51 protein-coding genes, 5 pseudogenes, 1 riboswitch and 1 other annotated feature (1 of these 58 running past the window's edge) are annotated in these 57671 nt (G+C 44.2%); of the genes and pseudogenes, 32 read left to right on the top strand and 24 right to left on the bottom strand.

The window, feature by feature from the left end:
- The 5 genes and pseudogenes from GBH70_RS08040 to istB (GBH70_RS08060) form a co-directional block, all read left to right on the top strand.
- A pseudogene (locus GBH70_RS08040) lies at positions 1–307 on the top strand (IS21 family transposase); the annotation flags it as partial.
- 93 nt (positions 308–400) lie between these two features.
- The gene (gene istA, locus GBH70_RS08045) at positions 401–1603 is read left to right on the top strand and encodes an IS21 family transposase (protein ID WP_151680562.1); all 1203 of its coding nucleotides are present in this window, start codon (positions 401–403) and stop codon (positions 1601–1603) included.
- Entirely contained in the window at positions 1600–2355 is a 756-nt protein-coding gene (gene istB, locus GBH70_RS08050; protein WP_020153699.1) for an IS21-like element IS5376 family helper ATPase IstB, read from the top strand. The genes istA and istB (GBH70_RS08050) overlap by 4 nt, the downstream gene beginning before the upstream one ends.
- A gap of 76 nt (positions 2356–2431) precedes the next feature.
- Positions 2432–3385 (top strand): Mu transposase domain-containing protein, encoded by a 954-nt coding sequence (locus tag GBH70_RS08055; RefSeq protein ID WP_253693623.1) that lies wholly within the window; start codon positions 2432–2434, stop codon positions 3383–3385.
- Positions 3385–4104 (top strand): IS21-like element helper ATPase IstB, encoded by a 720-nt coding sequence (gene istB / locus GBH70_RS08060; RefSeq protein WP_151680563.1) that lies wholly within the window; start codon positions 3385–3387, stop codon positions 4102–4104. The genes GBH70_RS08055 and istB (GBH70_RS08060) overlap by 1 nt, the downstream gene beginning before the upstream one ends.
- Here the strand turns inward: istB (GBH70_RS08060) and GBH70_RS08065 are convergent.
- The 6 genes and pseudogenes from GBH70_RS08065 to GBH70_RS08090 form a co-directional block, all read right to left on the bottom strand.
- On the bottom strand, positions 4093–4962 hold the full coding sequence (locus GBH70_RS08065) for a PTS system mannose/fructose/sorbose family transporter subunit IID (protein WP_151680564.1): 870 nt from the start codon (positions 4960–4962) through the stop codon (positions 4093–4095). The genes istB (GBH70_RS08060) and GBH70_RS08065 overlap by 12 nt on opposite strands.
- Positions 4937–5743, bottom strand: coding sequence for a PTS mannose/fructose/sorbose/N-acetylgalactosamine transporter subunit IIC (locus GBH70_RS08070; RefSeq protein WP_151680565.1), 807 nt, complete (start codon positions 5741–5743; stop codon positions 4937–4939). The genes GBH70_RS08065 and GBH70_RS08070 overlap by 26 nt, the downstream gene beginning before the upstream one ends.
- A gap of 21 nt (positions 5744–5764) precedes the next feature.
- A pseudogene (locus tag GBH70_RS08075) lies at positions 5765–6249 on the bottom strand (PTS sugar transporter subunit IIB).
- Entirely contained in the window at positions 6249–6653 is a 405-nt protein-coding gene (locus GBH70_RS08080; RefSeq protein WP_151680566.1) for a PTS sugar transporter subunit IIA, read from the bottom strand. Before GBH70_RS08080 ends, GBH70_RS08075 begins: the two are co-directional and overlap by 1 nt.
- Before the next feature lie 59 nt (positions 6654–6712).
- Positions 6713–7450 (bottom strand): GntR family transcriptional regulator, encoded by a 738-nt coding sequence (locus GBH70_RS08085; RefSeq protein WP_151680567.1) that lies wholly within the window; start codon positions 7448–7450, stop codon positions 6713–6715.
- Positions 7451–8232: 782 nt separating this feature from the next.
- On the bottom strand, positions 8233–9099 hold the full coding sequence (locus GBH70_RS08090; RefSeq protein WP_151680568.1) for a carbon-nitrogen hydrolase family protein: 867 nt from the start codon (positions 9097–9099) through the stop codon (positions 8233–8235).
- A 629-nt stretch (positions 9100–9728) separates the two neighbouring features.
- On the opposite strand from GBH70_RS08090, the gene GBH70_RS08095 reads away from it, so the two are divergent.
- Positions 9729–10538 carry an ISL3 family transposase gene (locus tag GBH70_RS08095; protein WP_151680569.1) on the top strand — a complete coding sequence of 270 codons (810 nt, stop codon included), beginning with the start codon at positions 9729–9731 and terminating at the stop codon, positions 10536–10538.
- 65 nt (positions 10539–10603) lie between these two features.
- Here the strand turns inward: GBH70_RS08095 and GBH70_RS08100 are convergent, their stop codons facing one another.
- From GBH70_RS08100 to xylA, 5 genes are all read right to left on the bottom strand, one after another.
- The gene (locus tag GBH70_RS08100; protein WP_151680570.1) at positions 10604–11593 is read right to left on the bottom strand and encodes an ABC transporter substrate-binding protein; all 990 of its coding nucleotides are present in this window, start codon (positions 11591–11593) and stop codon (positions 10604–10606) included.
- Positions 11594–11605: 12 nt separating this feature from the next.
- On the bottom strand, positions 11606–12370 hold the full coding sequence (locus GBH70_RS08105; RefSeq protein WP_061574234.1) for an ABC transporter permease: 765 nt from the start codon (positions 12368–12370) through the stop codon (positions 11606–11608).
- A 100-nt stretch (positions 12371–12470) separates the two neighbouring features.
- A riboswitch (TPP riboswitch) is annotated at positions 12471–12573 on the bottom strand.
- A 113-nt stretch (positions 12574–12686) separates the two neighbouring features.
- Complete coding sequence (locus GBH70_RS08110) at positions 12687–14066, bottom strand: sugar porter family MFS transporter (RefSeq protein ID WP_061574233.1); 1380 nt, start codon at positions 14064–14066, stop codon at positions 12687–12689.
- A 27-nt stretch (positions 14067–14093) separates the two neighbouring features.
- The gene (xylB, locus tag GBH70_RS08115) at positions 14094–15596 is read right to left on the bottom strand and encodes a xylulokinase (RefSeq protein WP_061574232.1); all 1503 of its coding nucleotides are present in this window, start codon (positions 15594–15596) and stop codon (positions 14094–14096) included.
- A 58-nt stretch (positions 15597–15654) separates the two neighbouring features.
- Entirely contained in the window at positions 15655–16989 is a 1335-nt protein-coding gene (xylA, locus tag GBH70_RS08120) for a xylose isomerase (RefSeq protein WP_151680571.1), read from the bottom strand.
- A gap of 211 nt (positions 16990–17200) precedes the next feature.
- Here xylA and GBH70_RS08125 point away from each other — a divergent pair, with 211 nt between their 5' ends.
- Positions 17201–18373: an ROK family transcriptional regulator gene (locus GBH70_RS08125; RefSeq protein ID WP_151680572.1), complete on the top strand. Its 1173-nt coding sequence runs from the start codon at positions 17201–17203 to the stop codon at positions 18371–18373.
- Positions 18374–18714: 341 nt separating this feature from the next.
- On the opposite strand, the gene nadA is transcribed toward GBH70_RS08125, so the two are convergent.
- From nadA to nadB, 3 genes are read right to left on the bottom strand one after another with little or no spacing between them, the layout of a single operon-like run.
- Positions 18715–19812: a quinolinate synthase NadA gene (gene nadA / locus GBH70_RS08130; protein ID WP_151680573.1), complete on the bottom strand. Its 1098-nt coding sequence runs from the start codon at positions 19810–19812 to the stop codon at positions 18715–18717.
- A complete protein-coding gene (gene nadC / locus GBH70_RS08135; protein WP_151680574.1) occupies positions 19809–20660 on the bottom strand; it encodes a carboxylating nicotinate-nucleotide diphosphorylase in 852 nt (283 codons plus the stop codon). Before nadC ends, nadA begins: the two co-directional genes overlap by 4 nt.
- Positions 20629–22221, bottom strand: coding sequence for an L-aspartate oxidase (gene nadB / locus GBH70_RS08140; RefSeq protein WP_151680575.1), 1593 nt, complete (start codon positions 22219–22221; stop codon positions 20629–20631). Before nadB ends, nadC begins: the two co-directional genes overlap by 32 nt.
- 87 nt (positions 22222–22308) lie before the next feature.
- Here nadB and GBH70_RS08145 point away from each other — a divergent pair, with 87 nt between their 5' ends.
- Positions 22309–23451, top strand: a complete 1143-nt coding sequence (locus GBH70_RS08145) for an IscS subfamily cysteine desulfurase (RefSeq protein ID WP_151680576.1) — start codon at positions 22309–22311, stop codon at positions 23449–23451.
- A gap of 574 nt (positions 23452–24025) precedes the next feature.
- On the opposite strand, the gene GBH70_RS16730 is transcribed toward GBH70_RS08145, so the two are convergent.
- Complete coding sequence (locus GBH70_RS16730) at positions 24026–24202, bottom strand: hypothetical protein (protein WP_172967499.1); 177 nt, start codon at positions 24200–24202, stop codon at positions 24026–24028.
- A gap of 476 nt (positions 24203–24678) precedes the next feature.
- On the opposite strand from GBH70_RS16730, the gene rbsK reads away from it, so the two are divergent.
- Entirely contained in the window at positions 24679–25557 is an 879-nt protein-coding gene (rbsK, locus tag GBH70_RS08150) for a ribokinase (protein WP_151680577.1), read from the top strand.
- Between the two features lie 163 nt (positions 25558–25720).
- Here rbsK and GBH70_RS16950 read toward each other — a convergent pair whose 3' ends face one another.
- Positions 25721–26062, bottom strand: coding sequence for a hypothetical protein (locus tag GBH70_RS16950; protein WP_216643712.1), 342 nt, complete (start codon positions 26060–26062; stop codon positions 25721–25723).
- Entirely contained in the window at positions 26046–26900 is an 855-nt protein-coding gene (locus tag GBH70_RS08160) for an SAM hydrolase/SAM-dependent halogenase family protein (protein ID WP_151680578.1), read from the bottom strand. Before GBH70_RS08160 ends, GBH70_RS16950 begins: the two co-directional genes overlap by 17 nt.
- Positions 26901–26944: 44 nt before the next feature.
- Positions 26945–27213: a binding site (T-box leader), on the bottom strand.
- 580 nt (positions 27214–27793) lie between these two features.
- Between GBH70_RS08160 and GBH70_RS08165 the strand changes: the two genes are divergently transcribed.
- From GBH70_RS08165 to GBH70_RS17790, 3 genes are all read left to right on the top strand, one after another.
- Positions 27794–29185, top strand: a complete 1392-nt coding sequence (locus GBH70_RS08165; RefSeq protein WP_151680579.1) for an MFS transporter — start codon at positions 27794–27796, stop codon at positions 29183–29185.
- Positions 29186–29340: 155 nt separating this feature from the next.
- Complete coding sequence (locus GBH70_RS08170; protein ID WP_151680580.1) at positions 29341–29616, top strand: hypothetical protein; 276 nt, start codon at positions 29341–29343, stop codon at positions 29614–29616.
- 195 nt (positions 29617–29811) lie between these two features.
- Positions 29812–30249: a hypothetical protein gene (locus GBH70_RS17790; protein WP_371862172.1), complete on the top strand. Its 438-nt coding sequence runs from the start codon at positions 29812–29814 to the stop codon at positions 30247–30249.
- On the opposite strand, the gene GBH70_RS08185 is transcribed toward GBH70_RS17790, so the two are convergent.
- Both GBH70_RS08185 and GBH70_RS08190 read right to left on the bottom strand, forming a co-directional pair.
- The gene (locus tag GBH70_RS08185; protein WP_151680581.1) at positions 30213–31208 is read right to left on the bottom strand and encodes an MBL fold metallo-hydrolase; all 996 of its coding nucleotides are present in this window, start codon (positions 31206–31208) and stop codon (positions 30213–30215) included. The two genes, GBH70_RS17790 and GBH70_RS08185, sit on opposite strands and share 37 nt — an antisense overlap.
- Before the next feature lie 67 nt (positions 31209–31275).
- Positions 31276–31824, bottom strand: a complete 549-nt coding sequence (locus GBH70_RS08190) for a TetR/AcrR family transcriptional regulator (RefSeq protein WP_308689742.1) — start codon at positions 31822–31824, stop codon at positions 31276–31278.
- 225 nt (positions 31825–32049) lie between these two features.
- Here GBH70_RS08190 and GBH70_RS08195 point away from each other — a divergent pair, with 225 nt between their 5' ends.
- Both GBH70_RS08195 and GBH70_RS08200 read left to right on the top strand, forming a co-directional pair.
- Positions 32050–34041, top strand: a complete 1992-nt coding sequence (locus GBH70_RS08195; RefSeq protein ID WP_151680583.1) for an oxidoreductase — start codon at positions 32050–32052, stop codon at positions 34039–34041.
- A gap of 302 nt (positions 34042–34343) precedes the next feature.
- Positions 34344–34823: a class I SAM-dependent methyltransferase gene (locus tag GBH70_RS08200; RefSeq protein WP_253693627.1), complete on the top strand. Its 480-nt coding sequence runs from the start codon at positions 34344–34346 to the stop codon at positions 34821–34823.
- A 281-nt stretch (positions 34824–35104) separates the two neighbouring features.
- On the opposite strand, the gene GBH70_RS08205 is transcribed toward GBH70_RS08200, so the two are convergent.
- Positions 35105–36778, bottom strand: coding sequence for an L-lactate permease (locus GBH70_RS08205; RefSeq protein ID WP_151680584.1), 1674 nt, complete (start codon positions 36776–36778; stop codon positions 35105–35107).
- 226 nt (positions 36779–37004) lie between these two features.
- Here GBH70_RS08205 and GBH70_RS08210 point away from each other — a divergent pair, with 226 nt between their 5' ends.
- The 7 genes and pseudogenes from GBH70_RS08210 (at position 37005) to GBH70_RS08240 (ending at position 43813) form a co-directional block, all read left to right on the top strand.
- Positions 37005–37715: a FadR/GntR family transcriptional regulator gene (locus tag GBH70_RS08210; RefSeq protein ID WP_151680585.1), complete on the top strand. Its 711-nt coding sequence runs from the start codon at positions 37005–37007 to the stop codon at positions 37713–37715.
- A 279-nt stretch (positions 37716–37994) separates the two neighbouring features.
- Positions 37995–38332 (top strand): annotated as a pseudogene (locus GBH70_RS08215) (YmaF family protein).
- Between the two features lie 243 nt (positions 38333–38575).
- Positions 38576–38731, top strand: coding sequence for a hypothetical protein (locus GBH70_RS16955; RefSeq protein ID WP_253693630.1), 156 nt, complete (start codon positions 38576–38578; stop codon positions 38729–38731).
- A 173-nt stretch (positions 38732–38904) separates the two neighbouring features.
- Entirely contained in the window at positions 38905–40287 is a 1383-nt protein-coding gene (locus GBH70_RS08225; RefSeq protein ID WP_151680586.1) for a glycoside hydrolase family 1 protein, read from the top strand.
- Positions 40288–40313: 26 nt separating this feature from the next.
- Positions 40314–41674: pseudogene (locus tag GBH70_RS08230) on the top strand (PTS sugar transporter subunit IIC).
- A gap of 112 nt (positions 41675–41786) precedes the next feature.
- Complete coding sequence (locus GBH70_RS08235; RefSeq protein WP_151680587.1) at positions 41787–42503, top strand: GntR family transcriptional regulator; 717 nt, start codon at positions 41787–41789, stop codon at positions 42501–42503.
- Between the two features lie 122 nt (positions 42504–42625).
- Positions 42626–43813 (top strand): aminotransferase-like domain-containing protein, encoded by a 1188-nt coding sequence (locus GBH70_RS08240; protein ID WP_151680588.1) that lies wholly within the window; start codon positions 42626–42628, stop codon positions 43811–43813.
- On the opposite strand, the gene GBH70_RS08245 is transcribed toward GBH70_RS08240, so the two are convergent.
- Together GBH70_RS08245 and GBH70_RS08250 are read right to left on the bottom strand one after the other, a co-directional pair.
- A complete protein-coding gene (locus tag GBH70_RS08245) occupies positions 43810–44157 on the bottom strand; it encodes a YhjD family protein (protein WP_151680589.1) in 348 nt (115 codons plus the stop codon). The two genes, GBH70_RS08240 and GBH70_RS08245, sit on opposite strands and share 4 nt — an antisense overlap.
- Positions 44158–44652: 495 nt before the next feature.
- Positions 44653–45567 (bottom strand): LCP family glycopolymer transferase, encoded by a 915-nt coding sequence (locus GBH70_RS08250; RefSeq protein ID WP_151680590.1) that lies wholly within the window; start codon positions 45565–45567, stop codon positions 44653–44655.
- Positions 45568–45999: 432 nt separating this feature from the next.
- On the opposite strand from GBH70_RS08250, the gene GBH70_RS08255 reads away from it, so the two are divergent.
- The 9 genes from GBH70_RS08255 (at position 46000) to GBH70_RS08295 (ending at position 56004) form a co-directional block, all read left to right on the top strand.
- A complete protein-coding gene (locus GBH70_RS08255; RefSeq protein ID WP_253693633.1) occupies positions 46000–46584 on the top strand; it encodes a TetR/AcrR family transcriptional regulator in 585 nt (194 codons plus the stop codon).
- 56 nt (positions 46585–46640) lie between these two features.
- On the top strand, positions 46641–48002 hold the full coding sequence (locus tag GBH70_RS08260; protein ID WP_151680592.1) for a putrescine aminotransferase: 1362 nt from the start codon (positions 46641–46643) through the stop codon (positions 48000–48002).
- A 22-nt stretch (positions 48003–48024) separates the two neighbouring features.
- On the top strand, positions 48025–48993 hold the full coding sequence (speB, locus tag GBH70_RS08265) for an agmatinase (protein ID WP_151680593.1): 969 nt from the start codon (positions 48025–48027) through the stop codon (positions 48991–48993).
- Between the two features lie 145 nt (positions 48994–49138).
- Positions 49139–50506 (top strand): APC family permease, encoded by a 1368-nt coding sequence (locus tag GBH70_RS08270; RefSeq protein ID WP_151680594.1) that lies wholly within the window; start codon positions 49139–49141, stop codon positions 50504–50506.
- Between the two features lie 242 nt (positions 50507–50748).
- The gene (locus tag GBH70_RS08275) at positions 50749–51759 is read left to right on the top strand and encodes an XdhC family protein (RefSeq protein ID WP_151680595.1); all 1011 of its coding nucleotides are present in this window, start codon (positions 50749–50751) and stop codon (positions 51757–51759) included.
- Positions 51756–52388, top strand: a complete 633-nt coding sequence (locus GBH70_RS08280; protein WP_172968294.1) for a nucleotidyltransferase family protein — start codon at positions 51756–51758, stop codon at positions 52386–52388. Before GBH70_RS08275 ends, GBH70_RS08280 begins: the two co-directional genes overlap by 4 nt.
- Entirely contained in the window at positions 52372–53268 is an 897-nt protein-coding gene (locus GBH70_RS08285; RefSeq protein WP_172967502.1) for an FAD binding domain-containing protein, read from the top strand. Before GBH70_RS08280 ends, GBH70_RS08285 begins: the two co-directional genes overlap by 17 nt.
- Positions 53252–55555, top strand: coding sequence for a xanthine dehydrogenase subunit D (pucD, locus tag GBH70_RS08290; protein WP_151680598.1), 2304 nt, complete (start codon positions 53252–53254; stop codon positions 55553–55555). The genes GBH70_RS08285 and pucD overlap by 17 nt, the downstream gene beginning before the upstream one ends.
- Positions 55507–56004: a (2Fe-2S)-binding protein gene (locus GBH70_RS08295; RefSeq protein WP_151680599.1), complete on the top strand. Its 498-nt coding sequence runs from the start codon at positions 55507–55509 to the stop codon at positions 56002–56004. The genes pucD and GBH70_RS08295 overlap by 49 nt, the downstream gene beginning before the upstream one ends.
- 47 nt (positions 56005–56051) lie before the next feature.
- On the opposite strand, the gene GBH70_RS08300 is transcribed toward GBH70_RS08295, so the two are convergent.
- Both GBH70_RS08300 and GBH70_RS17985 read right to left on the bottom strand, forming a co-directional pair.
- Positions 56052–56627 carry a DUF2087 domain-containing protein gene (locus GBH70_RS08300; RefSeq protein ID WP_151680600.1) on the bottom strand — a complete coding sequence of 192 codons (576 nt, stop codon included), beginning with the start codon at positions 56625–56627 and terminating at the stop codon, positions 56052–56054.
- A gap of 100 nt (positions 56628–56727) precedes the next feature.
- Positions 56728–56883, bottom strand: a pseudogene (locus GBH70_RS17985) (DUF3156 family protein); the annotation flags it as partial.
- Between the two features lie 283 nt (positions 56884–57166).
- Here GBH70_RS17985 and GBH70_RS08305 point away from each other — a divergent pair.
- Both GBH70_RS08305 and GBH70_RS08310 read left to right on the top strand, forming a co-directional pair.
- A complete protein-coding gene (locus GBH70_RS08305; RefSeq protein WP_151680601.1) occupies positions 57167–57451 on the top strand; it encodes a hypothetical protein in 285 nt (94 codons plus the stop codon).
- On the top strand, positions 57448–57671 hold the 5' portion of the coding sequence (locus tag GBH70_RS08310) for a S8 family peptidase (protein WP_216643710.1). Its footprint extends 790 nt past the window's final position; only the first 224 of its 1014 coding nucleotides appear in the window; it begins with the start codon at positions 57448–57450; its stop codon lies beyond the right edge, outside the window. The genes GBH70_RS08305 and GBH70_RS08310 overlap by 4 nt, the downstream gene beginning before the upstream one ends.

Genomic DNA, 57671 nt, shown 5'->3' on the forward strand with positions numbered 1-57671 from the left:
GAAGAAAAAGTACCATAGAACAGCAAAAAGAATGTTTGATCAGCTGGAAAAGTTTCATAGTTTCAAAGGTTCTTATCGAACAGTTCGTGATTATGTATCTCGTCGTAAAAAAGAGTTAACCGCAACAACAGTAGATGCAGCTTTACCTCTTGAAGCAATTCCTGGAACTGCTCAAGTAGACTTTGGAACGGCACCATTTAAATATCAATCAGAGGTAATTGACCTACCATATTTAGTTATGTCATTCCCTTATAGTAATACTTTTTACTTTCAAGTTTTTCCTTCGGAAAACACAGAATGTTTACTAGTGTTAAAGCCGATGATAAAATCCCCAATATAGCCGGAATAAAATTCCCCACTTACAATAGAACCATAGTGTCAATGAGAGGAGCTATGGTTCGTGATTACGAGAGGGGAATTTTTTATGATCAAAGAGATGTATGAAAGGGGAATGAGTATTTCCGATATTGCGAGGGAGTTGGGGATTGATCGGAAAACCGTTCGAAAATATATTCACTCCCCCAATCCCCCTTCCAAATCTAAGCGAAAACAAAGAAAAAGCAAGTTAGATCCATTTAAAGAGTATCTTCAAAAACGAATGTTAGAGGATGGGGTGTTCAATAGCGAAAAGTTATTTTTCGAAATTCGACAACAGGGCTATACAGGAGGAAAGACGATTTTAAAGGACTATATAAAACCTTTCCGAGAGACGGCGAAAAAGAAATACACCGTTCGTTATGAAACGCTTCCTGGTGAACAAATGCAAGTCGATTGGAAAGAAGTCGGGGAGGTGATAATCGAAGGGAGAAAAGTCAAGTTATCGCTATTTGTGGCCACATTAGGCTATTCGCGGATGAAATACGCGGTATTTACGACCAGCCAGGACCAGGAACACTTAATGGAATGCCTGATTCAGAGTTTCCAATACTTCGGCGGAGTTCCGAAGAAGGTGTTATTTGATAATATGAAGACCGTTACAGACGGCCGGGAACAAGGAGTGGTGAAATGGAATCAACGATTTTCTGAATTTGCGAGTTACTACGGATTTATTCCAAAAGTGTGCCGGCCTTACCGGGCCCAGACAAAGGGAAAAGTCGAACGAGCCATTCAGTATATCATGGATCACTTCTATGTGGGGACAGCGTTTGAAAGCATCGAGGAATTAAATTTCCTTCTCCATCGTTGGCTCGATCAAGTGGCGAATCGGAAGCCAAACGCCACTACCGGCATTCCTCCGCAAGAGCGTTGGGCAGAGGAACAGCTGAAACCTCTCCCGTTGAACGATTACGATACGAGCTATCTTTCCTATCGGAAAGTGCATTGGGATGGCAGTTTCTCATACAAAGGGGAACAATGGCTCTTATCGGCGGAGTATGCGGGCAAAGAAATTCTGGTGAAGGAGCGATTAAATGGGGATATTCGATTGTATTATCGAGGGGAGGAGATTTCTTACTTGAACCAACAGAAAAAAGTGATTTCATTCGCCGAAAAAATCAAAAAGAAACAGACGGAAATGGCCGTCACCATTTCGCCTATTTCGGTGGAAGTGGATACTCGTCCATTGTCCGTTTATGACACATTCCTGCGAGGGGAAAGCTCATGAAAGAACAAATACACGAGTATTGCCACCGTCTTCATTTGCCTGTCATGGCGGAGCGATGGTCCGCCATGGCAGAATACGCAGCTACTCATAATATACCATATTCGGAGTTTTTATTCCGCTTATTAGAGGCGGAAATCATCGAAAAACAGGAACGATCGATCCAAACGCTCATCAAACTGTCCAAACTGCCATATCGCAAGACGATCGATACGTTTGATTTTAACGCACTGCCTTCCGTGGACGAGCGTCGGATTCGAGAGCTGCTTACCTTATCGTTTATTGATCGAAAGGAGAATATCCTTTTTCTCGGTCCGCCGGGGATTGGAAAGACACATCTGGCGATTTCGATTGGAATGGAGGCGATCGCAAGAGGGTATAAAACGTATTTTATTACCGCCCATGATTTGGTCACTCAGTTAAGAAAAGCCGACCAGGAAGGAAAGCTGGAAAAAAAGCTTCGCATGTTTGTGAAGCCAACCGTTCTCATTATTGATGAAATGGGGTACTTAAAACTGGACCCAAACAGCGCCCATTACTTATTTCAGGTCATCGCCCGTCGGTATGAACATGCCCCGATTATCCTCACCTCCAACAAAAGCTTTGGGGAATGGGGAGAAGTTGTGGGAGACTCGGTATTGGCGACCGCGATGTTAGATCGATTACTGCATCATTCCATCATTTTCAACCTAAAGGGGGAAAGCTATCGATTACGGGAAAAGAGGATCCAACAAGAAAAACAGAAGGATCAATAAGGTCCTTCTGGGGAATTTTAAACCGGCGATTTTTGGGAAAAAATAATCGGCCTTGACACTAGAGGGGTTACAGCGAATGTTCCATCATATGGGCGGTGTACCTAAGATAATTCGTTTTGATAACTTATCACCTGCCGTTAAGAAGATACATTCAAAAGGAGAGCGTGATTTAACCGATACATTTGAAAGGTTTGTTTTACATTATGGATTTAAATATGAATTTTGTAACCCAGGTAAAGGTAATGAAAAAGGCCACGTAGAAGCAATGGTTAAATATGTTCGTAATAACTTCTTATTACCAGAGAATACTATATTAGATCTTGACCAATTTAATAAAACACTGTGGAAGCAAGCTGAAGAAGATCGTGATCGTCCACATTACGAAAAAAACATCTTACAATCTAAACTTTATAAAGTAGATCAAGAGAATTGGCTTATGCTTCCGGAAAAGGAATTTCATTGTGCCCGTTATCAAGATGTAAGAGCAGACAAATACGGGATGGTTACAGTAGATAAAAAGCAATATTCGACTTCCCCACGATTCGCAAAGCAATTGGTCAGAGTTTGTATTACGTATAATACGGTAAATATCCTGAATGACCGTAACGAAGTGGTAGTAAAACATTCACGTTTATATGGCATTAAAAGGAAATCAATGATATGGCAGCCGTATTTAGATTTATTATCAAAACGACCGAGAGCCATTAAATATTCAAGTATTTATAATCAATTTCCAACCATATGGTCTGACTATTTGAATGATTGTACGGAGGAAGAGCAGAAAAAAGCTTTGCGTTTATTGGGAGAACTCTTAAAGAATGATGATTTTTCATTACTAAACGAGGCATTACAAACAGCTTCAGTCCATGGACACCCAAGCGTTGATCAAATTAAGCATTGTTTCTATACAATACTAAATCAAAATACCTCGCATACAACGATTCAACCTAAAGTGCCATTACCAAGGGTTCCTGAAATAACGAGGGGACTGTCTCATTATGATACCTTCTTTCAAAAGGAGGATCAATAATGAACGAGCAAATAGAAGCATATGCAAAACGATTAAAATTGAGCTGGATAAGAGAAAATTATCAACAGATAGAAGCAAACAGTAACCAAGAATACCTTCTCAAGTTATTTGAGAAGGAAGTACAAAATCGAGAAGAAAGAAGAATCAATCTTTTACTTAAACAAGCACAACTGCCTAAAACAGGAGATCAACCCTATCAGTGGGAACATATTCAGATTCCTCAAGGAATCAGTAGAACGACAGTTCTAAATGGAGACTTTATTGCTGAGAAAGAAAATCTTATTTTGTATGGTGGAGTTGGTACTGGAAAGACATATTTGGCAACTTTAATCAGCTTAAATGCCATACATAGATTTGGCAGTCGAGTGAAATTTTTTACAGTTGCATCTTTAGTAAATAAGTTGATTGAAGCAAATCAGCAAGGCTCTTTAGTTAAAATGATGAAACAAATAGAAAAACTAGATTTACTAGTGTTAGATGAATTGGGATATATTCCACTCAATAAAGAAGGTGCCGAGCTTTTATTTCAAGTTATCTCTATGTGTTATGAGAATAAAAGTATCGTAATAACAACGAATTTACAGTTTGGACAGTGGAATCACGTATTTGGTGACCCTATATTAACGGAAGCAGTTATCGATCGTTTGATACACCATTCACATTTACTACTCTTTACAGGTGATAGTTTCCGTTATAAAGAATCCTTACTACATGGATAAAAGGATTTGGCAAGTGGCATACAATTTTAAATGCCAAATCATACATTTTTTACTTGCCAAATACATTACAAAAAGTATGGCTTTAGTTGAAGTCATTTTTTTGTGGCCTAGTAAGAAATAAACAATTCCAACTAACAAAATAGGAATTAGCGATGGCATTATTTGATCAAGCATATCTTGAATTTTGAGGGTTACATCACCAGATTTATATACAAATGGTACCTTCGCATTAATTACTGTTGGTATTAATGCACCAACTACAGTTACTCCTAATAAAATTGCTGCATCTGTGAGTGCATTTAAGCGATCAGAAAATTCAGTTACAAGCTTATTTCCTTGTTTATATCCAAACGGTAACAATGTAAATCTAAATCCAATAATCAGGATATTCACAATTATCCACATAACAACTCCTGTCACATTACCTTTTAAAGCCATATAAGAAGCAATAGATCCCATAATGGTTGGTATTATAACACCAAAGATTGTATCCCCAACCCCTGCAAAAGGTCCCATTAAACCTGTTTTTAATCCAGTAATTACTTCTTTAGATTCTTTTTTTTCTTTTTCTTCTATTGCCATATCCATTCCAAGAATTAATCCACCTACCATTGGATTGGTATTAAAAAATTGGTTATGCAAAGTCATCATTTCTTTTAAATCATCTTCATTTTTATATATTTTTCTTAAAGTTGGTAAAATACTATACAAATAGCCTGTGGACATCATTCTTTCATAGTTCCAACAAATTTGACTGCATAATAACCATCGTACATTCGCTGCCCACAAATCTCTTTTAGTAATATTATCTAAATCAGCAAGCCTTTTAGGTTCAATCTTCGTATTCTCCATTTTCATTTTCCACCCCTACCATTATATTATTTGAACCTTCAGTAACCGCAAGTTGCTTTGTGTAGTTCTTTTGGAAGAAAATAATTGCTAAAGCTAATCCAATTAATGCTACTCCTAACATTGGTACTTTTAAATAAGAGGCTGCAACAAAGCCAATTAGCAAATATGCAAAGAACTTTTTGGTAGGCAAATATCTTAATAGAATTGCGATACCAACTACTGGTAAAATTCCGCCTGCAACTTTCAAACCACCCATTAACCAATCAGGCATACCATCCACAATTAAATTAACAATTCTCTTACCGAAGACTAACATTATAAAAACAGGAATTGCGCGTGATAACCCCCAAGGCAGTGCACCTAATAAAACATTACGTTTAATAGCGGATATATTATTTTCCTCAATATTTCTATCTATACGATGGAGAAAAAACGTATTTGTAAAACGAGCTAGTACATCTAATTGAACCATTAGTAAACCAACAGGGACTGCAATGCCAATAGCAAATTCGACATCTTGATTTGAAATAACAGCAAATGCTGTTCCAACTATTGCACCTGTAACAAAGTCAGGTATGGAAGCGCCTCCATAAGTTCCTACGCCAAGAACCATTAATTGTAAAGTTGCACCTACTGCTAAGCCCAATTTAATATCCCCCATTATTATTCCTGCAATTGTACCAATAATTACTGGATATTGACAGCCGATATTTAAAGATAATGCATCAAGAATAGATAAAAAGGCTAATATGACCAAAAGAATTATTTGCCAAACTGCTAAATCCATAAATTTTCACTCCTTTTGGATTTATATAAGTTCCATAAAATTAACTGGTTCTTGAGTGGGAATCATTTGTGCAATAATCTTTATATTTTTGGAATCCAAATATTTAAAATCTTCAATATCTTGTTCCGTGACACATATTGATTTTCTGATCTGTTTTGAATTTGCCTTATTTGACATATTTCCAACAGTTATCTGAGAAAAATTGATACCTCCATCAACTAATTTACGTAATACGGAAGGAGATTTTACAATTATAAAAACACGTTGATCAGCATATTTATTGGATAAAATATTTTTTATTGCACCATTAGTAGTTAAAATGCTCAATTTTACTCCTGAAGGTACCGCTAATTTTAATGCCGTTTTCTCAAAATCATTTTTACAACATTATCATCAATAATCATAATTCGATTAGCTTTTAATGTATTTGTCCACATGGTAGCTACTTGTCCATGGATAAGCCTTTCATCGATCCTTACATGAATAATTCCATTTTCATTCGTCATTAATTTTCCTCCTCTCCAATCGTACTTATTAATTTATTATCCTTAGAAACTACTATTTTACAGAAATCTTTCACTTCATCCATAACTTGACTCAGACTTTCACCTAAACTTAGAGGGATTACCATAGCTAAAGAAAGACCCGTGGCAACTATAATATTACTATATTTTTGTGACGCAATAATTGCTGCATTGCATGGAGTTCCACCTGGAATGTCTACTATAATTGTAAACTCATCATCCCTATATTCTTGAATAATATTCTCAAATTGCAAGAGAACATCATTAATGCCCATAGTTTCTGTAAAACCTACTGCATGAATATTTTCATTGTTTCCGGTAATCATTTGACAACTATTTTTCGTCTCGATAGCATATTTTCCATGTGCTGCAAGTATATATTGCATACAGTACCCCCTCGAAAAAGTTGATATATTATTGTTTAGATGGTATAGGAATACTCCCTTTAATACTTTTCTTTAATTATTTCAATGGAATAATAATTGTGTCGCACATAAGTATCAACGAATTCAAATGGTTTGTTTTCAGATAAGTAAGTTATACGTTGAATATGGTAAACAGGACTGTCATTAATTTTCAATTTCTCTCTTACTTCATTTCTAACAGGGTATTCAATTTCAATTGTTTCTCTCATAGCTTCATGTAAAATATTAATTCCACAAACCTTAAATATTTTTTCTGATAATGAAGTGAATTCATCTTGGTTAGATAAGTCTATACCATTCAGATAGCTTTTTGGAATAAAATTGTTTTGCAACGCCCATGGAACATCATCAACGTAACGAATTCTTTGAAATTGAAAAATCCCTTCATTAGATGAAATATTTAATTTTTTTGCAATATGACTATCTTTTATTTCTTTTATGAGGTCGACTTCAGTTCTTTCTAAGCTTTCAATCGAATTAAACTGTTTCTTTTTATCGTTTGGAAAGTGAGAATACTCATTAAAAATTACTTGCTTATTTAAAATTGATTTACTAACAAAAGTACCTTTTCCTTGTATTCGGTTAATAAGCCCATCTCGTACTAGTTCCTGAAGAGCTCTTACAACAGTTGTGTTACTAACATTATATTTTTTCTTTAATTCCCCCTCAGAGTATATTTTTTCTCCTGGTTTCAATTTTCCACTTAGTATTTCTTCCTTTAAATCATAAATAATTTTTAAGTACTTGGGATCGTTCATGTTTCCTCCTAAAAAATGGTGATCTAATTACTACTAATTAACGTTATAACCGGTTAACACGTTAACTCTACATTTAGAATACATCTTTATGAAAACGATTTCAACTATTTTGTCAAAAAATAATTCTTATACTTCTATAAAGCAAATTTTACTGTTCTAAAGTAATTTCTAATTATCTCATAAGAAAGTAGGACATTCTCATCCTTAAAGCAAAAAAATTTTCTTTAACATTACATGCATGGATTATTCAAGTATATTGTGAAAAGTAAATACGAAGACAATAGTCTTAGTCCATCCTCTCTCTAAGAATCAAAGATTTAATAAAAATGTTTCAAGAACCTTCTTCTGTTTTCTGATTCCTTTCTTTCGTTCTCTGACAAATCTAGCCTTCACTTATAGCACTATCTTCTTTTCATACGATTATTATAAAAAATCTTTTCTCTCGTTATTTAAAAATTAACGGACTAAAATTCCATATTAAAAACAGGCTGGGACAAAAGGTTTTAGACCATAAGAAATCCGAACGTTATTCGAAAACTAATTTAAGTTTTTCGATAAAGTTCGGATTTTATTGCTATTTTAATGTTAAAAATAAACTGTTATTCGATTTTATGACATTCAATTTTAGTTTTGTCCCAGCCTCCTTCTATTATTGATTAGTCAGGACTTTTAAATATTAGAGCTAGATAAGTTAGGTTTTTCCAAGTGATATTATTATCCGCAAATTTTTGAAATAGGATTTATAATTGTTTGACTGATTTTCCTGCTATGTTAAATAATTTTTATTGTTTTAACATTGGATACAGTTCAGGTTGGCGTTCTTTTAATAAATTTAATGACATTAACCCCGTAGCTCTCGTTTTTACAATTTCTTCTTGAATTTCTATATCTACCGTTACCATTTTTTCTTCATAGCCAGTCGTTGCTACAATATTACCTGCTGGATTCACGATTTGACTGTGACCATAATAATCGTGATCTCCATGCATACCAACAATATCTGAAGAAATAAACCAGCATTGGTTTTCAAAAGCTCTTGTTTCATCTAACATATTGAAATATTTGCCCATCTGATCGTGTTTAGGATTACCGCCTACTTCCATCATTGGCCAAGCAGTCGGCATTATTAACAATTCCGCACCTTGTAATGCAAGCTCACGAGTTGTTTCTGGAAACATCTTGTCATAACAAATCAGTAACCCAATTTTTCCAATAGCTGTCTCGAAAACTTTGAATTCATCACCGCGATAATAAGCATGAACTTCATCACCTGGTTGATGAATTTTCCGATACGTACCAATATGTCCTTCTGGTCCCAGTAATACTGCAGAGTTATATAAACGGTCATAATACTTTGGATCCCGTTCTGTTAATCCGAAAACGATATACATATTATAATTAGCAGCAAGTTTTAATAAACGCTTCGTTGATTCTCCTTCAGGAACAAGTTCCGCTTGATCATGTTGATAGGAAATATTGTCATAATCAATTGCAAATAGATTTTTTAAGTATCCTTGTAGTGATTGCTCTGGAAAAACAATTAATTTTGAACCTTCAGCAGCTGCCTTTTGAATAAATGATTCATATTTTTCAAGATTTCTCTTTTTATCATACGTGACCTTCATTGAAACTGTAGATACTTTTACCATATATGATACGCCTCCTTAATGTAATATAAATTAACATTATATTGTTATTTATTATTACAATCATTATTTTATAACTTTTTTAAATAAAAATCAATTATTTTTTGAAAAAAAGCACACAAATCACGTTATATTTTATAACATATTTATTCTTACCAAAGTGATGTTTCTAGGATAAAATTGAAAGCTACAAAAAAATTAAAATACAAATACTTACATACTTTTAATCTTGCAATCCCAATAAAAATATAGTTAACTATATTTATGCATGGTTATTGTTCTGAACCGGATAAAAATTCCGGTGTTGGAACATAGGGTTCGGAGTTAGTCCGGACGGTCGGGTGGCTCTTTTTATTACAAAAAAACTTCATGAAAGCTCATGACTTTAGTCATTGAGATGAAATGAACAGGTTTTGAAATGAACCTTATGTATAGATAAGAACCTGCCGATGTTGTTTAAGGTCAGTTAATGCCATATTATATTTTTCACATAAAAATACGAATAATGACGGTTTTAGTCAAAGTTCGTAGTTAAATAATAATTGCTTCCTCGCTATTTAATGTTTAGTTTAAAGCCTCCCAAAGCTGTCTATACTGGGTAATACTACTAAATTACCTGGGGTGATAGTCTTATGAAAAACTTTGAAGAAGAGTATAATGTATTCCAAGATGCGTTAGAAATACCTAAACCTTGGTATGTTTTCCATAATGAATTAGCTAAAGAAGAAAACACCTTACACATTTATATTGAATATCAATCAGGAGCGGAATTTTCTTGTCCTAATTGCGGTAAAACGGGATGTAAAGTTCATGATATACAAGATCAAGACCGGACTTGGAGACATCTAAATTTTTGGCAATACAAGACCATTCTCCATGCCAGAATGCCACGAGTAAAATGTGAGTCATGCGGTAAAATACGTACGGTTGTCATTGATTGGGCACGTCCAGGAGCTGGATTTTCATTATTATTTGAGCACCATGTGTTGTCGCTAATGGTTGAAATGCCTGTCGCTGCCGTAGCTCGTGAAGTAGGCGAACATGATACGCGCCTTTGGCGAGTATTTAAATATTATGTCAACAAAGCCATGGAAAACATAGATGTATCTAATGTCACTCATATAGCGATGGATGAAACATCACGAGCAAAAGGCCATAAATATGTGACATTTTTTATTGATATGGATACCAAACGCCTAATTTTCGCTACTACTGGTAAAGGTGCAGAAGTACTGCAGGTGTTTAGCCAGTTTCTGGACAGTAAAGGGGTTTTACATTCCCAGATTAAAGAATTTTGTTGCGATATGTCACCAGCCTTTATTTCGGGTATTGAAGAGAAATTCCCGAATGCAACGATTACGTTTGATAAATTTCATGTCATGAAAATGGTAAATGAAGCATTAGATCAGGTACGAAAACAAGAATTGAAACATAGTGATTAGAGAAACTTTTTTGGTTTTGCCGTCTTTCTAAAATAAAATGCCGGCGGGATGCCGGCCAAGTTTCCTTATTTAGATAGATTTGTAAAAGCTTTTTCAGCATTGATATGCGTTTTTGTCATTTTGGTTTGATAGAGCCAATCTGATACTTTTTCCCAGGATTTTGGATCCTGATAGGCGAATGGTTTATTTTTTTCATCCATCAGCGGCAGAAGGATTTGCAGGCTCTTTGTTTCCACATTTTTGTCAAGCGGCGAAGACGGATCCTCGTGCTTCAATAAAATGGCAAGCCCTTTTTGCGAGTGCTTTTCGACATATTGCTGACCTTTTTCTGCTGCGGTGAGGAATTTTTTAAAAATTTCTGGCTGCTGTTTGAGCTTATTTTCGTTTGCGATTAAAACAAGCTCGTAATAGTCCGGTACGCCGTATTTTGCAGGGTTAAATGTTCGTACAGCGTGTCCTTCTTTTTCCAGCAGCAGCTTTTCATGATTCACAAAGCCGCCGATGATGGCATCTGTTTTATGCGTCGCCAGAGCAGGAATTAAGTCATATCCGACATCTACCGTTTTTACTTTATTTGGATTTCCGCCATCTGTTTTAACCATTGTACGGATGGCTGCTTCATAAAGCGGGATGGATGAGTAGCCGACCGTTTTTCCGGCTAAGTCTTTCGGGGACCGGATATTGCTTGAAGCCGGAACCATCACCCGATTAAGCGTATGGCGGACAACTGCGCCGAAAGATTGGACAGGGATGTTTTCATCACGTGCCATTAACACTTGCGGCTGGTAACTCAGCGCAATATCTACTTGATTGGCGGCGACAAGTTTTAATGGGTCGTTTGTATCAGACGGCATTTTAATGCTGACATCCAAGCCCTGTTCTTTAAAATACCCCTTTTCCTGCGCAACATAAAGAAAAGAATGGACAGCATTTGGATACCAGTCGAGCATAATGGTTATTTTTTGCAAATGATGTTTTGATGTGTGGTCTGCCCGGCTGCTGCAGGCACCCAATATCAATGCAAGCGCAGCCGTTAAAATCCATAGTTTTTTCATTGGAAAGCCCCCTTAAGCCTTTGTTCTGTATTTCAAAATGCTTTTTTCGATCGCGTAAACGAGCAAAAATAATATCATGCCGAGCGCGGACAGCAGAAAAACAGCAGAAAAGACAGCTCCTGCCTGCAAATATCCGGACATCCGCCTGCTGAAATAGCCGAGCCCTGCGTTTGCCCCGAGCCATTCCCCGATCGTAGCCCCGGTAACGCAATAAACAATGGATAATTTCAGCCCGGACAAAAATGAGGGAAGCGCCATCGGAATATGGAGCTTTCGAAAAATCACCCACGGCCCGGCGCCCATTGTCCGGAACAGGTTTTGATAGGCGGAATCAACAGCTTTTAGTCCGTCAAAGGTACTGATCACAACCGGAAAGATGGCCGTTAAAATAATAATGGCGACTTTGCTCCAAATCGTGTAACCGAACCACATCATAAATATGGGCGAAATCGCAACGAGCGGTACAGTTTGCGAGATCACAAGAAATGGATAAAAGATTTTTTCCGCTGTTTTGGAAACATACATGATGACGCCAAGCGCGACCCCGCCCGCAACGGATAAAATAAACCCGATGCAAACTTCCTCCAATGTTACAGGCAAATGCACGGCGACTAATTGCCTGCGGTTTGCCATAAAAGATTCATAGATTTGGGAAGGGGAGGGCAGGATAAAAGACGGGACAAACCCTTTCTGTACGATCCACTGCCATCCGCTGATTATCACGATCGTAACAATACAAAACAGCCCGTAATCTTGCGCCCATTTTTGCCACTTCATTTACTCGACCCCCTTTGTTGTGCATGATTCACCGTTTGGGCCATACTCCTTCCGCAAATAAAAAACCGCCCAATTCCGGAGAAATGAGCGGCCGTAATGTCACATTATGTACTCACTTCCCTCCGCTGGTATGATCCAGATCAGGTTCAAAGGGTCCGAAGCATGGTGCCCCGTCTCAGCCAGTGGCTCCCCTAGTGAAATCATGCATATTTTATTCGTTTGGAATATAAGCAATTATAGCATAATCAATTGAAAATCGGAATGGTCAGCTGGAATAAATGGCCGGCAGTAAATTTTCCGGCCGTATGCGTAATTGTTACTTTTGCATTGAATGTGTGAGATTAAGGCCTTTGTCAGATGATTTATTCCTAAGTTCAATCTCAATTTGTTCAAGGCTTTTCCCTTTAGTTTCCGATACTTTTCTTATTACAAAGATAAATGCTAAAACACCCATAATGCCATAAACGATGAACATCGTGCTAATGCCAAATTGTTCTATTAATTTAGGAAAAGTTAGTGAAACAATTAAGTTCGCAAGCCAGTTTGCTACACTGCCGATCCCCATGCCGATTCCACGGATTTTAAGCGGGAATATTTCCGACAACATGACCCAAACAACCGGCCCCCAAGTTAATGAGAAAAAAGCAATATAGACAGCCAGGCATACGACTGTAGTCCAACTGGCGGCAGGGGACGAGCCAAGCAAAGCGCTTACAATCCCAAGTATAAATAAAGCGATCGACATCCCGGCATTTCCAATGAGTAAAAGCGGTTTTCGACCAACTTTGTCAATAATGAGAACAGCAACGGCTGTTATGATGACATTGACGATCCCGATTCCAACGGTTCCTAAAATTGCAGCAGAATCACCGAGACCGATTTTCGTAAATGTTGTCGGGGCGTAATAAAGGACAGTATTGCATCCGATAATTTGCTGGAAGACAGCCAGTCCGATGCCGGCGATTAGAGACGGGCGTACCCATGCTTGTTTTACTTCTTTGAAACCGCCTTGATTTTTTTCCAGTTCATTTGCAAGTTTGATTTCTTTGATTTCTTCTTCAACGCCTTGGTTTTTCCTCATAAAGTTTAAAATAGACCTGGCTTCCTTTTCCATTCCTTGTTTAAGCAGCCATCGGGGACTTTCTGGCAGAAAAAACATTCCAATCAGTAGCAATAGACCGGGTATGAATGCAAATCCCAGCATCCAGCGCCACCCTCTAGAAGCAGCAAAGGCGTAGTTGATAATATAAGCCAGTAAAATTCCGACCATAATCATCAGCTGGTTTAGGCTTGACAATGCTCCGCGGATAGCAGTCGGTGCCATTTCCGATAAATACATTGGCACAAGCGCAGATGCACTTCCAACTGCCAATCCAAGTATGATTCTAAAAAGGATTAAGATCCCTGTATTTGGGGCCAGTGCCGAACCTAATGCACCGATACAAAATATTGTTGCAGCAAGCAGGACAACCTTTTTCCTTCCCCATCTGTCTGATAATGCCCCGCTAATCGCTGCACCAATCATACAGCCGAATAAAATGGAACTAACGACAACCCCTTCTGTCCATGATGTTAAGTGTAAATCTCTTTTTATGAAAAGAAGGGCGCCGGAAATTACCCCTGTATCATAGCCAAACAACAAACCGCCTAATGCTCCGAAAAAATAAATCAGGCCATTATTTATTTTAAACTTCATTTATTTTCCCTCCCAAGTTTTGAAAGATCAATTGGTTTTCCTTAAATCAAACAACTGGTGATTGATCGCAACGGTATGCGGATATACATCTTTATATACTTGGTAAAATGCCTGATAGCGGCTGACATTCTCAGGTATCGGTTCGAATGTTTGGCCTGGTTGGATAAAAGCTTCTGTGCAATCTTTTAAAGACGGGTACCAGCCTAATCCGCTTGCGGCGATCATGGCGGCTCCCATACCCGGGCCTTGTTCGTTCTGCAGTTTGATGACTGTCGCATTAAAAACATCGGCCTGGATTTGCAGCCATAAGTCGCTTTTGGCGCCACCGCCGATCGAAATGACCGTGTCTATTTTCTTTCCGTAGTTGCGGAAAATTTCAACACTTTCATGAATCGAGAACACAATGCCTTCAATCACTGCGCGGGCAAAATCTCGTTTCGTATGGGAACTGTCTATTCCCGTAAATGTGCCACGGATTTTTGCATCTGCATAAGGTGTCCGTTCCCCGACAAGAAAAGGGGTAAAAATCAGCCCGTTGGCGCCGATTGGGGAGAGCGCGGCTTCCTCTAATAAATCCGTAAACGGCTGGCAATTTGCGAATGTATCTTTAAACCAGGACAAACTATATCCGGCAGCCAAAGTGACGCCCATTGTGTAATAGGAATCTTTTTGCCCGTGGTTAAAGAGATGTACTTTACCGCCGAAGTTTTTGTTTTTATCTTTTTCATAAGAAAGGAAAACACCTGATGTGCCGATACTGCAGAGTGCTTTACCTTCTTCTAAAATCCCCGCACCGATTGCGCCGCAGGCATTATCCGCCCCGCCGGCAAATACTTTCACGTCCGGGGACAAACCGCATTTTTCTGCGATTTCAGGTATTAATCTCCCAACTTCGTCTTCTGTTTCCACTAACGGCGGGCAGATTCCAGACGGGATATCAAAAGCGCGCAGGATATCCGTGCTCCACGATTTGTTTACAATATCTAAAAGCAGCGTGCCGGCTGCATCGGAATAATCCATGCCAATTGTTCCGGTTAACCGGAAACGGAGATAATCTTTCGGCAATAAAAAGACCCGTGCTTTTTTTAAATTTTCCGGTTCGTATTTCTTCACCCAAAGGATTTTTGGAAGCGTAAATCCTTCCAAAGCGGGGTTTTTCGTAATTTCAAGCAGTTTGCCGCCCAGCTCCCGTTCGATTTGTTTGCATTGTTCTGTCGTTCTTGTATCATTCCATAGAATGGCATTGCGGATGACCCGGTAGTTTTCATCGAGCAACACGAGGCCGTGCATCTGGCCGGAAAAGCTGAGCCCTTCAATATCATCCCGGGGAACTTTAGATTCTTCCACCAGTTCTTTTAAAGCCTGGACTGTTTTTTCCACCCATTCTTCCGGATCCTGTTCACTGTAGCCTGGCCGCGGTTGGATTAATGGATAGGGTTTTGATACGGATGAAACCACCCGGCCGTTCTGATCGACAAGCAGCACTTTCACTGAACTTGTCCCTAAATCCACACCGATAGCATATTTCATGGTAATCTCCTCGCTAAAATAGACCCGGTCGCCCTTTAGGCAGGCCGGATCCATATTTTTAAGCTAAAGCGCCTTGATACGCTTCTTGGACAATATAGTGGTTCAGTGTATTTTTCAGTTGTTCCAGCCTTCCCGACTGGTTAGTGATTTCTTTTTTGTCCAGAATATAGTTTTCCAGAGATTTGAAGTCGGCTCTGCCGGAAACGATATCGGCCCCAATGCCTTCTTTGTAGCTGCTATAGCGTTCTTCGATAAAGTCATCGAATACTCTGTCTTCAATCAGGCGGTTGGCAACCTTTAAGCCGAGGGCGAAGCTGTCCATGCCGGCGATATGCGCATAGAACAGATCTTCCGGTGTAAATGATGTCCGGCGCGTTTTTGCATCAAAGTTCAATCCGCCCCTGCCAAGGCCGTCGTTTTTCAATACTTCGTACATGGCAAGTGTTGTGGAATAAAGGTCTGTCGGGAATTCATCCGTATCCCACCCAAGCAGCGGATCACCTTGGTTAGCATCTAAAGATCCCAGCATGCCGTGCGTCCTTGCGACACGGATTTCATGTTCAAAAGTATGTCCGGCGAGTGTCGCATGGTTGGCTTCCAAATTCAATTTAAAATCTTTATCCAAATCATAGGTTTTCAAGAATGCAATGGCGGTAGCGGCGTCAAAATCGTATTGGTGTTTCGTCGGTTCTTTCGGTTTCGGTTCAATTAAGAATTGGGCATCGAATCCGATTTCTTTTGCATAGTCGACAGCCATATGGAAGAATCTGGACATATTTTCTTGTTCCAGTTTCATATCGGTATTTAATAAAGTTTCATAGCCTTCACGCCCTCCCCAGAATACATAGTTTTCAGCACCTAATTCTTTCCCGATTTCCAGTGCCTTTTTCACCTGGGCGGCAGCATAAGCGAATACATCTGCATTGCATGAACTTGCCGCGCCGTGCATGAACCTTGGATTGGTGAACATGTTTGCTGTATTCCAAAGCAGTTTTACCTTACTTGTTTTCATATAATCTTTAATCATTGCAACGATAACGTCTAAATTTTTGTTTGTTTCTCTTAATGTATCGCCTTCAGGGGCAATGTCGCGGTCATGGAAGCAGAAGTAAGGGTTTCCAAGTTTTTCAAAAAACTCAAACGCCGCTTCTACTCTTGCTTTCGCAAGATCCATGCCTGAGAAACGATCCCACGGGCGGACTTTTGATCCTGCGCCGAACGGGTCAGTCCCTGCCTCAGTAAAGGTGTGCCAGTATGCAACCGAGAAGCGCAGATGTTCCTCCATCGTTTTGCCGGCGACGACTTCTTTCGGATTGTAATGGTTAAACGAAAGATCGCTTTTTAATTGTTTACCAGAATAAGTGATTTTGCTGACGTTTGGAAAATATGCCATTGCTGCTTCCTCCTATAAAATTTTGTAAACGCATACATAGGGCCCTAAAAAATATTGGGTGATTACTTTGTTTAACAGTTAAACTAAGTATGTGTTTATATTAGCACGATCGTTTGAAAAAAACAACCGAATTTCGATATAATTTTGATATAATAAATAAAAAAGCGGCGAATTCGTTTATTGGACATACGAAATGGAGAGATGCATTCTAATGAATACAGCTGATCAAACTTTTATCAAAAACCAGAACCAGCGGGTGATTTTAAATGAAATCGTAAGACATGATCAAATTTCCCGTGCTAAACTGGCGAAAATCACAAGATTAAATAAAGCAACGATTTCCTCACAGATTTCGTCGCTGATTGAAAAAAACTTAGTGAAAGAAATCGGAACGGGATTATCCAGTGGGGGAAGAAAGCCGGTCATGCTGGTGTTTAATAAAAATGCCGGTTATGCCATTGGTGTGGATATAGGGGTAAACTATATTTTAACGGTTTTAACGGATCTGGAAGGTGGCATGATATACAGCGATTATTGTGAAATTGAGGATCCTTCATTTGATATGGTGAAATCGGTTATCATCGAAAGGATACGGCTTGTTGCAAGCAAAGCGCCTTCATCACCGTATGGGATTATTGGGATAGGCGCCGGTGTCCACGGGTTCGTAAACCTCCAGCAAAAGGTGCTCTTTACGCCAAATTCCAGATGGCGGAATGTGGATTTGAAGCAACTTTTGGAAGAGCATTTTGACTGCCCTGTATGGGTGGATAACGAAGCAAATGCCGGGGCTTACGGCGAAAAATTGTTTGGTGCCTTAAAGCATTGCAGCAACGGCATTTATGTCAGCATCGGAATCGGTATCGGTATCGGCATCATTGTAAATGATCAATTATACCGCGGTACGGAAGGTTTCTCGGGGGAAATGGGCCATATGTCCATTGATTTTAACGGCAGGCAGTGCGGCTGTGGCAATAAAGGCTGTTGGGAACTTTACGCGTCGGAAAAAGCATTTTATGATCAATTATGTAAAGTGAAGAACAAGCAGCGGATCACCTTGGAAGAAGCAACCAAGTGTATTCGCGAAAATGACAGTGAAACTATCCGGGAGCTCGAAAAGTTAGGGTGCTATTTGGGAATCGGGCTTACCAATATTATTAATGCATTTAACCCCGAAGCGATTGTACTTCGCAGTAATCTGATCCAGGCTAACCCGATTGTATTAAATGCTATACAAAGCACGATTACATCCAGAGTATCGAAATATGTCCGCCAAAATCATCAAATCTACTTGTCCCAATTAAATCGGAACGCGACAGCCATGGGGGCAGCGGCTTTTATTGTGCATGACTTTCTGATGGAATCCGAACAATTGTATGGGAATTAAAGAAAAAAGGGCTGGCCCGAAGCTCCTTTTAACCGGGAAATTTTGCCTATAAGGCTTCTGTTTCAAGGGGAAAATTTTCCCTAAGTGTCTATCGAAGCTCTTAAAGGGGGATTGTTCCAAAAGCTAATTGACGGCTGGACATCCCTTTTTCCTAAAATTCATTTTAAAAAGACAAAGCAGTGACCAGCCTCCCCGAAGTGTCTAATTGGGGCTGCTAAATAGACAAATGTCGAGCCCGCATTAAACGGTTCAAAGATTGCTCAAAAAGACAAACGGTGCACAGCCGCGCCAAAATGTTTCAAAGGAAAATAAGCAAAGAGTTTTCTAATAACCTCATGCGTTTAACGCTGAAGCATCCGCTCCAATGCCAAAACGGCATCACTGGCAGTCACTTCATCGACTTTAATGACATTTGTTTCTTTGCCTTCCATGATATTTTCCAGCGACCAGAGGAGATGCGGCAGGTCGATCCGGTTCATCGTCAGGCATGGGCACATCACCGGATTAAGTGAAATTATTTTTTTATCCGGATGGTTTTTGAACAGGCGCTGCACGAGGTTCATTTCAGTGCCGATTGCCCATTCGCTTCCGGCAGGCGCTTTTTCGATCGTTTCAATGATGTATTTCGTTGAGCCGTTCAAGTCCGAATGGGCAACGACTTCGCGCGAGCATTCCGGATGGACGATGATTTGCATGTCCGGAAATTTTTTGCGCACAAATTCAATATTTTTGACGGTAAAATGCTCATGGACGGAACAGTGCCCTTTCCATAAAATGACTTTAATGTTTTCAAGCGCACACTCATAAATCAGTTCATTCCGGATCGGGTCCCAAACCGCCATATCCTTTAAATCGACTCCTAAATCATAGGCGGTGTTTCTGCCGAGATGCTGGTCCGGCAAAAAGAAAATCCGTTCCTTTTGGGTAAACGCCCATTCCACCATTTTTTTCGCGTTCGAAGAAGTCACGGTTGCGCCGCCGTTCCGCCCGACAAAGGCTTTAATGGCTGCAGTGGAGTTCACATAGGTGAGCGGCAGGATCGTGTCACCAAACAGCTGCTGCAACATGTCCCATGCCCGTTCGGTTTGGTGAATATCGGCCATGTCCGCCATTGAACAGCCCGCACGCATGTCGGGGAGGATGACGGTTTGTTCGTCTGATGTTAAAATATCCGCCGTTTCCGCCATAAAATGCACGCCGCAGAACACAATATACTTGGCATCGCGGTTTTTTGCCGAGATTTGTGCAAGCTGTAGCGAGTCGCCGGCTGCATCGGCAAACTGGTATACTTCTTCGCGCTGGTAATGGTGGCACGGAATAAAAAGTTTGGCGCCGAGTTCCTTTTTGATCTCCCAAATCCTTTTTTCCATTTCATCCTGTGTAAGAGATTTGTATTTTTCCGGCAATGTCTGCACCTGCAAGGTTTCCAGCAAGCTCATAAAAGAACCTCCTTTGCATTTTCAACGCTCGCGCTGATATCGAGCGCCTGATAAGAATGGGTCAAAAATCCGAGCGAAATCCAATCGACCCCGGTTTCGGCATAACAGCGGATATTTTCCATCGTAATACCGCCTGATGCTTCGGTTATGATGTGGCTTGGGACAAGGGAAATCCATAATTTGATTTCTTCCGGCGTGCGGTTGTCGAACATAATGATGTCGGCACCGGCTTCAATGGCTTCCAGCAGCTGTTCTTTCGTTTCAATTTCGACTTCAATTTTTACTGTATGCCCGATATTTGCTTTCACTTTTTGCACAGCTTTGGTAATGCTGCCGGCAAATGCGATATGGTTGTCTTTCAGCATGACGGCATCGTACAGGCCGCGCCGGTGGTTGAAACCGCCGCCTGCTTTGACGGCATATTTTTCAAGCATTCTGAGCCCCGGGGTCGTTTTCCTTGTATCGCAGATCCTCGCGCGGGTTCCTTCTGTTTCGCGGACGGCGGCATGTGTCGTTGTGGCAATTCCCGACATGCGCTGGAGTAAATTCAGGATGACCCGCTCGCCGGCAAGGAGGCCCGCAATCCGCCCGTGGATTTCCGCAAGCACCTGGCCTTTTTCGATCGGGATTCCGTCTTCCGCATAAATGTGCGGTTCAATTGCGTTGTCAAGGAGCCGGAATCCTTCTTCGACAACGGCTTTCCCGCAAAAAATCCCGCTTTGTTTTGCGACAAAAGTCAATTTGCCTTTTTGCGAAGGCGGAAAAATATATTCCGTATTGATATCGCCGTCCCCGATATCTTCCATGAAAAAATATTTAAGCATGGATTGCAGTTTGAGCCTGTTCATGTAAACCTCTCCTTTTGGCTATGCCGTTTGCTTTCGAATGGATGAGATGCACGCCTTTCCACTCCTCCCGTTCTTCCGGGTAATCCGCGCGAATATGGGCACCTCTCGACTCCGTCCGGGAGAGCGCTGATTGGGTGATCAGAAAACTGTTTGTAAACATGAATACTTTTTCAATTTCTTCCCTTGATAGATGATCGAGCGAGAAATCAGAAAAAGTATCTGCCTCCAATGCTTTAAACCATTCCAGATGGGCTTGCAATGCAGCTTCGTTCCGGATGATGCCGGCTTTTTCCATCATTTTTTTCTTTAACTCGTCCGTGTCTAGAAACCGGACTAGTTCCGGGATTAATGGAGGGCGGCTTTCTTCAGGGGTTTTATCAGGGGTCCCGGCCGGAGCCTGTCCGTTCAAAAATTCCGCCAGCCGCTTGCCGAATACAAGCCCTTCCAAAAGGGAATTGCTTGCCAGTCGGTTTGCGCCGTGGACGCCGCTGCAGGCTACCTCCCCGATGGCATACAGTCCTTTTACTGTTGTCCTTCCATATGTGTCGGTGAGAATGCCGCCCATAAAGAAGTGGCTGCCCGGTACGACAGGAAGGAGGCCGGAATGGATATCCACCCCATTTTGTCGGCAAATTTCCGTAATTGTCGGGAATCTTTTTTCAAAGTTTTTGATTGTCTTGATATTTAAGAATACCTTTTTCCGTTGTTTTAAAGTTTGGTAGATTTGGTAGGCGACGATATGTCTCGGCGCAAGGTCTTTTAACGGATGGGCGTTTGCCATGATGGGATTGCCGTCTTCGTCAACAAGCACCGCCCCTTCCCCGCGCACTGCTTCGGACACGAGCCCTTTAGCACCACAGCCGGCAAACAAAAGGGTCGGATGGAACTGGACAAATTCCATATCCGCCAGTTCCGCGCCTGCCCGGTAAGCCATGGCGATGCCGTCGCCGATGATTTCCGGATGGTTCGATGTAAAAGGATACAAGCTTCCGAGCCCGCCCGTTGCAATGACCGTGTGCGCGCCGAAATAGCGGCGGATTTTGCCGCTTGCCGTTTTCGTTTTGACCCCGATGACACTTCCGGATTCCGGTGATATCAGCAATTCAAAAGCCAGTTCATGTTCAATGACTTGGACATTTTCGCCGAGCTGTCCGAGAAGATGCTCGATGACATACCTTCCTGTCGCATCCCCGCCGCAATGGAGGATGCGGTGCGCCGTGTGTGCGCCTTCCAGCCCCAAATCAAGCTCCCCGTCCGGCAGCCTGTCCACGGGAAGCCCGCTTTTGATGAGAGCATTGGCAGCGGCGGCGCCTTCTTTTACAAGCTTTTCCACTTCTTTGTCAGCGTGGTGGAAACGCCCTGCTTTGAGCGTGTCTTCCATGTGGAATTCGAAGCAATCTTCCGGCGAGAGGACGGCTGCAATCCCTCCTTGGGCTTTATAGGAATTGCTCGTTTTCTTTGCCGACTTTGTAATGATGGTTACATTGAACCGGCCGCTCAGATGGGCTGCCAATTGCAGGGCCGCAATCCCGCTGCCCAGAATAATGATATTTTCTGCCATAGTGATCTCCTTACTTTACATCTGTCTTGACACTTATATTTGCACAAAATTAAACTAATGACAAGTACTTTTTATTGGGGGATTACGATGCATTATTTTGATTATGCGGCAACGACAAAGATGAGCGGGTTGGCACTTGAAGCGTATATGGAGACGGCTAAACATTTCTATGGGAACAGCGAAAGCCTGCACGATATCGGGACGAATGCGCATGCGGTGTTGGAAAAATCGCGGGCGCTGATCAGCGGATATCTCGGCATCCCGGCCGAAAGCATATATTTTACATCCGGGGGCACGGAAGGGAATCTATTGGCAATCCTTTCGTTGGCAATGGGCGCGGCTAATAAGGGAAAACATATTATTTCTTCAATGGCGGAACATGCGTCTGTCCATTCGGCGCTCAGTTTTTTGGAACAGCAAGGGTTTGAAGTCACGAGGATCCCTTTTACAAAAAAGGGCACGCTTCATTTGGACAAGTTAGAGCAGGCGATTCGGCCGGATACCGTGCTTGTTTCCATCCAGCATCTCAATCAGGAAATCGGTACAATCCAGCCGATCGGGGATATTTCCCGGATCGTTAAAGGAAGGGGCATTTTGTTCCATTCCGACTGCGTGCAATCGTTTGGAAAAGCGGATTTAAACAGCATCATTCCTTTTGTGGACAGTATTACGGTCTCCTCGCATAAAATTCACGGGCCAAAAGGCGTGGGGGCGGTGTATATCCATCCTTCCTGCGTGGTAAAGCCGGTTTTCTCGCACCTGTCGCACGAAAAAGGCATCCGTGGCGGGACCGTAAATGTGCCTGGCATTGCGGGGTTCGCCGTTGCGGTGGAAGACATTTCCATTGAGCGTGAACGGGACTGGGCATTTCGGAATCTATTGAAACAGGCGTCTGGCGGAATGGTTACTTTTATTGAAGGGGCTCCTGAGGCTCAGCTCCCCTCTTTGGTTGGATGCATGATCCCGGGTGTGCAGGGGCAGCTTGTTTTGCTCGAATGCAACAAAGCGGGGTTTGCCATTTCGACAGGCAGCGCTTGTCAGGAACATCACGAAGGCGGCAGCAAGGCGGTAGAAGCGATGGGATATCCGAAAGAAGTATCCGACCAATTTTTCAGAATCTCTTTCGGGCGTTATACCACAAAAGAAGAAGTCGTTTTGCTTGGGAAGACGTTGAAAAAGATTGCTGCTGTGTATGGGAAAATACGGTATCCGTTTGGTATTAAAATATAGTTCTGTCCGAGGACCCTTTTTAAAAAGATTACTCCGCTTCTTTAATCGTTATAAAGAAAGTACAAATAGACAAATCTGCGCTCCGAGACAGAGGAAATGTCTTTTAGAAAGCTTTAAAGAGACAAAAGAGAGCAGTAAGGCAGTGTGAATGACTCTTAGGAAGCGTCAAAGAGACAAAAGAGAGGGGATGTAAAATATTTAGGAAAACGGCCTTGAAGGCATGATGTTCAGCACTTCCATGAAAAAATACAGTACAGAAGGTTGGAGGAGTGAAAGAAGATTAATATGGACCAGACGGAAAGGCACGGCAGAAACGAACCGGTGCATGCACGCGGCAGGAAAAAAGTAGCAACCAGGTCCCTGTATTAGTTGTATGTATGGAAATGGATCCATGATGGCAATATAAAAGGGCTTGTAAATTTTGCTGCTGCTTTTATTACCGGAATGACGGCAGATTTGGCGGTGGGCATCAGGTAAAACAGAAGGCACCTGTTTCCTGATGGCACATTGGTGACAGTGCTGGTGATTTCCATGGTGTTAAGCACTTCCGCCCCATGGTATCAGGCAGCAGTGACTACACTGGTTGCATCGGTTCAAAACATTTATTTGCGGCACGGAAGCCGGTCTTTAACCCGGCTGCATTCGGGCTGTTTGTTTCGATCCTTCTGTTCCACAGCAGCCAGAGCTGGCGGGGCGGGCTGCCGCTTTTGCCATCATCAATGGTTTTATGATTGTCAATAAGTTTCCGCAAGTCCTGTCATTCTTAAGTGTTTATTTTTGTTATTTATTCTGGTTGAGGTTACTCAGTTAAGTGAAGTAAGCGGGGTTTTCAGGGATCCATATATCCAATCCGTGTTGTTTCTTTCATTCATCATGCTGACAGACCCTCCGACATCCCCGGCAAAGTATAAATGCCAGATTTTTTTGGCGTAATTGCCGCCGTTGTCAGTGTAGCGGAATATAGTTTTTCAGGACGTATCGTTTTTGCTGGCCGGATTGCTCGCGGCGAATATTGGAAGAGCGTATTCATCCGCAGTCCTCGGAAAACGCCGAAAGCTGTACTGCAATAATGAAGAGTATTAAAGCGCAGCCACTCGAATTAGCAAGTGAAAGTACGAGCATTTCTAAAATGACTTTGTTTCCAAATTTTCAATAACGGTTTGTATAATAAAAATGCAGAAAAGTTTTTCCAAAAATCGGAATGTGCAGCTGAAAGGTGGAAAAAAGATGGTGCATATTACAGTCATTGGCAGTTGTTCCATGGATTTGGTCGTCACTGCAGAGAGAAGGCCGCTTGCCGGCGAAACCGTTATCGGAAACTCTTTTCAAACTGTGCCTGGCGGTAAAGGGGCAAACCAGGCAGTGGCCGCGGCCAGACTCGGGGCAGAAGTGACGATGGTCGGCCGGGTTGGGGATGATGTGTATGGGGAAAAAATCCTTGAAAATCTGCGTAAAAATGGCGTCAATATACAATTTATGATGCCGGTTGCGAATTGCGCTTCGGGAACGGCCCATATCACATTGGCAGAGGGGGACAACAGCATCATTTTCGTAAAAGGCGCAAATGATTTTGTCACGCCGGAATACTTGGAAAAAACGGAAGAAGCCGTCACTAGTACTGATATCGTTTTGATCCAGCAGGAAATCCCTGTGAAAACGGTGGAGTATGCGGCCGAACTTTGCAGCAGGCACCGGATCCCGCTTTTGTTAAATCCGGCCCCGGCCCGTTCGGTTTCGGGGGAACTCATTGGACGGGCTGCTTTTATTACGCCGAATGAACACGAATGTGATGTGCTGTTTAACGGAATGCCTCGTTCGGAAGCTTTAAAGCAGTTTCCCAATAAGCTGATCATTACAGAAGGGAAAAATGGCGCCCGCTTTTTCAACGGGAGCCGGGAAATCGTTGTTCCGGCTTTTCCGGTTGAAGCCGTGGATACGACAGGGGCGGGGGATACCTTTAATGCCGCTTTTGCCGTTGCAGTGGCAGAAGGGAAGAAAATGGAGGAAGCCCTCCGGTTTGCCAACCGCGCGGCATCTTTGTCTGTGACAAAATTCGGGGCGCAGGGGGGAATGCCGTTTAGGGAGGAATTGGAAAAACATCGTTAAAAAGGGCTTCCCCAAAAGCCCTTTTTATGCAAGGAATCCAGGAGAAACAAGGGCCTATCCTGGATAATAAAGATACATTTCTTGATGCAGAAGCAGTGAAGCGGCTTTTAGACAGAAAGTTTCCGGCACGGATAAATGTCAAAACTGCATCGTGTGCCGCTCTTTATTCCTTCAATTCCTCTTTAAACTTTTCTACGACATTTACCATCGCCATCATCTCGACATCCCCCTCCTGATGTTTCCGTAAAGAAACAGTGCGGTTTTCCATTTCTTTTTTGCCGTCGACTTCCACTCTAAAATCATGGGATTCTAACACGGCTTTGATTTCCTCCGCATAGCCGAGCTGCACATCTGAAATGGAGGCGAACCTGCCCAAAATGATAAAGACAGCAGCACCGATTCCGATGGCAACAATCGTGACGATTGATCTTCTGTTTTTTGCACCTGTTTTTCCTCTCTTGATAATTTTTGTAAAATTAAAAAAATATTTACTGATTATAAACAATTTTCTGCGCTTTTCGGATCGTGATATGCCATTTGGAGCCTGTTTCAATATGGTAGGCTTTGGCAAAAGAGCCTTGGTTGATCGCGATGCCGAGTTTGTACAGTGAATTGATATACAAAAGCGGCTCGCCGACATGGCTGTCAGCAAAAGAACGGCCGAATGTCATGATATTTTTGTAGTGCTGGCGCGATTCATTGAAGATGGTGACTTCAAAGGAATCGCCGTAGTTCACGCCCAATTGCCTGAACAATCCGGAGTCGATATTCGTCCATAAGTTGCCGAAGCGGACATCGAGCGTGTCGATGGTTCCTTCAATGACGCCGTCTTTGAGTACCGAGTCTTTTTTCGGCAGTTCAATAATGGTGTCAACCAGAATTTCCGGGCCTACCTCTTCAAACGTAATGACCCCCGCCGCCAGCCTTGCCCCAGTGTAGGCATATACATCGCGGCCGTGGAACGTGTATGATTCCTCGGAATTCGGGAGCCGGTTGACCGTTTCATCAATTTCCCGCGCGGCAACAATGTTTTTCTTCATGTGGGTGAGGGTGCCGTTATCCGGTGTAATGATATAATGATGGTCCGCTGTTTTCACAGCGATACTCCTCCGGTCGGAACCAACGCCGGGATCGACTACGCTCACAAAAACGGTTTCTGCCGGCCAGTAAGAAACGGTCTGGTACAGCCGGTAAGAGGCTTCCCAAATATTGTAAGGCGGGATTTCATGGGTCAAATCAAAGATCCTTAACGACGGTTCAACAGAGATCGCCACCCCGTTCATGGCACATACAGCACCGTCGCACAGGCCAAAATCTGTTTGCAGTACCAATGGTTTTGTCATTTTGATTCCTCCTGATTGCAAATAAAAAACCACACCCTTAATCTTTTAAGGGCGTGGTTAAAATCGGACGCGGTACCACCTTAATTCGCTGTTTACTCGCATAAACAGCCTCAGCCAGTACGAAAGCACAAAAGCTCTTTATACTGCGGCGCTTTTAACGAGCGCTCCCCCGCCGGGACCTACTTGCTTTCTAAAAAGCTTTCAGCACGGAACTCCAAGGCCATTTTTCCGGTCCGTCCTTTTGCTTCTTTTCAGCTCCCGAAGCTCTCTGTGAAAATTCGTGAACCGTACTTTCCCTTTTCATCGTTTTTTCAAATAAAGCTTAAATTTATTATAGACTTTATAGTTTGAAAGTTCAAGATGGAAAATTTGATAAAATACTTTTTCGTTCCCATTATTCCTGGCGCTTTTCGAAAAAAATTGTTCTCCGCACGCAGTTTGTACTACATTACTGTAAGTATTTGATCGTACAGAAAAAATGAACGGTCCCCAGGTGGCTCCGCCGTGCCTACGGCGAAAACCTTTCTATTGCATTTTTATGGCTTACCCTGCATAAAAAAGAATTGAAATGTTGCAGAATAAGAGGCCCTGCTTATTTTGTTACCGTTGCCAAGGAGGCGTCTGATGCCGTAAGTGATCGCAGCATCAATATTCCATTTTCAACATCATCTTTTTATGTAAAATGTTCTTCCTTCTTTTAGTACATAATTTTCTTCAGATTTGACTGAAAAAAGTTGACAAATTGGTTTGAAAATTTTATTATGAAGTTATTTAATTTTTATAATGTTGGGAATCCATACAATATTGGAAACCTTCGGAGGTGGTGCGCTGAATTTCAGAAGATGAGGAACTGCAACCGGCCGATAAAAATAAGTATTCAGGGAGGTATCACGTTGAATCAGACGATCGGGAACCAGTTGGACATGCTTTCAGTGGGAAAAGCGCAAAAAAGGGCAACTGCGGTAATTGGATTAGGGCTGTTTTTTGAATTCTTTGAGCTTTTTCTTGCGGGTGTACTATCCAGCGTATTAGGAGAAGAATTTCATGTATCCGCCTCACTAATGCCTTTGCTGCTTGGTTCCAGCTTTTTGGGGATGTTTATCGGGGCCATTTTCCTGAGCAATATTGCGGATCGTTACGGCAGAAAGCGGGCTTTTATGCTGAATGTAGGCATTTATAGCTTTTTTACTCTTTTCATTGCATTTAGCCCGAATGTCGGGACGGTTATCTTTTTCCGATTTTTGGCGGGAATGGGCCTTGGCGCGCAGCCGGCGTTATGCGATACATATTTAAGTGAATTGATTCCGTCGGCGAAACGTGGGAAATATATTGCCTGGGCTTATACGATTGGTTTTCTGGCCGTGCCGGTTGAGGGATTTCTTTCCCGCGCACTTGTGCCTTTAAGCCCATTTGGGATGGAAGGATGGAGATGGGTATTCATGATCGGCGCAGCCGGGGGAGTTATCGCCTTAATGGCGGCCCGTGCCCTGCCGGAGTCTCCGCGCTGGCTTGCTTCTAAAGGGAGAATTCGGGAAGCAGGTGCAATGCTGGAGAAATTCTGGGAAGGCGGGAAAGGGGTAGGACCGTTTCCGGAAGTACAGGCAGAACCTGCGGATAAAGCGCCACAAGGGAATCTATTGGGCGCGGTTTTCCAAAAAAGATTCCTCAAAAGTACGGTTATGCTTTATATTTTTCAAATCTTTCAAACGGTCGGTTACTTCGGCTTTGGTACGCTTGCACCACTTGTATTGGCATCAAAAGGATATACTGTCACCCATTCACTTGAGTATATCGCACTGTCATTTATCGGATATCCGCTCGGTTCATTGCTTTCTGTCCCGCTGATTGAGAGAATGGATCGTAAGTGGCTGGTCTGCCTTTCAGCTTTTTGTATGGGCGTATTTGGCATTTTATTTGGGATCGGCGGATCGCCTTCTTTGATCATTGTGTTTGGATTTGCATATACGCTTTGCAGCAACATTTTTTCAAATGCTTTTCACGTGTTGCAGGCGGAAATTTTTCCGACCGAAATCCGGGCGAGCGCTACCGGAATGGCGTACAGCATCAGCCGCATCATGAGTGGGTTAATGCCGTTTGTGCTGCTTCCGGTGCTGGAAAATGAAGGTGCAGCCGTGATGTTTGTCATTGTTGCGGCGGCAATGCTCATTGTCATATTGGATATCGCACTGCTGGCACCAAAAACGACAGGGCGCCCGCTCGAAAATATAGGGGATGCGTATGATCCGCATATGATCGGGGAAACCGGGATGCGCTTCTCAAAATAACGGGTGCTTGCGGGGTAATCCCATTTAACATGATTTTTCCCTTGAAACGGCTCTTATCGGCGGTCTAAGGTCCGTTATGCCATAATCTTTGCCCTGAAACGAACTTTAGCATCTGTTGAAGTGGATGTCCCAAAGTCAGTAGATTTGAGAAAAAAATGGGGGCTGCCTATACGATCAACAGTAAGCAGGAGCAGGCGCCGGAAGCGATTAAGGAAATCACAAAATGCGGCGCGCATGTATCCATTGATGCGCTTGACGTTGCCGATGCAATTTTAAATTCGGTGCTGTCATTGAGAAAAAGGGGGCAGGCAATTGCAGCTTGGAACTATCCACAGAGCAAAAACGGCTTGCCTGTGTTTAACCAATTGCATTGCAATTGGTCGGCTCGCTTGGCATGCCGGCGCCGCATTATCCCCATATGCTTGAAATGATCGGGGCCGGGAAGCTGAATCCGGTGCAGCTTGCCACAAAACGCATTTCTTTAAATGAAGCGGGCGCTGAGATCGAAGTAATGCCCCGTTATGAGACATGGGCGTAACGGTGGTCAACCGGTTTGATTAAGATAGGAAGTTTGAAAAGCTTCAAATAGCGGGCAGTTTTGTTACAGAAATGAAGGGGAATGATCAGTGGATTTTACGTTATCGGACGAACAAAAAATGATTCAGCGGACAGTACGGGAGTTTGTGAAAAAAGAATTGATGCCTTTGGAGCAGGATGTTTTAAAAATGAGTGCGAGGGGAGGCCGGGTCTTGAGCCGGGTGTGTGTGATCAAGGATTTGCAAAAAAAGGCACGAGCTTTTGGGGGATCAAACGGCAGAGAAAGAACTGCTCGTATATTGTCAGGAGCATCTCGCGAAAAACAAGACGCCGAAGAAAATTGTGTTTTTGGATACCCTACCGCGCAACGGGGTAGGAAAAATTTTGAAAATGCAGTTGAGAAAGATGGCAGCGGATGTTGTGTTTTAATCGTATCGGTGTTGTTTTTTGTGGAGGAAACCGCCGGCGGGAATACCCCCGCCGCTTCCTGTTACTGTGCCATGATTCCCATCGGCCCGCTCCGGTAAAAAATATTTTCCCTGCTTAGTCCAAAATAACGCAGAAATTCTTCAAAATAATCTTCAAAAGGTTCCCCGTTTTTCACCAGCCTGTCGATATGCTTGGCAATGCCGACAATTTCGGAGATCATGAGCTGCGGGTTTTTGTGATGGCTTTCCCGGTAGTAAAAGATTTCTTCATATACGATTTCACTTGGGACGAGTCCTCTTTTGATGGCAGACCGCGTTTTTTCCTCGCGTTCTTCAATTTTGCCAATATATTGTTTGAGCTTTTCTTCGTATTCTTTTCTTCCTACCACCCCTTTTTGGTGGGAAGTGATGAAAATGCGTGCATCGGTTTCCAGCGTTTTTTGCGCGGAAGCAATAAATTCATCGATATCCGAATCGGCATTGTTATACCACGGGCCGAAAGAAGTCAGGTCAAAATCGCCGGCAAAAAGGACGCCGTGTTCCGGAAAATACGGGCAGCAGTACCCCTGTGTATGGCCGGGCGCATGGATCATGACCATTTTTGTGCCGAAAACATCCAGTTCTTGATCATACGGATACCATTTTTCCACAAGGTTCATGACTGGCTGCCAGTGCGGCCGGTTCCAGTTTTCGGGCGGTTTTTCAAACAGCTGTTTCATCCACTTTTCTTGATTGTGCGGGTCGGCGGGGTTGAGCATTCCGCTTGCCTTTGTCAGCTCTTCTGGATCGGAAAGTTTTTTCACGTCATAAGGGTTAATGAGGAGCTCTGCATCCTTAAAAAGATACGCACCCCAAATATGGTCAAGATGATAGTGTGTGAGATACACAGACCGGACGGAATAGGCATTTTTGATCTCATTTAAAACTTGATGTCCGCTCCCGCAGTCGATGAGGGCAGCGCCGTGTGTTCCTTTCACGAGCAGCGAGGTGCTGAACGGGACGCGGCTTCCATTTTCTCCTGGAATGACAGTAAGCGGCCCGATTTTTGTAAACGACATGTATAATCCTCCTCAACAATGAATGCTCATTCATTATTTTTATCATAATCGAAAAGGATTGTTCTGTCTATTTCAAAAATATTTTCACCAGTCTGCCCATATATCCTCTCATAAACCCTTGCAAATCATATCCGCCATCGTGCAGGCACCAGTAATAGATGACGCCCCTTGCTGCGATAAAAAGGTATTCCGTGATTTCGTCCGCGGGTATGTCCGTACAAATTTTCCCGGCGGCTTGCCCGGCTTCGATGATTTTTGTGAGGGCCTGTTGCATGCCGCGCCCTTTTTGGATGAGCAGGCGGTTTTCGACATGGTAAAGCTGTTTCACGACGCTGACTCCGGTTTTTTCATTGTATTGGGCGTAAATCGTAAAAAATTCCACAATTTTGTGGTAAAAGTCCAGATTTTCCAACCTGTCGCGGACCTGTTCCGCGAAAAATAAATCGGCGAGGCTGTACATCTCAATGAGCAAGTCGTTTTTGGATGGGAAATAATGATAAAATGCGCCGACGGAGACACCGGCCTGCCGGCAAATTTCCCCGATCTTGATCTCTTCATAACCCTTTGTTGCGATCAGCTCCATTGCCGTTTGAAAAATATGGTTCTTCGTTTCGATGGCCTGTTTTTACCTTTTCGTTAACGGTTTCCCTTCCATCATGTATTCCCCGATTTCTTTATGGTATGTAAAAATAAATTTCAAAAGCCGGACTTGTCAATGATTTTCACAGTATATGTGAAAACATTCACAATTTGTCCACCGATTTTTCTGCATGGCTATTTTATAATGAGTGTGTTCACCGAATCCGTTCGATGAAAATGAAACATCGAGGAGGATATTGAAATGAAGTATAAAAAGCTCTTTGAAACCGTGAAAATCAGAAACTTGGAATTGAAAAACCGCTATGCGATGGCGCCGATGGGACCTCTTGGATTGGCCGATGCGGAAGGCGGATTTAATCAACGCGGGATCGAGTATTATACTGCCCGTGCGCGCGGGGGGACCGGGCTGATTATTACCGGTGTGACCTTTGTTGACAATGAAGTCGAAGAACACGGGATGCCGAATGTGCCGTGCCCGACCCATAATCCTGTCCACTTTGTCCGGACTTCCCGGGAAATGACGGAACGCATCCATGCATATGATGCAAAAATTTTTCTGCAGATGAGCGCCGGTTTCGGTAGAGTGACGATCCCGACAAACCTGGGCGAATATCCGCCTGTCGCGCCGTCCCCGATCCCGCACCGTTGGCTCGATAAAACGTGCCGGGAATTAACGGTGGAAGAAATCCGCTCGATTGTCCGCAAATTCGGAGACGGGGCGTACAATGCAAAACGTGCCGGCTTTGATGGGGTGCAGATCCACGCTGTCCATGAAGGATATTTGCTCGACCAGTTTGCGATTGCGTTTTTCAACCACCGCACGGATGAATACGGCGGTCCGCTCGAAAACCGCCTCCGCTTTGCAAGGGAAATTGTGGAAGAAATTAAAAAACGCTGCGGTGAAGACTTCCCTGTTACGCTCCGCTTCAGCCCGAAAAGTTTTATCAAAGACTGGCGGGACGGGGCGCTGCCGGGCGAAAAGTTTGAAGAAAAAGGCCGCGATTTGGAAGAAGGCATTGAAGCGGCGAAATTGCTTGTTTCTTACGGGTATGATGCACTAGATGTCGATGTCGGTTCGTATGATTCGTGGTGGTGGAGCCATCCGCCGATGTACCAAAAGAAAGGGCTTTATATCCCGTATGCAAAACTTGTGAAGGAAGCGGTTGATGTGCCGGTCATTTGTGCCGGGCGTATGGACAACCCTGACCTCGCTTTGAGCGCACTGGAAGACGGGGCATGCGATATTATCAGCCTCGGCCGCCCGCTTCTTGCCGATCCGGATTATGTCAATAAACTTCGTACCGGGCAGGTCGCAGATATCCGCCCGTGCCTGTCATGCCATGAAGGCTGCATGGGCCGGATCCAGGAATATTCTGCTTTAGGCTGTGCGGTTAACCCGGCTGCGTGCAGGGAAAAAGAAGCGGCGCTGAAACCGGCGTTAAGAAAGAAACGCGTCTTGATCGCAGGCGGCGGCGTGGCCGGATGCGAGGCCGCCCGCGTGCTTGCACTCCGCGGCCATGAACCGGTCATTTTTGAAAAATCGGACCGTTTGGGTGGAAATCTCATTCCGGGCGGTGCGCCTGATTTTAAAGAGGACGACCTTGCTTTGGTGGCCTGGTATGAACATACCCTTGCAAAACTTGGTGTCGAAATCCACTTGAATACGACGCTGACCAAAGAAGAAATTCAGGCAGTCGATGTTGACGCTGTTTTGATTGCAACAGGTTCCAATCCGAAAATTTTGCCTTTGGGAGATCAAAACAAAGTATTTACAGCAGAAGATGTGTTGCTTGATAAGGTAGACACAGGTGAGAATGTGGTTGTTGTCGGCGGCGGTCTCGTCGGCTGCGAGCTTGCCCTGCACCTGGCGGAAAAAGGAAAAAAAGTTTCGCTCGTGGAAATCCAGGACAAATTATTGGCTGTCAACGGCCCGCTTTGCCATGCCAACTCGGAAATGCTGGAAAGGCTTGTGCCGTTTAAAGGCGTGGAAGTCTACACTTCTTCCAAAGTCGTGGATACGACGGAAAAAACGGCGGTTGTCGATGTGAACGGGGAACTGAAGGAAATCGAAGCAGATAGCATTGTATTGGCAGTCGGCTATACATCGGAAAAATCGCTTTATGAGGAATTGAAATTTGACATTGCCGACCTTCATGTCATCGGGGATGCGCGCAAAGTCGCGAATATCATGTATGCCATTTGGGATGCATATGAAGTGGCAGCGAATTTGTAAGGTTTATCGGAAATAGGAGCTACCCCAAGAAAACCCATTGGGAAAATGATTTATCCCAATGGGTTTTCTTCGTTTCGTTTTTCACAGGGGCCTTTCGCTGATTCCTCTAACTTTTCTGTTTATTTCTCCGGGATTACCGCTGAGAAAATAAGAACGTAATGTTCATGTTAAAATGATTTACAGAAAGGAGCTTTTTTTGGTGGGCAAATGGTTTCCTTATGTATATGACTTCGGAATGAAGCCGCTGAAAGCAAAAAATTCATAAAGATCAGGGAACAGCTTTTGCAAAAGCGATGGGCCGTGTGCCCGAAATCGGCTCCGGTTCGGGCATTAATTTTCCGCTCTACCGGAATGTGGAGCAGGTCGACGCCATTGAACCGGACAAGGAAATGCAAAAGAATGCGAAACAGCGGCTTGAAGCTGCAGCTGTTCCCATCCATTGCCACGAGATGCGCGCGGAACAGCTCGATTTTCCGGATACTTCCTTTGATACGGTCGTGTCCACATTCGTTTTCTGCACAATTCCGGATCCGGAGAAAAGCTTGAAAAAAATCAGATGGGTCGGCAAGCCCGGTACTGTTTATCTTTTCTTCGAGCATGTGAAAATGGAGCAGCCAATGCTTGCGAAGGCACAGGATCTGTTGATGCCGTTTTGGAAAAGGATCTGCGCCGGTTGCCACTTGAACCGCAACACCTTGCTCATGATTGAACAGGTCGGTTTCCAGATGCACACGGTCGAAACCTACTACAAAGGCTTATTACTCACGGCTGTCTGCATGTAACGGAAAAAAGGAGCTGTCCCAAAAACTCCTTTTAAGCAGGAAAACAAATCGTTAAATCATTTTTCTCTCTATATATATTGATGATCGCTAATTTCTAAAATTCCTGCGGGAAAAGCGAGCAAGAAGAGACCCCTTGTGCGAGTAGGCTCGCGATGGAAGCGGAAAGTGGGTGAATTTCGCGATCATCAACATTCTCAGATAACATTACCTTACATAAAAAAGGGGGCCCCAATCTACCGACTTTTGGGATAGCCCCTTCTTGTTTAAAGTGGCTTTCGGCCTTAAGGCACCATCCATGACAAGACGTTTGATTGCAGGAAGGTTAACAGGCAAATGATGAGCAGCAGGAACAAACTGTGTTTGACGGTAAAGCGCAGCAGCTCCGATTCTCTCCCAATCAGTCCGGTTGCGGCGCAGGCAACAGCGATCGACTGCGGGGAGATCATTTTTCCGGTGACACCGCCGGACGAATTTGCGGCGAGTGCCAGGAGCGGGTTCATGCCTACGGATTGGGCGGACACTTGCTGGAGCGTGCCGAACAAAACATTTGAAGAAGTGTCCGAACCGGTGATAAAGACGCCGAGCCAACCGAGCACCGGTGAGAAAAACGGGAACATGACGGAAGTTTTTGCCAAGGCAAGGGCCAGTGTCGTGATCATGCCGGATGCATTCATCACATAAGCAAATCCGACGATAAACAAAATCGTAAGGATCGGAAACTTCAACTCTTTTAAAGTGTCAAAGAAAACGGTAAACCAATCTTTCCAGGAAATTTTTAAAATAAATTTCGCCATGATGGCAGCGATAAAAATTGCTGTTCCCGCGGTGCCGAGCAGGTCCAATTTATACATGGCGGCAATCGGGGTGTGCGAACCATTGATGATATGGTTGTTTAAAAATGGCACATCCGGGCTGAACGAAGCAGCGCCGCCGATTGCATTCAATGCTTTTAAAACCGGGTTTTCCCCTGCATACTGCCCTGTGAGCGCCAGTTTGATCTGCGGGATGCCCCAGATCGTGATAAAAATGGTCAGCACAATAAACGGCGACCATGCTTTTGCAACTTGCCCTGTTGTATGGGAAACCGGCTGCGTTTCCAAGGCGGCTGCCGCTTCTTCATGTTTAAAATAGAAAATATTTTTCGGTTTCCAAAATCTTAGGAAGGCCGCCAATGTAATTAACGATACGAGCGCGGATAAGACGTCCGGCAGCTCAGGCCCCATAAAGTTGGACGTGAAAAACTGTGTCAGTGCAAACGACAGGCCGGATACGAGCAGCGCCGGCAGGACTTCCATTGCTTTTTTAAACCCTGCCATTACGATGATCAAATAAAGCGGAATAAATATCGAAATGAGCGGCAGCTGGCGCCCGATCATTTTCGAGATCTCGAGCGCCGATACGCCGGTCGGGCCCGCCATGGCAATGACCGGCGAACCGATTGCGCCGAATGCCACCGGCGCGGTATTGGCCAAAAGGCAGATGCCGGCTGCATAAAGCGGGTTGAAGCCGAGTCCGACTAGCAAAGCGGAGGTAATCGCGACCGGCGCGCCAAACCCGGCGGAACCTTCCAGAAAAGCACCGAATGAAAACGCAATCAATAATGCCTGCAGTCTTCTGTCTTCCGTGATGGACACGACCGAGTTGCGGATCACGTCAAACTGGCCGGTTTTCACGGTCAGTTTGTATAAGAAAACCGAATTGATGATAATCCAGGCGATCGGGATCAGGCCATACACAATACCCTGGGTGGCCGACATGACCGAAAGCACGGTTGGCATTTTGTAAACGATTACAGAAATTGTCAAAGCAAAAACCAAGGTGAAAAAACTGGCGAGATGGGCTGCCATTCTTTTGATTGCTAGTGCCCAAAAGAAAAACAGGATCGGAAATGCGGCAATCAATGCGGACAAAAATAAATGCCCGTGGATCGGAATAAAATTTTGCACGTAATTCAACACCAAACACTCCTCTTCGAAAAAATTTCCCACAAACATCCCCATATTTGTGTTATTAGATGATTAGATGAAATAATCATCAGATGATAAGGTTTACATGTTAAAAATTATAAGTATAATAGAAAGAAAAAACAATAGTTTTTTTATTTTTATTTGCTATTTTCTGTGATTACTGTTATTCATTAATATATGTTTCTTTCGGAATCCATGGATAGAGGAGAACTATATGGAATTTAAAAAGATCAAACCGGCAAAAATTTACGAGCAAGTGGCAAATGAAATTATAGAAATGATTCAAAAAGGGGAATTAAAACCGGGGGATAAACTGGACCCTGTCCCACTGCTGGCCGAAAAATTTTCCGTAGGCCGTTCTGCAATAAGGGAAGCGCTTATGTCGTTGAGGGCGCTTGGATATATTGAATTAAAACAGGGAGAAGGGACATTTGTCCGCAATTTTGATGCGAGCGGCATAACTTACCCAATCTCGCAAGCTGTGCTGATGGATAAAGAGGATGTTACCCACCTATTGGAAGTGAGGAAAATTTTAGAGGCTGGTATTGCAGCTATGGCGGCAGAAAAGCGTACGAGCTCCGATCTGGAAGAGATGCATCAGGCTTTAAAAGAGATGAAGAATGCAACGGGTAACGAAGAACTGGGGGAACAAGCGGATTTGGATTTTCACCTTGCCCTTGTCCGTGCAACCCGGAATCCTCTTCTTGCCCAGTTAATGAACCAGGTTTCTGATACGCTTGTTAAAGCGATGAAAGAGACCCGGAGAATTTTACTCTTTTCGAATCCATCGACGTTCGGTGCTTTGTTTGAACAGCACGCACTCATTTTGAGAGAGATTGAAACCCGGAATCCGGAAAAAGCAAGACATGCGATGCTGAGCCATCTGCAATTTGTGGAGAAGAATTTGGAAGATTACTTAGTTTGACCAAATGAAATTTATAAGTTGAGAATCGGATCGCCAAAAGTATACATGGGAAAAAAGCCGGCCGGAGTGTGCCGGCTTTAATCATGATCTGCATCAATATGAATATTCGGGTGTTCATCGAATATGATGGGTAGTGAAACAATATTTTTGAGGGGGTGTAAAAAATACTGTAATCCCTGTCCAGGGACCAAGGGGATGAGCTTTACTAGCATTCACCCGGATTTGATTGACGTGCACAAAAAGTGATTGAAAAGGGATGGTTTGAAAAGGGGCGATCGGATGGCCAAAACAGGAAAGGATGAGTTTGTAAGCGGATTTGTTCCGCACCATAATCATGGCTCTGTTGATTATACTTCGTTGGATGCGGGGCATGTGCACCAGTGTTTAGACGTTACTTCCCCCCCATTCAAACGCCGGACCAGAGCCATATCCATTACACAGAGGGATATGTGTTATTTGAAAATGGCCATACCCATTACTATCGGGCTTATTCCGGGCCGGCTATACCAGTAGGAAATGGAATGCATGTCCATTATTATGATTTTTACACAACTGAAGAAAATGGGCATCGCCACCGAATAAGGGGAGTTGACCAACCGGCTCCCGGCGATCGATAAATAAAATTTAGATCATGCAAGAAACCAACCAGATGCAGACAGGTTGGTTTCTTTTCTCTGTGAGCCGGGGAAAATGATATACAGAAAAGTATCACCAGCCCCGGCACTTTGCCATATATTACATATAGGCATTTATCACTTTCTGAAACTTTTTATCAAAAAAGAAAGCGAGGTGAGGCGGCAGTGGAGCAATTTGTTATCCGCGTTAAGCGGTAAAATTAAAGAAAATGCCATGATGCTTATATGGACAGCATGAAGCCGGCTGTCCGGGATCCGGTGTTTTTCAGCGTCGGGATGCCAAACGGCGGCATAATTCCAAAAAAGGCGCTGCAGCGGATCATGAATGAAATCTTTGATTCCGATTATATCAGGAATTTAAATGATTTTGGATCAGCTTAACGCTGCAAGTTAAAAATGTATCCTGCAGACAGATTTTATTCTGCTTGAGGGGTACATTTTATTTTTTGCACGCTGGCAGAAAAAGATAATTCATAAATAAAATTTGAATTTACAAATTTAAAATATTGATTTACAATTAAGGTGTAATTCGTTAAAAGATTGGAGGAGCGAACATGCCAAATCAGTTACGCGAAGGGTTCTTATGGGGCAATTCCGTCTCAAGTATGCAGACAGAAGGTGCTTGGAACGAAGGAGGAAAAGGATTGTCTGTATATGATATCCGTAAGCCTTCTGAATTTGCTTCGGATTGGAAGGTTGCCATCGATGCCTACCATCGTTATGAAGAGGACTTTGATCTCATGCAGCAGCTTGGAATGAATTGTTATCGCTTTCAAATTTCGTGGAGTCGTGTGAATCCTACGGGTGATGGAGAATTTAATGAAGAAGGGATTGCGTTTTATGACAAGTTTATTGATGCGCTGATCGAACGTGGAATTGAGCCGATGATTTGCTTATACCATTTTGATATGCCGCTTCACTTGGCTGAGACTTACAACGGATTTATCAGCAGAAAAGTAGTCGATGCTTTTGTCAGATATGGAAAGGAAATGGTAGATCGGTTTGGTAAAAAAGTGAAATATTGGATTACCTTTAACGAGCAAAATCTTTACCATATGCCCGGGGCTTTTAGAATCAGCGGTTATATGAAAGGTGAGAAGACTTTAGATGAGCTGTACAAAATCCAGCACCATGTCATGATGGCACATGCTTCTATAGCCAATTATATTCATGAAAACTATAAGGATATTAAAATAGGTGGGATGCTGGCGTATTCAGAAATTTATCCAGCAACCTGCAAGCCAAATGATGTATTTGTTGCGAGAAAGCTGGACGAATTTTTTAATTACAATTTATTGGAAGCGTTTACGAATGGTTGTTACTCTCATGAAGTCATGTCATATGTGAAAAACGAAGGAATCGATATGGGGATTTTAGAAGGGGACTTGGATATCTTATCTTCCCTGAAAAGTGACTTTTTGGCTTTTAGTTATTATGCCAGTACAACAGTTAATAGTGAGTTGATACCGGAGGGAACACCTGTCAACTACTATATGGAATACGGTAAACAGGAAAATCCTTATCTTGATTCAACTGAATGGAAATGGCAGATTGATCCGTTAGGTTTTAGAGATATCCTGAATAAAATCTATAACCGTTTTAAGCTTCCTGTTTTTCCAATTGAAAATGGAATTGGTGTAAAAGAGACATGGGACGGGGAACACGAAATACAGGATGATTACCGGATCCGGTACCATAGAGACCATATCCAGGCCATGAAAGATGCAATTTTTATCGATGGTGTTGATGTTGTTGGATATTTGGGTTGGGGACTGATCGATATATTGAGCTCTCAGGGTGATATGAGAAAACGATACGGTGTTGTTTATGTGAACAGGGAAAACCATGATTTAAAAGATTTACGCCGTGTGCCGAAAAAGAGTTTCTGGTGGCTGCAAAAAGTGATTAAAAGTAACGGAGCAGACTTAGGCGATTAATTCCAAAATGAGGGGGAGATTTTGAAATGAACGGGAAGGGCACGGTATCTGAAACCAATGTAAAGCGGTCGTTTTTGGACAAATTTACTGAGTTTGCTGTGAAGTTGGGAAATCAGGTTCATCTGCGTTCATTAAGAGATGCTTTTGCAGTCATTATGCCATTATTTATTTTGGCAGGGGTTGCTGTTTTGGTAAATAATGTTGTCTTTCCTTGGCTTTTCAAAGGTGAAACATTAGTAAAAGCACAGTATTGGGGAACTGCTATTACGAATGGTACTTTGAATATCTCAGGTTTGTTGATTGCCCCGATGATTGCTTATTGTTTATCCTCCAATAAATCATTTAAGAATCCTTTAGCATCTACTTCGGTAGCTATCGCTTCATTGATTATCATGATGCCGAATTCTGTATCGCTTATTCCGGCAGGGGCAAAAAAAGCCGTCGATGTAACCGGCGTTCTAACATTTGGCAATTTAGGAACCACCGGCATGTTTGCAGGGATTATCATTGGATTGGTTGCCACTGAACTTTTTATCAAAACATCCAATATCAAGAAACTGGAAATCCATTTAGGGGAAATGTTCCGCCTGCAGTTGGAAAATCCTTCAGTGTTATGATTCCGGTAATTCTCGTCTTGTCTATTTTTGGGATCGTATCCTTGATTTTATCACTTTTTGATACCAATTTAATTACTTTGGTTTCTAAAATGATCCAGGAACCACTAAGGAAAATAAACACAAGCTTACTGGGAACGATCATCATTTACAGTACAGGGAACTTTCTATTTACTTTAGGTATCCACCAAACAGTGGTAAACGGCTCTTTGCTTGACCCTTTACTGCTGGCTAATATGAACGAAAATATGCTGGCTTTTGCACACGGACAGGCGATTCCGCATATTATCAACAGCGCTTTTGTCCCGACCTTCGGGATGATCGGTGGAACAGGCAGTACGATCTCGCTGATTATTGCCACTTTACTTTTTGGGAAAAACAAAGCAACAAAAGATGTGTCAAAATTAGCCACTGCACCGGGCCTTTTCAATATTAATGAGCCGGTTATTTTTGGGTATCCTATCGTCTTCAACTTACCCATGATGATTCCGTTTGTTTTGCTGCCGGCATTGGGAATTGTGGTTGCTTATTTTGCAACTGCAGTGGGACTGATCAGTAAATGTGTGGTTTATATTCCTTGGACAACTCCGCCAATTTTGAGCGCATATTTGGCAACAGCAGGAGACTGGAAAGCAGCCGTATTACAGGCCTTGATTATTATCGGGGGAGCGTTTTTCTATCTTCCATTTATGAAGATTAGCGAAAGAGTAAATCAGATGAGTATGGAAACAGAGACAGAGAATGAAGAGGGTATGGCAAGAGAATCATTGTAAAAAAATTGCATGTAACATGGTATAATTTGACTACTAGGGGAAAATCGCCTTTTTATATCATTGTGATTGGAAAGACGATTTTCTTCTTTTACTTTACTTTGAGGTGAGCATCGTGGCCAAGTACAAAATGATAGCAGATGAAATCCGCAGAAGAATCAAGTCAAAGGTTTATGAGGTTTCAAAGCCGCTTCCAGAACAGGTAAAATTAGCAGAAGAATTTCATACTAGCAGGGTAACGATACAAAAAGCGCTGGACTTGCTGGCCGTGGAAGGTCTCGTTTACAGCAAGCAGGGTTCGGGCACTTATGTACGAAAAAATGCATGGCAAATGTCCAATCTTGATTCAAGAGCTGATGATTACTTGGGCTTGACAAATAAAATGGCAAATGAAGGGAAAATTTCGAGTATGGTAATATCTTTTCAGCTCCGTTTTCCCAACGAAGACGAGTGTGAAAAACTGATTATTGAAAAAAATGAGCCGATTTATGACATTATCCGGCTCAGACGATTAAATGATGAGCCATATTTAATTGAACATACAAAAATGCCTGTCGAAGTGATCCCTGGCCTGACCGAAGACATATTATACAAGTCGATCTATACCTATATCAGAAAAGATTTAGGATTAAAGATTGGCGGTGCAAACAGGAGGATCCGTGCGGATAAACCGGATGAACTTGACCAGAAATATTTGGAGTGCGATAAATGCGACCCTGTGCTTGAAGTAAATCAAGTTGTTTACCTGGATAACGGCGTTCCGTTCGAATATTCCCGCACAAGGCACCGTTATGACAAAGGGGATATTCTGGTGGTTGATCTTAATCGTTGAAAATTTTACGAAGATCAAGTAATTCTATTTTTCTTGGTATCTGTATCACCTTAGCCCACCCCTTTCCATATATATGTCATATAGGCACTTTTCAGCAATCGAGAAAGCGAGGTGAGGCGGCAGTGGAGCATTTGTTATCCGCGTTAAGCGGTAAAATTAAAGAAAATGCCATTGATGCTTATATGGACAGCATGAAGCCGGCTGTCCGGGATCCGGTGTTTTTCAGCGTCGGGATGCCAAACTGCGGCATGATTCCAAAAAAGGCGCTGCAGCGGATCATGAATGAAATCTTTGATTCCGATCCTGCCCATTTATATGAGTATTGCAGCGCGAAAGGGTTCGGTCCGTTTTTGTCTGCAATTTCCGGCAATGAAAACATCCCTGAACCGTATATCATGGCAACGAACGGCAATACACAGGGGTTTGATCTCGTCTGCAGAATGCTTTTGGATGAGCAGGACGGCTTTGCGATGGAGGCGTATACGTATTCCATCGCGCTTTCGGCTGTACACCAGTACCGGCTCAAGGTAGTCGGTATCCCGCTTGAACAGGACGGCCTTGATATTGATTTTTTTGAAAAGGCTTTAAAAACAACCCGCATTAAAGCGCTCTATATCATTCCGAACGCACAGAACCCGACCGGGATTACCACATCTCTTGAAAAAAGAAAAAGGCTCATCGAACTCGCTTACCGGCACGGATTTTTGATCATTGAAGACGACCCTTACCGCGATCTGCTTTTTCATGAACGTTTCCCTTCTATATTTGAACTCGATCCCCTAAAAGAAAAAGTCATTTATTTGTACAGTTTTTCTAAAGTGATTGCGCCGGCAATGAGGACCGGATTTATTCTTGCGCACCCGGCTCTCCTTCAAAAACTTGAGCAGTTTAAGCAGGTCATGGATGCCTGCACTTCCCCGATCAACCAAATGCTTGCTGGAAAACTGGTTTCCTCTGGCAGTTGGCCGGCTATGCTCGAAAAGCAAAAACGTTTTTATGAGAAAAGAAAAGAGTGGACAAAACAGTTTTTGCAGCACATGAATGAAACGGAACAATGGGAAGGCATTGAACCTGCCGGCGGGTTGTTTTATTGGATGGATGTGAAAAAGGGGGATGTGTTGGAATGGATGGGAATAGCTGCAGAAGCCGGAGCTGTGTTTGTCCCGGGAAATGCATTTACGCTTGAGAACGGGCCGAACACGAAAATCCGTCTTTGCTTTGCCCATTGCAGCGATGAAGAAATGGGAAAAGGTTTTGTGCGCCTGGAAGAGAGTTTTAAAAAATGGAAGAACATGCGGGGCTCCCGTTAACGCAGTTTAAAAAAATAATGGTTGATCAGGTTTTTTACCCATTCTGCCGCGATCTGCGGATGGTATCTTTTTTCAAACCGCCATCCACGCACAAACACCGTATATTCCAGATCACTCCGCTTGTAAAACCGCATGTTTTTCCGGCCGGCTTCCCGTTTGACACGGTACAGATAGCGAGAGATTTGAAACAGCATTTGTTCGACGGCAAGGATGTATGGTTCCTTGAATTTTAACAAGCTCGCGCGAATGGCTTTTTGATCGCGCTCCAGTGTTTTTTTGGCAAGCGGTAGCAGGATAAACGCCTCGACCAGCCTTTCTTCTTCTTCTGTTAACACTTGTGGCATGTGGATCACCTATTTTTATTATACACAAACATACGTTCTAGTCAATCTGTTGTTTGGTTTCCGGACTCCGGCTTGTTATAATGGCGGTATTAAAATGAAAACGGGAAAAGGAAAATGGATGAATGAATGACAGGGATGGGGATTTCGCCAAAGGTTGTTTGATCGGAATCCTGTTGTCGATTCCAATCTGGGCTTTTGTATGGTGGCTGTTGTTTAAGTTTTTTTGAAGCGCTTCCGAGAAGGGACGCTTTTTTTATCGGAAGGATCGTAAAGCTTTCGGAGTGTTTGGCGCGGGGAGGATTCAGGCATTGGTAAAAATATGACAGGCAATGATGCTGAAACAGGCATCAATCCAGCTGGGAGGAGGATTTCAATGAATGATCACAAAGACAAAAAAGGCGACTCGCTGGAACAACAGGAATAAAAGAGCCGGAAAGGGATCCAGGAAGAAAAGAAATAGGGCCGGGCTCCAGTTATTGGTGCCGGCCCCTTGCATTATTTTTCCATGTTGGTGACCATGTTGTGGACGTTTTGCCGTTCCGCTTGATCCACGTTGAGATAGTAAATGCCGTTAATGGTCGCATTTGTACCTTTTACTTCATAGTCTTTTGAATTTTGGCGGCAGTCGCGGTAGTTCATGGCGATATTTTTCATATCGTTAAATGTTAAGTTTGTTTTGATATTGTTTTGGATCGCAGCCAGGATTTCTTGATAGCGGGAAAAAGATTTGATGGTGGCTGCTTTGTTGATGACCGCCATAATGACATCGCGCTGGCGCTGGTTGCGGCCGAAATCCCCCTGAGGGTCCAGGTGGCGCATTCTGACGTAACCAAGCGCTTTTTTGCCGGTGTCGAGTGTAATATACCCTTTTTTGTAATAGTATCCTTTTTTGTAATACCCTTCGTCATGCCAGCTGATCTTGTTGTAGACGGTGACGCCGCCGACAGCATCAACGAGGTCGGCCAGCCCTTCCATGTTGATCCGTATGTACTGGTCAAGATTTAAATTGGCGAATTGATTGACGGTGGCAAGCGCCATTTTCGGGCCGCCGTATGCATACGCGGCATTGATTTTGTCCATCGTTCCCCTGCCGACAATTTCGGTTCTCGTGTCACGCGGGATCGAAATCATCTGCATCGCTTTTTTCTGCGGATTTAATGTAAGGATAATAATCGTATCCGATCTGCCGACATCGTTCTTTCTTTCATCCACACCCAGCAAAAGAATGGATATTGGTTTTTGTGTTTTAATTTTTTGGGAACTTTCCTTTGATGGTGTGACAGATTTGTTGTCGTACATTTTGTCTGCGGCTTTTTGGACGGAATGGTAGACATAGTAGGCTGCTCCTCCGCCCCCAATGACAATGATCGCAATAAGTATCCCAAGTGTGATGAATATTTTCTTTTTCATTCTGCCTTCCCTTTTTCTTAATTTTTTGGTTTATTTGTAAAACAGAATACACCTAATCGTAATCTTACCATGTTCTTTCGCAAATGTTAACGGGATTTTTTAGTTTGTCCTTTGGCAGGCTTTTTATTTTGGTCTTCTATCATTTCAACTTTTTGCCGTAGCGTTTAGGGGGTACCGCCGATTTTCCCGCTGTTTCCGCTGATTCGGTTTTCAAAGGAGGAAAGCCGCAGAAGGCGACAAAATAGAGGAGCAAAGCCTTGCCACCTTATGAGGTGCCACCGATTTCGCTTTTAAAAAGAGAATAGGATTTTTAATTAAAAAAATATTGTAACTTTTCCTTGCGAGAATGCGGACGAACGGAAAAACACCCACTACAATAAAAATAAGTTCAACATGAATGGGGTTCAGTCATTTTCAAATGGAGGTAAAAGGTTGGAAAAGGTCAAAAGCGATAAGTATGAAAGAATTTTACAGGCAGCGATTGAAGTCATCTCGGAAAAAGGGATGGAAAAGGCATCTATATCCGACATTGTGAAAAGAGCGGAGGTGGCGCAGGGGACATTTTATTTATATTTCCGCTCAAAAAATGCGTTGATCCCGGCAATTGCGGAGAATTTGCTGGCTTATTCTTTTGGAAAAATCCAAAAAAAGACGCAGGGAAAATCGGATTTTTGGGATATCTTGCGGGTGATGATCGACGAAACGTTCGAGACGACAAACCGGTATAAAGACGTTATTGTACTTTGTTATTCCGGGCTGGCGTTCGAAAATTCGATGGAAACGTGGGAAGCGATTTATACCCCTTACTACCAATGGTTTAGAGAAATTTTAACGAAAGCGGTTGAAGCGGAACAAATCCTTCCGGTCAATGTCAAGTGGCATGCCGTCATGGTGATCAACTTAATGGAGAATGAGGCGGAAAGATTTTACATTGCGAAAGAAACCGGCAGCACGCCCGAAAAAACGAAACTGGAACTGTTCCAATTTTTTAAGCGTTCGCTCGGGATCCGCTCCTAACCGCTTATCCCCAAAAATGACTGATATTCATTCATAAAAACAAAAGGAGTGGGAAAATGCGAAATACGGTTGAAAAAACAAAGGGGCAGGAAATCCGGGATTATATGGAAAAGGTGCTGGATTTGATTGAAAAGCCCGAAGTCACGGCTGAGGAAGCAAAGTGGATTACGAATGAAACGGTAAACAGCTTTAAGGAGTACGTTAATCCGGGGTTTTTGGAATACCGGAAAACGGTCACCTTGGATACGCAATTTGCCGCGGTGGAATGGTCTGACGAGGGGGCATGCTTTAAAGATGTGAACGGGAATCAGTATATCGACTGCCTCGGTGGATTCGGCATTTACAATGTTGGGCACAGGCACCCGAAAGTCGTCAAAGCGGTTGAACACCAGCTTCAACGCCAGGCATTGCATAGCCAGGATTTACTTGATCCTCTCCGGGCGATGCTGGCAAAAATCCTTGCCGAGATCACGCCGGGCGACCTCAAATATTCATTTTTTACAAACAGCGGAACCGAGAGTGTCGAAGCGGCGCTGAAACTGGCAAAAATGCACAGCAACCGCACGACGTTTATTGCGGCGACACGGGCGTTCCACGGCAAAAGCCTCGGCTCGTTATCCGGCACGGCAAAAGGGATGTTCCGGAAGCCGTTCCTGCCGCTCGTTCCGGGATTCCGCCATGTGCCGTTCGGAGATATTGATATGATGCGGAAAACATTTGAAATTTGCGCGCTCGTCGGTGAAGATGTGGCGGCGGTGCTTTTGGAGCCGATTCAAGGGGAAGGCGGCATTATTCTCCCGCCGGAAGGCTATTTGCAGGAAGTGCGGGTGCTGTGCGATGAGTATGATGCGCTGCTTATTTTGGATGAAGTCCAAACCGGAATGGGGCGCACCGGAAAAATGTTTGCGGCGGAATTGTACGGTGTTGTGCCGGATATCCTCTGCCTTGCGAAAGCATTTGGCGGCGGGATTATGCCGGCGGGCGCAGTGGTGGCAAAAGAAAAGGTGTTTAAAAATTTTTTCAACAACCCGTTTATGCATACGACAACGTTTGGTGGCAATCCGCTTGCGTGTGCGGCTGCGATCGCGACGATCTCCGTATTACTTGAAGAAGACCTGCCCGCGCGTGCCGCCGAAGTGGGAGATTATTTCCTTGCCCGCCTGAAAGAAGCGGTAAAAGGGCATGAAGACAAAGTGCTTGAAATCCGCGGAAAAGGCCTGATGATTGGCATCGAATTCCAGAACGATGCGATCGGCTATAACTTTGCTAAAGGGATGTTTGATGAAGGCGTTTTGGTGGCCGGTACTTTGGTAAACTCCAAAACGATCCGCATTGAGCCGCCGCTGACGATCGCTGTGGAAGAAGTAAACCAAGTCGTTGCGACAGTTGAAAAAGTGCTCTCAAAACTGAAAGCCTGATCATACAAGGAGGAGAAGAAACATGCACTACCCGTTATCGCCGGATATACAGCCGGAATTTTGCAGTAATGGGACGTTCATGCGCCTGCCGTGTGAAGACCCAGATGCAAAACTTGCGGTCATTGGCCTGCCATTTGATACGGCAGCCTCTTATCGCACCGGAGCCCGTTTTGCCCCACAGGCAATCCGCCAAAGTTCCATGACATTGTTTCCGTATCATCCCGTATTCGGAAACTATCCATTTGAGGAAACCCATGCCATCGATGCTGGGGATGTCCCGGTGATTCCGCACAATATCGGGCGGAGCTATGCACTGATGGAAGAAAGGATTGGAAATTTAATGGAAAAGGGGATTATTCCGATCGGCCTCGGCGGCGACCATTCCGTTACCCTTGCCGGTTTGCGGGCTGCGGCAAAGCATTACGGCCCGCTTGCGATGATCCATTTTGACGCCCATACCGATACTTGGGATACCTATTACGGGGAAAAGTACTGGCACGGTTCAACATTCATCCGTGCATACGAAGAAGGTTTGCTGCAGCCATCGAAAGTGTTTCAACTCGGGATACGGGGAACATTGAACCACCCTGGGGATGTAGAAGACAGCCGCCGGTTGGGGTTTCATGTCATCACAACGTCCGGGCTGGATACAAAAGGGTTCGGGGCGGTTTTGCAGGAAATGAAAACAGCGATCGGAGATACGCCTTGTTTTCTAACATTTGATATTGATTTTGTCGATCCTTCATGCGCGCCGGGAACGGGAACAATGGAGGCTGGTGGGTTCAGCAGTCGGGAAACGTTAAAAATGGTACGCGCTTTAAAAGGTTTTCATTTTGTTGGTTTTGATCTCGTAGAAGTATTGCCGCAGTATGACGCTGGGCAGATCACATCATTATTGGCAGCAACGCTTGTCCATGACTTTGCGGGGCTTGCGGCATTGAGGTTAAAAAGGGATGAACCTGTTTTTGAGAAAGCTTCCACGCCAGAGTAACCGTTTGTAAATTTTTTCGACAAAATAGATTTAAAATTTATATGTTAAATAATTTCACGAAAATATCGAAATCAAATGCCTGTTTTAATAAAATGAGCCCAAAAACAATCGTGTAATCCACGATCTCATTTAGGAGGAATGATACATGCAAAAACAAGCGGTCACCTTAAAACGTTCATTGGGCCTATGGCAAATTGTGCTGCTCGGTGTCGGCTATATGACCCCGATGGTTGTCTTTGATACTTTCGGCATTGCTTCCGAAATGACGCACGGGCACGTCCCGACCGCCTACATATTGGCTTTGGCCGCCATGCTTCTAACCGCTGTTAGTTATCAAAAAATGATACAAGTATTTCCAACCGCGGGTTCCGCCTACACATATACGCAGCGCACGATTAACTGCCACCTTGGTTTTTTGATCGGATGGGCCGCTTTGATGGATTATTTGTTTTTGCCAATGGTGAACGCTTTAATTTTTAAAATTTATTTGAGTGCTTTTTTCCCGGGCGTCCCTTCCTGGATGTGGATTGTGGGATTTGTGGCGTTCGTCACGGCACTCAATTTGCGCGATATAAATTTTACCGCAAATTTCAACATGTTTCTCGTCTTTTTTCAAATTGCGATTATCGCGATGTTTGTTGCGATTGCAGTCCGCGCGCTTCTTCACGGCATGGGGACGGGTGAAATCATCTCCATGAAGCCTTTTTATTCAGCCGGACTCGATTCCTCGTGGCTCATCGCGGGCGCGACGCTGATGTGCTTTTCTTATCTCGGTTTTGACGCGGTTGCGATGCTTTCGGAAGAAACCGCAAGTCCGAAAAAGACGATCCCAAAAGCCATTTTCCTTACGGCGTTGTTCGGCGGCATTTTATTTACGCTTGCCTCCTACTTTATCCAACTGGTTTTCCCGACTGTTGCCAGTTTTAAAGATCCGGAATCTTCCTCGCCGGAAATTGCCATGAAAATCGGCGGCACGATTGTACAGATGATTTTCCTGGCCGGTGGAATTGCCGGAACCGTTTCTTCAGGAGTATCCTCGCATGCGAGTGTCGCCCGGCTGCTTTATGCGATGGGGAGGGATAACATTCTGCCGAAAAACGTATTCGGTTATGTGCACCCGAAATTCCGGACGCCGTGGATCAATATTTTATTGGTCGGTTTTATTTCGCTGACCGCGATGTTCTTCAGCCTTGGAATGGCAACATCCTTTATCAATTTTGGTGCTCTGATCGCTTTTACGTTTGTTCATTTGTCCGTCATTGTGCACTATGTTTTCCGGCATAAAATGCACCGGAGCGCAAAAGGGTTTTTCTCATATGTGATCATGCCGCTGATCGGCGCCGCTTTTATCGGTGTGCTGTGGCTGAACCTGGAGCGCAACTCATTTTTGCTCGGCATCACATGGGCTGTGATCGGTTTTGCTTATCTCGTCTATATTACGAAAGGATTTAAAGTGAACCCGGCAGTGATCGATTTTTCCGCGCAGGAGGAGGTGCAGACACAGACGCTGTAAAAATGCAAAAGGCTTGTTTGCAGTTGATTCACAACACAAGATATGGATGATTAAAAAGCGGTGAAGTTCGCCGCTTTTCGTTTTGAAAATGGCTTTTTCAGTGGCAGGTTTTCTGGCGTGCTTATTATTTTTATTGGCAGAAAATTTTACAGAAAACTTGAGTTATACAGAATATTCAACAATCATAATATATAAATCAGTCTTTACTGGTTCTGCCAATACAAGAATGTGAGGTGACGGCAATGGAAGATATGTACAGCATTCTCGATGCAATCCGTCCAGGCATGACAGGGGGTGTGCTGGCGACTGTCATTCGTGTCGACGGCTCGGCTTATAAAAAGGAAGGGGCTGCCATGTTCTTCAAACCTGATGGCACCCGAATCGGTCTTTTGAGCGCAGGCTGCCTGGAAGAAGATTTGGCGGCAAGAATCGAAAACGGGTTTGGCCGGAAACCGGAAACGATCGTCTATGACATGCGCAGAGATGATGATCTGTCGTGGGGGACGGGTTCCGGATGCAACGGCGCTGTCCATGTATATGTGGAGCCGGTTGGCCGCCGCTATGCCGCGCATCTTCTCCGGCTCAAAACATTTTTGCAAAGTGGGACGGCTGTAACCGGGATCAAATTTCCGGATTCCGGTGCGTACCTGTTTGTCACAGAAGACGGGCACCGGTTCGGCAGTTATCAAGGCGAAATGGGATTTGTGCATTACCTGCCGGTAAAAAATGGAACGTTTTTCCTGCCTGTGATGCAAGAGGAAGTATATATTCATCATTATCGACCGAAACCGCGGTTCATTTTGTTCGGGGCCGGCAAGGATGCGGCTCCGCTCGCTGCCCTGGCTGCGAAGACCGGCTTTTCAGTCATTGTGTCAGATTGGCGGCCGGGTTTGTGCAGCCGGCAAAACTTTCCGGATGCAGAAGAATTGGTCGTCGGTTTTCCTTCTGAAGTTTTCGCAGAAAGCAGAATAACCATTGCGCCGAACGATTTCGTGATGATCATGACCCACCATTTTTCAAGGGACCAAGAAATTTTAACGCATGTGATGCAAACCAATCCGCGCTATCTTGGGGTGCTCGGATCTATGAAACGTACGAAGCGCCTGCTTGGAATGGAGAAACTCCCGCCTGGCATCCGGACGCCGGCAGGGCTCGCGATCGCAGCGGAGGGACCGGAAGAAATTGCCGTCAGCATCATTGCCGAATGCATCAAGCTAAAAAACGAGCCGGTAAGCGAGGAAGTGCTTTTATGAAAATCATCGGGATCTATCTTGCAGCCGGCAAAAGCAGTCGGATGGGGGAAAACAAGCTCTGTCTTCCGCTTAAAGGAAAACCGGCCGGCAGTCTGGCACTGCAGACAGCCGTCTCCTCAAAGCTTGACGATACGCTTGTCATTGTGAAGGAAGCCGGAAAAAATACATGGTTCAGCCCGGAATTGCTGGGCAATCAGAAAAAATGGTCACTTGTTTATTGCTCCGATGCCGAAAAAGGGATGTCCCATTCGCTGAAATGCGGGGTGCAAAGGGCAGCGGAAATGGATGCGGAAGCGGTCGTCGTGATGCTTGCGGACCAGCCGTTTATCCGGACCGGCATGATCAACCATTTGATTGCCCGATTCCAAAAACGGTCTGCTGCAGAGGGGCAGATAGAATATATCGCTCCATGCTACAAAGGGAAGATCCTCCCGCCGTTGTTGCTCTCCAAATCTATTTTTCCAACTTTAATGAAGCTTAAAGGGGACCAGGGTGCGCGTGCCATTTTAAGGGGCGGTTCTCTGCACGGGATTTGTATCCATTACGATAACGGGCTGCCTTTTTATGATATGGATACGAAGGAAGATTATGAAAAAGCAAGGGGGTATGCCGATGGCCGGGCAGGATAAAATGGCTGCCGTGCCGCAAGCCGTATACAGGCCGGCATCCGTTGAAGAAGCATGGGCATTGAAACAGAAATTTGGCGGGGCTGCCGCGTTGATTGCTGGCGGGACGCTTTTGCAAATGAAGCGGGAGCAGGGGGCCGTATTCCCGCCCTGCCTCATCAGCCTGGAACACATTAAAGAATTGTACGATATCCATGTATCCGCACAAAACCTTGCGATCGGATCTTGCGTTAGGCTGTCCGATTTACGGAAAAATTCCTTAATAGAAAAAGATTGGCACATCCTTCATGAAGCAGTCCGGCGAGTTGCGGCACCGGCTGTCCGGAACCGGGCAACAATCGGCGGCAATGTCTGTTACATGTCAGGAGACACAATCCCGGCATTGCTCTCGCTCGGCGCGAAAGCTGTTTGGTTTGACGGGGATTACAAAACAGATGATTTACAAGTTTTTTTGCAGCAGGCGCCATTGCACCCGTCCTGTATTTTAACGGCCATCCTGCTGCCGGAACCGCCTGCTGTGGAAAAAAAGATTTGTTTTTATCAAAAAATCGGGCGGAGAGCGGCCTTTACCCCGTCTTTAACGGTTGTTTCCTTCTTTGCAGGGCTGACAAATGAAAACCGGGTGGAGCAAATTCGGATCGCTGCTGGCGGGGGTTCGAGTTTTCCAAAGCGGCTGACAGCATGCGAGCAGTTTTTAAAAGGAAAGGTTTTGGCAGAGGAAGTCATGGCCGTAGCGCATGAAAAAATCATGGAAGAATATGATCCGCTGCCGGATGCTTTTGCCACGGTGGATTACCGGAAAAAGGCGGCTTCCAATTTGATTGTTTCAACGTTTATCAGTTTTTTAAACGGAAAGGATGGTGCCGATGAAGCTGAAGCATGAAAAGCGGGGAATCGGGCCGGATGGCATTGCGAAAGTAACAGGTAGCCTTGCTTATTTAACGGATCTGTCATTTCCGGACATGCTGTACGGAAAAATATTGAGAAGTTTTTATCCGCATGCAAAAATTCTTTCAATTGATACGTCCCGCGCCGAAAAGTTGCCGGGGGTTGCGGCTGTCATTACTTATAAAGATGTGACGGGCTTGAACGGCTTCGGGATCGTCATGCCCGACCAGCCCGTTTTATGTGAAGACCGGGTCCGCTATGTCGGAGATGCGGTCGCGGCCGTTGCGGCAGAATCGGTTGAAATTGCAGAAAAAGCATTGGAGCGGATTGAAGTCGTTTATGAACCTCTCCCGGTAATCGACAGCCCGGCAAAAGCACTTGAGCCCGGTGCGCCGAAGCTGCATACGAAAGGGAACATCCTCCATCGTGCGGAAAATAAGCGGGGAGAAGTGAAGGAGGCTTTTGCGCGGTGTGCGGCTGTTGTTGAAGAAACGTACCATGTCCCGCGCCAGATGCATACGTATATGGAAACGGAAGGCGGGGTGGCCGTCCCGGAAGAAAACGGCGGAATTACGGTTTATTGCGGTTCCCAGCACGGCTACCGGGACCGCTTCCAACTGTCGCGGATCCTCGGGATGGATGAAGAAAAAATCCGCGTTGTGTCTAGTCCTATAGGCGGTTCTTTCGGCGGAAAAGATGAATTGCATATCCAGCCGTACGTGGCATTGTTGGCACTCGCTACGGGAAGGCCGGTAAAAATCCATCAAACAAGGAAAGAATCGGTCATTTCCAGTATTAAGCGACACCCTATGGAAATCAAAGTCAAAACCGGGGCGGATGAATACGGGAAGCTGCTTGCTTTCCAGGCGGTGATCATCGCAGATACCGGCGCATATGCTACGCTCGGGCCGGCTGTGCTCGATTTTGCCGTTGAACATGCCATCGGGCCGTATATCATCCCGAATGTAGATGTAACCGGAATGGCGGTATTTACGAATAACGGAGTATCCGGCGAGTTCCGCGGGTTCGGCGGCAACCAGGTCACATTTGCGCTGGAGGGGCAGATCGACCGCCTGGCCGATCAATTGCAGCTGGACCCGATTGAGTTCAGAAGGCGGAACCTCCGCCAAAAAAACGCCCCCGGCCCGTTAGGCCACCGGATCGCCGAAACAACCGGCGCTTCCGATGTGCTGGAAGCCATCGCGCAAAAAGTGGAGCTGAAAAAGATGGCCGTCCATTTTTACAATGAACGGCATAAGTGGAAAAAACGCGGGTTCGGCATGGCCATTACAATGCATGGCGGAGGGCTCGGATACGGGCGTTTGGACCCGGCCGGCGGGCGCCTTCGCCTTTCAAAAGAAGGAAAAATTGAAATTGCATTCGGTTTTGAAGAAGCCGGCCAGGGGATTTTAAGTGTCATCGAGAAAATCACTTGCAATTCGCTTGGCTGTTCAAAAAACGATTTATCGATTGTCATCGGGGACACCTCTTGTGCCCCATCATCCGGATCCACCACTGCCTCAAGGGGAACGAGCATGGTATGGCACGCCTTGCAGCGGATGAAGGGGGATTTTTGCAATAAATTGCTGGAAAAAGCGTCGGCAGCTGCCGGCATTCCTGCCTCCCAATTGCGGCTGGGAGAAGGCGGCGTTTTTTCCTCCGGCGGCATGGTACTTTCGTATGGCGAGCTGGCAGATCAAATCTCTGATATTGAATCGGTTGCCGTCACCGTGAAATTTGATTTTCCAACAACGCCGGATCAAGTGAACGCAGGGCATTTTTTGTATGCATTTTCCGGTGTTCTGGCCGAAGTGGAAGTGGACCTCTTGACAGGCATGGTAAAAGTGGTTGGCTTGGATCAGGCGATTGCGGCAGGCCCGGTCGTGGACGAAATCGGTTATACCGGCCAAATTGAAGGGGGCGGTGTAATGGCGCTCGGCTATACGCTGATGGAAGATGCCGCCATGAAAGAAGGCAGGTATTTGGCAGAAAACCTGGACCAATATTTTATCCCGACCATTGCGGACGTGCCTTTCCATATGGATGTGGAACCGATTGAAAAATTAGTGGATGGCGATCCTTACGGCCCGAGGGGAGTGGGGGAAATCGGTTCGGTTGCCGTTGCGCCGGCTGTCGCAAAAGCGATCCACCATGCAACCGGGTTTTGGGCAAACCGCCTGCCGGTTTCGCCGGAAGACATTTTGAAATTTGCCATGAAAGAAGGGGACGGGGCATGGAAAATGGAAAAACAGCCGCTAAAATCCAAGCTACGTTTGAACTGAACGGCCGGCAGCTTTCCCTTGAAGTTGATCCGGTTTTAAGACTTGTCGATCTGTTGCGCGACCAGCTGCATATGACAGGAACAAAAATTTCGTGCGGCATTGGTCGCTGCGGGGCTTGTTCGGTGCTCCTGGACGGGAAAGTAGTAAATGCCTGCCTGGTATTGGCTTATCAAATCGATGGGTCTCACATCACGACCATTGAAGGAATCCAAAAAGGCGGGGAGTTGGATCTGATTCAGCAATGTTTCCTGGAAGAAGGAGGCTTCCAGTGCGGCTACTGTACGCCCGGCATGATCATGGCGGCAAAAGCGCTCACCGATGAAAATCTATTCCCGGGTGACGAAGAAATCATAGAAGCACTGTCCGGAAACCTCTGCCGCTGCACCGGATACGGCGGGATACTCCGAGCCCTCTATCGGTTTAAAGCGGAAAAAGCGAAAGAAAGTTGACGGGGCAGCTCCGTTTCATTCCGGGCTGCCGTGTCTTTTGCCATCCGCTACCGCAGCCACCACAGTTCCGGCGGGTTTAATTCATATTCGCCGTTTTCCCTGTACATGTACTGGCACATGATCAGCTCCCGCCTTAATGTCGCGTAATCTTCATGAAATTCCTTTAAAATTTCATTGACTTTTTTCTCCGGATATATTTTTCCAAACTCGAATTTTTGGGCAATATGGGCAAGCACAACCAGCTTCTTCTTGCGCTGGGCCGGGAACGTTTTTAATTTTCCGCCGGCCGTAAAGAAATTTTTCAAAATGCTTGCGCGTTCTTCTTCGGATACGGACATTTCCATATTCGTGCTCCTTTCCCCCAATGATAAAATCGCCATCGCGCTGCTTTCCAAAATTTTGGTGTTGAGCGAGAAATAAATGGTGTTTTTATCGCGCCGCTCCTTGATCAGTCCGACATCCCGGAGTTTTGTGATATGGTGGGTGATGGTCGGCGGCTTCAGCCCGAGCTTTCCGGCAATTGCCTGGCCGTGCAGCTCACCCTTTTGCAGCAGGGCAATGATCCGGACGCGCGTTAAATCACCGAGTGCTTTATGAAATTCCACAATTTTATTGAGCTGCATGATGAGGACCTTTCTTTTTTAATTTATATCTAATTAGATAATAATCAAATTCCAATTTTAAATCAACCGTAAAAAAACCCGCCTTTCAAAAAGCGGGCTTTTACATGGCGTGTTTATGCGTTTCAGCCGTTTTGGCAAACATTGTGATGATCTTCCGGATTTTAACAACTTCCTCTTCTTTTAACCAGATAAAATAGCGGGGCGGCGGCAGGAGAATGGTAATATAGGAACCGGGCAGGGGGGTGAAAGAAATTTCTGCCTGTCCTCCGGCATATTAAAAAATACTTCGTGCACCCGAACAGTGAAGAAAATCAGGTACACGAAATTCATGAGGCAGTTGTCCATGATCTGGATCATACGGAATCAATTCATTTTATCAAGAAAATTTTCCCGGAAATGAAGGAAACGAAAAGCGGATTGGCTGCCCGTTTAGAAAATACCGTACTGGAGATCCGTTTTGATCGAAACATTTGCTGTAACTTCCAACCGGGCGCTTCCTTGGATAAAAAAGTGCAAATCGAAAATCTTTCGCTGGGAATATGAATGAACAAAATGATAAAAAAAGAAAACGCGGAGCAAACAAGGCTCGGCGTTTTTTCTTGCCTTTAACATGGGAAGCAACATCAGCGGAAAAGCAATTCTTATCGGCGAAAATTTTTCAAAAATCAGCGGCACGCCGGAAAAAATCGGTGGAAAATAACTCAAAATCAGCGGAACGGGTCACAACTGCGGCGGCTACATCCAAAGACTTATTTTTAGAAAATTCCCGCAGCAAACACGAATTTCGTAGTAAAATAAAAAAGAACAAGCTATCTTTCGAATGAAAGGGGAAAGAAACATGCAGAAAAAGCTGATTCCGTTTCAAGTGCTGGAAGTCTATGAGCAGGTGGAAGAAACGGTTCCGGAAGGCGTGCAACTGATTCATGCGCCCGATGTGTGGGAAAATGCTGGCTACGGGAAAGGCATTGTCATTGCGGTCATTGATACAGGTGTCGATAAAACGCATCCAGATTTAAAAGACCGGATTATAGGCGGGAAAGATTT

This window comes from Weizmannia acidilactici, from assembly GCF_008974225.1.
GTDB classification, from domain to species: Bacteria; Bacillota; Bacilli; order Bacillales; family Bacillaceae_C; genus Weizmannia; species Weizmannia acidilactici.

Excerpts from the sequence above, each read along its gene's own strand:
- GBH70_RS08095 (WP_151680569.1), top strand. The coding sequence starts at position 9,729 with ATGAAAAACTTTGAAGAAGAGTATAATGTATTCCAAGATGCGTTAGAA.
- GBH70_RS08070 (WP_151680565.1), bottom strand. The coding sequence starts at position 5,743 with ATGGATTTAGCAGTTTGGCAAATAATTCTTTTGGTCATATTAGCCTTT.
- GBH70_RS08145 (WP_151680576.1), top strand. The coding sequence starts at position 22,309 with ATGCATTATTTTGATTATGCGGCAACGACAAAGATGAGCGGGTTGGCA.
- GBH70_RS08295 (WP_151680599.1), top strand. The coding sequence starts at position 55,507 with ATGGAAAATGGAAAAACAGCCGCTAAAATCCAAGCTACGTTTGAACTG.
- GBH70_RS08300 (WP_151680600.1), bottom strand. The coding sequence starts at position 56,627 with ATGCAGCTCAATAAAATTGTGGAATTTCATAAAGCACTCGGTGATTTA.
- xylB (WP_061574232.1), bottom strand. The coding sequence starts at position 15,596 with ATGAAATATGCTATCGGTGTGGATTTAGGGACAAGTTCAGTGAAAGTG.
- GBH70_RS08100 (WP_151680570.1), bottom strand. The coding sequence starts at position 11,593 with ATGAAAAAACTATGGATTTTAACGGCTGCGCTTGCATTGATATTGGGT.
- rbsK (WP_151680577.1), top strand. The coding sequence starts at position 24,679 with ATGGTGCATATTACAGTCATTGGCAGTTGTTCCATGGATTTGGTCGTC.
- GBH70_RS08195 (WP_151680583.1), top strand. The coding sequence starts at position 32,050 with ATGAAGTATAAAAAGCTCTTTGAAACCGTGAAAATCAGAAACTTGGAA.
- GBH70_RS08210 (WP_151680585.1), top strand. The coding sequence starts at position 37,005 with ATGGAATTTAAAAAGATCAAACCGGCAAAAATTTACGAGCAAGTGGCA.
- GBH70_RS08245 (WP_151680589.1), bottom strand. The coding sequence starts at position 44,157 with ATGCCACAAGTGTTAACAGAAGAAGAAGAAAGGCTGGTCGAGGCGTTT.
- nadA (WP_151680573.1), bottom strand. The coding sequence starts at position 19,812 with ATGAGCTTGCTGGAAACCTTGCAGGTGCAGACATTGCCGGAAAAATAC.
- GBH70_RS08105 (WP_061574234.1), bottom strand. The coding sequence starts at position 12,370 with ATGAAGTGGCAAAAATGGGCGCAAGATTACGGGCTGTTTTGTATTGTT.
- GBH70_RS08080 (WP_151680566.1), bottom strand. The coding sequence starts at position 6,653 with ATGCAATATATACTTGCAGCACATGGAAAATATGCTATCGAGACGAAA.
- istB (WP_151680563.1), top strand. The coding sequence starts at position 3,385 with ATGAACGAGCAAATAGAAGCATATGCAAAACGATTAAAATTGAGCTGG.
- GBH70_RS08085 (WP_151680567.1), bottom strand. The coding sequence starts at position 7,450 with ATGAACGATCCCAAGTACTTAAAAATTATTTATGATTTAAAGGAAGAA.
- nadC (WP_151680574.1), bottom strand. The coding sequence starts at position 20,660 with ATGAACAGGCTCAAACTGCAATCCATGCTTAAATATTTTTTCATGGAA.
- GBH70_RS08260 (WP_151680592.1), top strand. The coding sequence starts at position 46,641 with ATGCGAAATACGGTTGAAAAAACAAAGGGGCAGGAAATCCGGGATTAT.
- GBH70_RS08090 (WP_151680568.1), bottom strand. The coding sequence starts at position 9,099 with ATGGTAAAAGTATCTACAGTTTCAATGAAGGTCACGTATGATAAAAAG.
- nadB (WP_151680575.1), bottom strand. The coding sequence starts at position 22,221 with ATGGCAGAAAATATCATTATTCTGGGCAGCGGGATTGCGGCCCTGCAA.
- GBH70_RS08055 (WP_253693623.1), top strand. The coding sequence starts at position 2,432 with ATGTTCCATCATATGGGCGGTGTACCTAAGATAATTCGTTTTGATAAC.
- speB (WP_151680593.1), top strand. The coding sequence starts at position 48,025 with ATGCACTACCCGTTATCGCCGGATATACAGCCGGAATTTTGCAGTAAT.
- GBH70_RS08305 (WP_151680601.1), top strand. The coding sequence starts at position 57,167 with ATGAATGAACAAAATGATAAAAAAAGAAAACGCGGAGCAAACAAGGCT.
- GBH70_RS08275 (WP_151680595.1), top strand. The coding sequence starts at position 50,749 with ATGGAAGATATGTACAGCATTCTCGATGCAATCCGTCCAGGCATGACA.
- GBH70_RS16955 (WP_253693630.1), top strand. The coding sequence starts at position 38,576 with ATGGACAGCATGAAGCCGGCTGTCCGGGATCCGGTGTTTTTCAGCGTC.
- GBH70_RS08250 (WP_151680590.1), bottom strand. The coding sequence starts at position 45,567 with ATGAAAAAGAAAATATTCATCACACTTGGGATACTTATTGCGATCATT.
- GBH70_RS08110 (WP_061574233.1), bottom strand. The coding sequence starts at position 14,066 with ATGAAGTTTAAAATAAATAATGGCCTGATTTATTTTTTCGGAGCATTA.
- GBH70_RS08270 (WP_151680594.1), top strand. The coding sequence starts at position 49,139 with ATGCAAAAACAAGCGGTCACCTTAAAACGTTCATTGGGCCTATGGCAA.
- GBH70_RS08170 (WP_151680580.1), top strand. The coding sequence starts at position 29,341 with ATGGGGGCTGCCTATACGATCAACAGTAAGCAGGAGCAGGCGCCGGAA.
- GBH70_RS08065 (WP_151680564.1), bottom strand. The coding sequence starts at position 4,962 with ATGAAAATGGAGAATACGAAGATTGAACCTAAAAGGCTTGCTGATTTA.
- GBH70_RS08185 (WP_151680581.1), bottom strand. The coding sequence starts at position 31,208 with ATGTCGTTTACAAAAATCGGGCCGCTTACTGTCATTCCAGGAGAAAAT.
- pucD (WP_151680598.1), top strand. The coding sequence starts at position 53,252 with ATGAAGCTGAAGCATGAAAAGCGGGGAATCGGGCCGGATGGCATTGCG.
- GBH70_RS08225 (WP_151680586.1), top strand. The coding sequence starts at position 38,905 with ATGCCAAATCAGTTACGCGAAGGGTTCTTATGGGGCAATTCCGTCTCA.
- GBH70_RS08280 (WP_172968294.1), top strand. The coding sequence starts at position 51,756 with ATGAAAATCATCGGGATCTATCTTGCAGCCGGCAAAAGCAGTCGGATG.
- istB (WP_020153699.1), top strand. The coding sequence starts at position 1,600 with ATGAAAGAACAAATACACGAGTATTGCCACCGTCTTCATTTGCCTGTC.
- GBH70_RS08285 (WP_172967502.1), top strand. The coding sequence starts at position 52,372 with ATGGCCGGGCAGGATAAAATGGCTGCCGTGCCGCAAGCCGTATACAGG.
- GBH70_RS08125 (WP_151680572.1), top strand. The coding sequence starts at position 17,201 with ATGAATACAGCTGATCAAACTTTTATCAAAAACCAGAACCAGCGGGTG.
- GBH70_RS08160 (WP_151680578.1), bottom strand. The coding sequence starts at position 26,900 with ATGACAAAACCATTGGTACTGCAAACAGATTTTGGCCTGTGCGACGGT.
- xylA (WP_151680571.1), bottom strand. The coding sequence starts at position 16,989 with ATGGCATATTTTCCAAACGTCAGCAAAATCACTTATTCTGGTAAACAA.